A 55,701-nucleotide genomic window follows, 5' to 3' on the forward strand; every position below is an offset into this window, starting at 1 on the left:
GCAGGCGGCGAGCGCCTCGGCCGCACCGATCGGCGTTCCCGAAACGATCATGCTGAGTGCCTTCAGCGGACCAACCAAGCGCGGCAGGCGAACCGTGCCGCCGCCGCCCGGCAGCAGGCCGAGCTTGACTTCCGGCAGGCCGAGCCTTGCCGTTCGGTCGGCAACACGGAAATGGCAGCCGAGCGCCAGTTCCAGGCCGCCGCCGAGCGCAGTGCCGTGAATGGCCGCGACCGTCGGCTTGGCGATGGTTTCCAGCATGGCGACTAGGGCGCCCAGGTCCGGTTGCCGCGCCGGCTTGCCGAATTCGGTGATGTCGGCGCCGGCGACGAAGGTCCGCCCGGCACATGCTATCACGATTGCTCGGACCGACGGCTCGTCGCGCAGGGAAACGAGCGCCTGCATCAGCGGCTCGCGCACATGGAAGGTCAGCGCGTTGACCGGCGGATTGTCGATGCTCACCACCGCGACGTTGCCGTGCCTTGTAGTGCTGACGAAATCGGACACGCAAACCTCACGCAATGATGTTGGCCAATAGCGCGACGGGATTTACAGCGCTGGCATGCGGATGGGAACCACGTGTTTTGCGGGCCGGATCGATATCCCGTCGCCGCCGGGTGGCCTTGCCTTAGCGCAGCGCCTTCTGCCCACCGGCGGCGGTGATGACGCCGACGATGATCAGCCCTGTCAGCACCAGGCGGACGCCGACGCTGACGCCGAACGTGTTGAGCATGGTCAACAGCAGCACCAGGAACAGCGCCGCGCCCCAGACCCCCGGCACATTGGCCTTGCCGCCCGCCACCGACGTGCCGCCGATGACGACGACCGCGATCGAGGCCAGCAGATACTCATTGCCGATATCGACATTGGCGCCGCGGAAATAGCCGGCGAGCAGTGCGCCGTCGAGGCCGCCGAGCGCGCCCGACAGCATGTAGGTGAGGAAGCGGGTGCGGCCGACATTGACGCCGGCCAGCCAGGCAGCGCGGATGTTCTGGCCGATCGCCAGCACCGAGCGTCCGTAGATCATGCGCTGCAAAACGATGCCGGCGCCGATGGTGAACAGCACGGTGAGGATCGCCAGCACCGGAATGCCGAAGATCTGCCAGTTGGTGAAATCGGCAAAGCCCGGCGGCGGCTTGATCTGCAGGCCCCGCCCATAGCTGATATCGACCGACTGGATGACGAAGCTGGCCGACAGCGTCGCGATGATCGGCGGAATGCGCAGCGCCCAGATCAGCAGATAGTTGACGGCGCCGATCGCCATGCCGCAGGCAAGCGCTGCCAGCAGGCCGACCGCGATCATCGCATCATTGCCGTCCATGACCTTCATGGCGACGGCGCTGGCAAGGCCGATATTGGCCGGCAGCGACAGGTCGACATTGCCCGGCCCGAGCGTGATGACGAACATCTGCCCGACGCCGACGATGACGGTGAAGACGGCGAGCGATAGCGCCGCCGTGATCATGCCGCCGCCGCCATAGCCGCCGGTGAAGGCGATGGTCGCCAGCCACACCAGCAGCGCCCCGAAGAACGACCAGATCCAGGGTCTGGCGAGCAGTGTCCGCAGCGATGCCATGCTCACCTCTCCCTGCGGCTGATCAGCACCCGCGCCGCCAGCACGATGATCAGGATGGCGCCGTTGGCGGCGACCTGCCAGTCGGGCGGGATATGCATGAAGGTCAAAAGCGGGGAGGCGGCCAGCGCCAGCGTCAGTGCGCCGATGACGGCGCCGATCGGCGACACCCGGCCGCCGACGAACTCGCCGCCGCCGAGGATGACGCCGGCGATCGAAAGCAGCGTGTAGCCATTGCCGATATTGGCATCGGCCGAGGTGGTGATGCCGATCAGCGCCATGCCGGACAAAACGCCGAACAGGCCGGTCAGCGCAAACAGGGCGATCTTGGTGCGCAGCAGCGACCAGCCGGCGCGTTTGAGTGCGGCTGCATTGCCGCCCGATCCACGCAGGATGACGCCGTAGGAGGTGCGCATCAGGCCAAAGTGGACGACGGCTGCGATCAGCAATGCCGCGATGATCGGGAACGGAATGAAGGGTGGCTTGAAGGCCATCAGCGCCAGCAGCCAGTCCGGCGCCTTGCCGCCGGGCTTGGGCAGGATGAGGATGGCCATGCCCTGCCAGACAAAACTCATGCCGAGCGTCACCACGATAGAGGGCAGGTTGCGCAGATGGATCAGCGCGCCGAGCAGCGCGTAGACGCCGATCGACCCGAGCAGGATCACGACGCCGAGCAGCGGCGCGTCCTTCAGCCATGTCGCCGTCACGCAGCCGACGAAGCCGACAAAGGTGCCAATCGACAGATCGAGCTCGTTGCCGGCGATGACGAACATCTGCGCGATCGTCGCCAGAGCGATCGGGATCGCCAGATTGAGCATCAGGCTGAAACCGAAATAGCTGATGGCGCGCGGGTTGAGCCAGGCGATGGCGATGAGCACCAGCGCCAGCGACAGTGCCGGCAGCAGGCTGCGCAGCATGCGCGCCCGCCTCGTGGCGCGAGCCGAAGATTTTAGCCCATTCTCGACGGATACCGCTGTCATCTCAGGCCGCATCGCCGAACGACGACTGGATGATCTTTTCCTCCGTCAGTTCGTCGCGACGAAGGTTGGCGACGATCCGGCCGTTCTTGAACACATAGATGTGGTCGCAATTGTCGAGCTCTTCGGTTTCGGTGGTGTACCAGAGGAAAGTGCGGCCATGGCGAGCCTCCTCGCGCACGAGGTCGTAGACTTCGAGCTTGGTGCCGATGTCGACGCCGCGCATCGGATCGTCCATCAGCACGATCTTGGCGTCGGAGCCGAGCGCCCGCGCGAACAGCGCCTTCTGCTGGTTGCCGCCGGACAGCGAGAAGATGTTGTTGTTCATGTCGGGCGTACGGATGCCGATTTTCCGCTGCCACAACTCGGCGAGCTCGGCTTCGCGCTGCGGCGAGACCAAGAGGCCGTTGCGCAATCGCGCCAGCGAACGGATGCCAATGTTCTCGGCAATCGACCATTGCGGAAAAATCCCGTCCGACTGGCGGTCGCCGGCAACCAGCGCCACCGGCGCGGTGACCTCGATGCCGGTCTTGGCACGGGAAGCCGCAGCAAAGATAGCCAGCAAAAGATCGGTCTGCCCATGCCCGGCAAGTCCGGCAAGGCCGATGATCTCACCGGCACGGGCGACGAGCTCGTTGCCGTCCTGCTGTCGCGCCGGGCGCGCCCGGACCCGCAGCGGGCCGGGCTCCGGCTTGCCGCTCGCAATCTCTGCGGCGGTCTTCTCGCGCGCCTCCGCTCCGCCCATCGCCGTTACCAGCCTGTCGCGGTCGAAGGCGTCGGCCTGCCCGGCGGCGACCACCTTGCCGTCGCGCATCACCACGATGCGGTCGGCATTTCCGAGCACTTCGCCCAACACATGCGAGATCAGGATGCAGCTCTTGCCGGCGGCGATGAAGCGGCGCACGAACGCCAGCAGCTGGCCGGCGGTATGCGCGTCGAGCGAGGATGTCGGCTCGTCGAGGATAACCAGCTCGAGCGGCTCCTGCGTGACCGTGAAGGCGCGCGCCACCTCCACCATCTGCCGGCTGGTGATGGAAAGATCACCGACGATGTCGGATGCCGAGATGCTGTGGCCGGGGAAGATCTCGTCGAGCTTGGCGGCGATCAGATCGGCCGCCTTGCGCCGCCAGCCGAAGCCATGCAGCGACGCGTGGTTGATCCGCGTGTTCTCGGCGACGCTGAGGTTCGGGCAGAGCGACAGCTCCTGGAACACACAGCGTATGCCGAGCTGCTGCGCGCGCGGCACCGAATAACTTGCCTCGACACCGCCACGGACCGCGATCTGCCCGCTGTCGGGGGCAAGCGTGCCCGCCACCATATGCATGAGCGTCGATTTTCCGGCGCCGTTATGGCCGACGAGACCGACACATTCTCCGGCACGAACGCTGAAATCGACACCGGCGAGCGCCCTGACGGCGCCGAAATGTTTTTCGGCTCCGTCCAGTCTTATGATGTCCAAACTGACGGCGCCGAAAAGCTTTTCGGCGCCGTCCGGCATGATGATGTCTGCATTGGCCTCGGGCATCCCTCAACGATACCCGGTTATCCGTGGCGGCAACAATAGTGCCATGCTCACTTGATGTTGGCCTTGATCGCCGCGACGGCGTCTTCCTGCGTGTATTCGTGGCTGGCGACGCCGCCCTTCGGAATCTTCGGCAGCGCGGCCTCGAAATCGTCCTGGGTGAAGGCAAGATAGGGCACCAGCAGGTCGTGCGGCACGTCGGTGCGGCCGTCGAGCACCTGCTGCGCCACCCAGAAGGCAAGCGTCGATACGCCCGGTGCGATCGATGCCGACCAGGTCTTGTAACCGTCCTTTTCCTTCTGCTCCTTCCACCACTGCAACTCGTCCTGGCGATTGCCCATGATGATGGTCGGGCGTGGCTTGCCGGCGGCGGCGAAAGCCTGCGCCGCGCCGTAGCCGTCACCGCCCTGGTCGACGACCCCGACAACATCCGGCAGCGAAGGCAGGATCGTCGCTACGGCTTTCTGTGCCGTGGTCTGGTCCCAGTCGCCGGTCACCGAGCCGACGATCTTGAACTCGGGATGGGCAGCGACGCCTTCGAGGATGCCGGCATGGATGGCATCGTCGATCGAGGTGCCGGCGAGGCCGCGGATTTCCAGCAGGTTGCCGCCCTTGGGCTGGAACTTGGCCATCTGCTCGACCTCCTGCTTGCCCATGTCCTTGAAGTCGACAACGACGCGGTAGGCGCAGGGTTCGGTGACGATGCCGTCGAAGGAGACGACGACGATGCCGGCGTCGCAGGCCTGCTTGATGGCGCCGTTGAGCGCATCCGGAGACGCCGCGTTGATGACGATCGCGTCATAGCCCTGCAGGATCAGGTTCTGCACCTGGGCTGCTTGCGTCGGCACTTCCTTGTCGGCCGTCGTGAAGACGTCCGCGGCGCCGACCACCTTGTCGGCAACCGCCTTCTTGGTAACGATGGCGTAGCTGTCCAGCATCGCCTGCCGCCAGGAATTGCCGGCGTAATTGTTGGAGAAGGCGATTTTCTTGCCGCTGGTGTCGGCAAGCGCTGTACCTGCGGCGAGCATCGCCGCAAGAGCCCCCAAAACGAATATTTTCCTCATGTCATACTCCTCCCGTGAGTTGCTGTCTTACTGGTGGTTAATGGCTGGCTGGTGGGTATTGGCTGATACGCTCACAATCTTGTTTTTTATCTATTATCAGACAAATGCAGATAGGCGGCAAGCTGTCAACAGCAATCCATGGCCGGCGATCAACTTGCGGTGCAATCATTGAAACCGGTTCGACTCCTGGTCTAGGGATGGCACTGGAGACCGATTGAATGGCGACGAACCTTGCTCCGGGTGCACCCGGCATTCCGGCGCGCTGGACCTCGAGCGCCAAGAGCGGCGTCGGCACCGCGCTCTCGCCGGCCTGCCCGATCTGGTTCACCATCAGCCACGGTATCCTCAACGAGATCTACTACCCGCGCCTCGACAGCGCCTGCACCCGCGATCTGGGGCTGATCGTCACCGGACCCGACGGCTATTTCTCGGAAGAAAAACGCGACGCCGAACACAGTATCGAACCCCTGGCGGACGGGGTGCCTGCCTACCGGCTGGTCAACACCGCAAGCGATGGAACCTACAGGATCGAAAAGCGCATCCTGACGGATCCGGAACGTCCAGTCTTGCTGCAGGAGATTATGTTCACGCCGCTCAAAGGCGCGGCCGCCGACTACCGCGTCTACGCGCTGCTGGCACCGCACCTCGTCAACGCCGGCATGGGCAACACCGCCTGGATCGACGACCATGAAGGACAGCCTGTCCTGTTTGCATCGGGACGCGGCACCTGCCTGGCGCTCGCCTCGTCGCTGCCGTGGAAGGTGTGCTCGGCCGGCTATGTCGGCGTCTCCGACGGCTGGCAGCAGCTTCGTCAAGGCGGCCGGCTCGATCCGGCCTGCCGCAGGGCCGAGGACGGCAATGTCGCGCTGACCGGCGAGATCGCCTTTTCGGCTGCGAACCCAAAAATATTGCTGGCACTGGGCTTCGGCGCGACGCCTCAACAGGCGGCGGAAACTGCTTTCGCCAGCCTGAGGCAAGGTTTTGAGCCCGCGGCCAGATCCTACATCGAAAAATGGCGCAAATGGCAGGCCGGCCTGCTGCCGCTGGACCGGCACGCGGCGTCCGGCCTCAATCCCTACCGCCTCAGCACGGCGGTGCTGGCGACACATCGGTCGTCTGCCGGAGCAGCCGTCGCCAGCCTGTCGATCCCGTGGGGCTTCAACAAGGGCGACGACGACCTCGGCGGCTATCACCTGGTCTGGCCGCGCGATCTGGTCGAAACCGCCGGCGGCTTCCTCGCCGCCGGCGACCCGGCGGAAGCCTTGCGCATCCTTGGCTATCTGCGCGCGATCCAGGAGCCGGACGGCCGTTGGCCGCAGAACGCCTGGCTCGACGGATCGGCCTATTGGCCGGGCATCCAGATGGACGAATGCGCCTTCCCGCTGCTGCTTGCCGACGCACTGCGCCGCGCCGGCCATTTGCCGCCTGCCGCACTCTCCTCCTTCATGCCGATGATCGAGCGCGCTGCCGCCTATGTCGTGCGCAACGGTCCGGTCACCGGCGAGGACCGCTGGGAGGAAGACGCCGGCTACAGCCCGTTCACGCTTGCCGTCGAGATCGCCGCATTGCTAGCGGCTGCGGACATCTTCGATGCCGCCGGCAAAACAGAGCCGGCAAACTATCTGCGCGAAACCGCCGATGTCTGGAACGATCAGATCGAACGCTGGACCTACGTCGCCGGTAGCTCCTCAGGCGATGAAGCCGGCGTCGAGGGCCACTATGTCCGCATTGCGCCGCCCGACAAAGCCGGCGCGGCATCGCCGAAAGACGGCTACGTCCCGATCAAGAACCGCCCGCCGGCGGATACGGACCGGCCGGCCGAGGCGATCGTCAGCCCCGATGCGCTGGCGCTGGTCCGCTTCGGCTTGCGGGCAGCCGACGATCCGCGCATCCTCGACACGGTCAAGGTCATCGACGCGCAATTGCGCTGCGAACTGCCGCAGGGCCCGCTCTGGTACCGCTACAATGGCGATGGCTATGGCGAGCATGCCGACGGCGCGCCCTTCGATGGAACCGGCCGGGGCCGGCCCTGGCCGCTGCTGGTCGGCGAGCGCGCTCATTACGAGCTGGCGGCAGGCCGCAGGGATAGTGCGGCAAGCCTGCTCAGGACGTTCGAGAACTCTGCCGGATCGGGCGGCCTGCTACCGGAGCAGGTCTGGGACGGTCCCGACATGCCGGAGCGCGAATTGCGGCATGGCGGGCCCTCCGGCAGCGCCAAGCCGCTGGTCTGGGCGCATTCCGAGCACATCAAGCTGCTGCGGTCGCTGCGCGACGGCACGGTGTTCGACATGCCGCCGCAAGGCGTCAAGCGCTATATCGAGGGCAGGACGGTGTCGCGCTTCAGGGCATGGCGCTTCAACCACAAGATCCGTACCATCCCGGCAGGCAAGGCGCTGCGCATCGAACTTCTGGCCCGGGCGCTGGTTCATTGGAGCAGCGACAATTGGGCAACCGTCCATGACACCGAGACCACCGCGAATGCTTTCGGCATCCATCTTGCGGAATTGCCGGTTGCCGAGATTGCTCCGGGCAATAGCCCGGGCAATAGCATTGTCTTCACTTTCTTCTGGCCCGATAGCGGCCATTGGGAGAATGCTGACTTTTCTGTCGGCATCGGCGATACCGGATAGAGCATGATCCCGCAAAGTGGAGACCGGTTTTCGGAAAAGATCATGCTTCAATCACAGCGCCACTAGATCATCGATCCCTCAAGTAAGGCAGGACGAGACTATGCAGATAGGAATGATGGGACTGGGCCGGATGGGCGCCAACATGGTTCGGCGCCTGCTGCGTGATGGCCACGAATGCGTCGTCTACGATATCAACCCGGCGAGCGTCGCCGCGCTTGTGAGCGCCGGCGCGGTCGGAGCCGCCTCGATGGAGGAGTTCGTCGGCAAGCTGGCGAAGCCGCGCAGCGCCTGGCTGATGCTGCCTGCGGCGATCACCGGCAAGATCGTCGACCAGGTGGCTGCCCTGATGGAGCCGGGCGACATCATCATAGACGGCGGCAATTCCTATTATCACGAGGCCGTCGACCACGCCGCACGCCTCGCCTTGAAAGGCTTGAGCTATGTCGATGTCGGCACCAGCGGCGGCGTCTGGGGCCTCGAGCGCGGCTACTGCCTGATGATCGGCGGCCCCGACAGCGCGGTCCAGCATCTCGATCCGGTCTTCGCAACGCTGGCGCCGGGCGCCGACGCCGCTTCGCCCGCCCCTGGCAAGGATGCCGGAACCGCTCCCTTCGGCTATCTCCACTGCGGACCAAGCGGCGCCGGCCATTTCGTCAAGATGGTCCATAACGGCATCGAATATGGCGTCATGGCCGCCTATGCCGAAGGCATGAACATCCTGAAGTCGGCGAATGCCGGCAAACGGCAGCGCACCGTCGACGCCGAAACCAGCCCGCTGGAAAACCCGCAATATTACCAGTTCGACATCGACATCGCTGAAGTGGCCGAGGTCTGGCGGCACGGCAGCGTCATCGGCTCGTGGCTGCTCGACCTGACGGCCGGCGTACTGAAGGCCGATTCGTCGTTGACGCAGTTCGGCGGGCGGGTCTCGGATTCCGGCGAAGGCCGCTGGACGCTGAAGGCGGCGATCGACACCGGCGTGCCGGCGCCGGTACTGTCCTCGGCGCTGTTCGACAGGTTCTCCTCGCAAGGCGAATCCGAATTCGCCGACAAGCTTCTGTCCGCCATGCGCTATGCCTTTGGCGGCCATGTCGAAAAACCCAAAGCCGGCTCGTGACGGGCGACAGGGAGGCACGCCCATGAGCCAGGAACGATCGGACACGCTGGTGCTTTTCGGCGCCACCGGCGATCTCGCCCACAAGAAGATCTTCCCCGCCCTTTACGCCATGGTGGCCAAAGGGACGCTGAACGAGCCGGTGATCGGCGTCGCCTTCGATCCCTGGGACCTCGCCAAGCTGCAGGCGCGCGCCCGCGACGGCATCGTCAACGCCTTGGGCAGCATCGACGACAAGATCTTTGCCAGGCTTGCATCGCTGCTGCGCTATGTCAGCGGCGACTATCGGGCGCCTGCGACCTTCGAGAAGCTGAAGACCGCGCTCGGCAGCGCTGAGCGGCCGCTGCACTATCTGGCGGTGCCGCCGGCGATGTTCGAGGTGGTCGTCCAGGGGCTGGAGCAGTCGGGCGCCGCCCAGGGCGCGCGCCTGATGGTGGAAAAGCCGTTCGGCCACGATCTGCAATCGGCGCGCTGGCTGAACCGGGTGCTGCATCTGGTCTTCGACGAGAAGTCGATCTTCCGCATCGACCATTATCTCGGCAAGGAGGCGATCCAGAACCTGCTCTATTTCCGCTTCGCCAATTCCTTCCTCGAGCCGATCTGGAACCGCAATTACGTCGAGAGCGTGCAGATCACCATGGCCGAGGATTTCGGCGTCGAGGGCCGCGGCCGCTTCTATGACGAGGTCGGCTGCATTCGCGACGTCATCGAAAACCATCTGCTCAACATCCTCTTGCTGCTCGCCATGGAACCGCCGGTCGGCCGCTCGGCCGACGATCTCATCGACGAGAAGGTGCAGGTCCTGCGGGCGATCCGGACGCTGACCAGGGACGATGTGGTGCGCGGCCAGTTCGACGGCTATCTCAAGGAGCCGGGCGTGGCGCCGAACTCGCCGGTCGAGACCTTCGCGGCGGTGCGCTTTTTCGTCGATACCTGGCGCTGGCAGGATGTGCCGTTCTTCATTCGCGCCGGCAAATCCCTGCCGGTGCACGCCACCGAAGTCATCGTGCGGCTGAAGCGGCCGCCGCTCGACGTCTTCGATCCGATCAAGCCCGGCGACTGCAATCACGTGCGCTTCCGCATCGATCCTCAGGTGGCGATCTCGATCGGAGCCCGGCGCAAGGCGCCCGGCGATGACATGGTCGGTGAGCAGGTCGAGCTCACCGCGCTGGACGATTCGAAGGGCGACATGCCGCCTTACGAGCGGTTGATCGGCGACGCCATGAACGGCAACGGCCAGCTGTTCACCCGCCAGGACGCCAGCGAGCTCGCCTGGCGCATCGTCGGCCCGGTGCTCGGCGACACCACGCCGCCCCTTGTCTACGCGCCAAAGACCTGGGGGCCGGCCGAAGCCATGGCTGGATTCGGGCCGCAGAACGGCTGGATCAATCCAGCGAAATGATTTCTGGGAGGCGAAAGCGATGGCCAAGGCGATGAAGCAACCGGCATCGGAGGAAGAAAAGATCGTGCTTGCGATCGATATCGGCGGCTCGCACGTCAAGATCCGCACCAGCGCCGGCGGCGACGAGCGCAAGACCGCTTCCGGACCGGAGCTTACGCCGCAGCAGATGGTCGCGGCGGTGAAGGCGCTCGCCGAAGGGCTGCACTACGATGTCGTCTCGATGGGCTATCCGGGCCCGGTGCACCACAACCGGCCGCTGACCGAACCCGCCAATCTCGGCAAGGGCTGGGTCGGCTGCGATTTCGCCGCCGAGTTCGGCAAACCGGTCAAGGTCGTTAACGATGCGCTCATGCAGGCCATCGGCAGTTATGAGGGCGGCCGCATGCTGTTCCTTGGCCTCGGCACCGGCCTGGGGGCCGCGATGATCGTTGATAACGTTGCCCAGCCGATGGAGCTTGCCCATCTTCCCTACAAGAAGCGCGGCAGTTTCGAAGACTATGTCGGCGAACGCGGCCTGCAAAAGCGCGGCAAGAAGAAATGGCGCAAACACGTCTTCGACGTGGTCGACCGGCTTCGCGCCGCCATGCAGCCGGATTACGTGGTCATCGGCGGCGGCAATGTCGACGAACTCACCGACTTGCCCGCCGATTGCAGACGCGGCGACAACACACGCGCCTTCGAGGGCGGATTTCGACTATGGCGCGACAAATCCCTGATTATTTGATATTGCTGATTGTCTGATATTATCGAGCACCGGCTCAGGGTTGTTAATCCCGCGCTGCCGTTAGTATTATTATTCAAAATAATGTGTGACGTGGTGCGGCGTCATTGCATTGCGCAGATTTGCCGACTAGGAATTTCTGCGACCCCCACGGACGGAGAAATAGATTGACCGACGACAGCAACAACGCTCGCAAAAATATCGACCTGCTCGAGCTGACCGCCCATATCGTGTCCGCCTATGTCGAGAAGAACCGCTTGCCGGCTTCCGGCCTCGGCGACCTCATCGCCAGCGTCAGCGCTGCCATAGGCGGGCTCGGGCAACCGGCAGTGCCGGTCGCCGCGCCGCTGACGCCCGCCGTCAATCCCAAGAAATCGGTGACGCCGGACTACATCATCTGTCTCGAGGACGGCAAGAAGTTCAAATCCTTGAAGCGCCATATCGGCGTTCATTTCGGGCTGACGCCCGACGCCTATCGCGCCAAATGGGGCCTGCCGTCGGACTACCCGATGGTCGCCCCCAACTACGCGGCCTCGCGTTCGCAACTGGCCAAGGCGATCGGCCTCGGCCGCAAAGCCGCCCCGCCCGCGCCCGTCAAGGGCCGGGGCAGGAAGGCCAAGGCGACGGCCTAAAGCATCGTTCGAAGCCCTGCAAACGCAAGCCTCGAAGATTGGCGGGACAGCGCCCCCCTCTGTCCTGCCGGACATCTCCCCCTCAAGGGGGGAGATCAGCTGCCTCGCCGATGGCGCTACTCTTTAAACGTACAAATCTTTGAACGTACAAATTGCCTTCGAAGCCGGAGACTGGCGAAGGACGTCGCGACGTCCAATCTCCCCCCTTGAGGGGGAGATGTCCGGCAGGACAGAGGGGGGCGCGAAGGAACTCGACCTGCGCGCCAAATAACCCTCTCCATCTCCGCCGAGCGTGGTTGCCGCCCGCAATTGGTATGGCAGCCTGAAAATTCCTTGATCCAGGCCGGATTTTTGCGCGCGCCTCCGGCCGAACTGCGCTAAAGGCTCTTTTGGCCGGACCAGCGCCCATCGTGGAAGTGCCCCGCCGGCCGACATCGCCGCCACGGGGCCTTATTCCATGACCACAGAATCCCAAGTACCATCCGACCAGCGCTATGCCGCCTTTCGCCACCGGCCGTTCCTGAGCTACTGGGCGGCGCGCTTCCTCTCGACATTCTCCACCCAGATCGTGTCGGTCGCCGTCGGCTGGCAGATCTACGATCTCACCCGCGACCCGTTCGACCTCGGCCTTGTCGGCATCGTCCAGTTCCTGCCTTCGCTGCTGCTGGTGCTGGTCACCGGCGACGTTGCCGATCGTTTCGGGCGCCGGCTGATCATGGCGCTGGCGGTGCTGGTCGAGGCGGGCTGCGCCTTGGCCCTGCTGCTGCTGACGCTACGCGGCCTCTCCGGGCCGATGCCGGTCTTCATCGTGTTTGCCATGTTCGGCATCGCGCGCGCCTTCTTCGGGCCGGCCTCCTCATCGCTGTTCGCCAATCTGGTGCCGCCCGAGGATTTCGCCAACGCCATCGCCTGGAACTCGTCCGCCTGGCAGACGGCAGCCATCGTCGGGCCGGTCGCCGGCGGCCTGCTCTACGGGCTTTCAGCCGAAGCCGCCTACACCACCGCCGCCGTGCTGATGCTGGTTGCCGCCGTGCTGATCTTCACCATCCCGAAGCCTGCCCAGCGCAGCCGGACCGACAGGCCGACGGTACAGACCCTGTTCGCCGGCTTCGGCTATATCTGGAGCGAAAAGATCGTGCTCGGCGCGATTTCGCTCGATCTGTTTGCGGTGCTCCTGTCCGGCGCCTCGGCGCTGCTGCCGGTCTACGCGCGCGATATCCTCGAACTCGGCCCATGGGGGCTCGGCCTGTTGCGCTCGGCGCCCGGCGTCGGCGCCATCTGCGTCGCCATCTGGCTGGCCGGACACCCGATCCGCAACCATGCCGGCCTTGTCATGCTCGGCTTCGTCGCGCTGTTCGGCGCGTTCACGGTTCTGTTCGGCCTCTCGACCATCACCTGGCTGTCGATTGCGGCCCTTGCGCTGCTCGGCGCCACCGACATGTTCAGCGTATATATCCGCGAGACGCTGATCCAGCTGTGGACGCCGGACGACGTTCGCGGCCGCGTCAACGCTGTCAACCAGGTGTTTGTCGGCGCTTCCAATGAGCTCGGCGAATTCCGCGCCGGTACCATGGCGGCGTTGATCGGCACGGTTCCGGCCGTGGTGGTCGGGGGTGTCGGGGCGATCGCTGTTGCCGGCCTGTGGGCGGTGCTGTTCCCGCAGCTGCGCAAGGTGCGTCATCTCAGGGGGCGAAACTGATTACCGCAGCGCCGGCTTGCCGAAAATCATCGGCAGGAACTCGCCGAGCCAGCGCTTGAGGTGCATGTCCCAGATCAGCCGGCCGCCGAGATGGTCGCGACCGGGCTGCGCGCCGGGCAGTTCGAAGCGGTGCGCGCCGCGCACCACCCAGCGCTGCATCATCGCCCGGGTCAATTCGCCATGGAACTGAATGCCCCAGGCATTGTCGCCATAGCGGAAGGCCTGGTTGGGATAGGTTTCGGCCGTCGCCAAAAGCGTCGCGTCCTTCGGCAGCGAAAAGCCTTCGCGATGGAACTGATAGACCATCTCCGGCCAATGCATCAGCCTGCTGCCCGCTTCGGTCGCCTTCAGCGGATACCAGCCGATTTCGACGAGGCCCTCGCCATGGCCCTGGACCCTGCCGCCGAGATGCTTGACCAGCATTTGCGCGCCGAGGCAGATGCCAAGCAGCGGCCGGTTCTCGTTGAGCGGAATTTTGAGCCAGTCGGTCTCGCGGCGGACGAACTCGTCGCCGTCATTGGCGCTCATCGGCCCGCCGAACACCACGGCGCCGGCATGGCCATCCAGCGTCTGCGGCAAGGCCTCGCCGAGCGGCGGTCGGCGGATGTCGAGATCGAAGCCTTCCTCGATAAGCATATGGCCGACCCGTCCGGGGCTCGAATGCTCCTGATGCAGCACGATCAGGATCTTTGGTCTCGGACTTGGCTTGGGCGGCATTGGAAGGCGGGATCCTGTCTATTCGTCGCTTGAGGTTCCGGCAGCACCAGGAGCCGCGGCGGCCGCCTTGAGGCGCGCCTCGACACGGTCGCGACGTTCGACGCCGATCAGCTCGGCGACCCGCCACACGGTATTGTCCTCGAGCTCGTGCAGCTCGCCATCGGCATAGACGATCTCCCACATCAGGCCGATGAAGGCCTTTCGCGCCTCGGCGTCGAGATGGCGCTTGAGCACGCTGGTGAAAGCGTAGAGGTCGATCGCCTCATTGTCGGCCCGCTCGCCGGCAGCCGCCAATGCGTCGAGTTCGTCGCCGCTGATCGAGTAGCTTTCCGCCAGCACCTTCTTGAACCGTTCCCATTCGGTATCCTGGCGCACCCCGTCGGCGTTCATCACGTGGAAAAGCAGGGCGGACGCGGCAATGCGCGGATCGTCGGCGCTGGGGCTGGCGCCACCACCGGACGGCAGATCCCTTAGAAACGACAAAACGCGTTCGAACATCAAATCATTCCCAATAAGCCCGGGTCCACTCGACCCTGATCAGAACAAACGAAACCGGCGCGTCGATTTATCCGCCGCGTCGTCTGGATCGACGCCGGGGTCGTCGGGCAGCCGCGTCAGCTCCTGCGCCGGCTCGACGGCCTCGGCATCTTCCGGCACTTGGGCAAACGCCGCCGCGGTGATTGGTGTCACATGATCCTCGCCGGCACGGTCGTCCGTCTTCTCCTCGGTCGCTGTGCCCGGTGTCTCCGCCGTGTGCTCGATCGTCCCGGCTCTTTCCTGTACCGGCCTGGCTGGAGCCGCGATGGCCGGCACCGGCGCCTCCGGCGTATCCTCATGACCGTCGATCAACTGTCCGAGCCGCTCCATCGGCGCCCGCCATTCGAATGCGTCGAGCCTGCCGGTGATCGGCGATATCGGAGCCCAGCGCTCGGAGACGACGCCGTCGGCGACCCAGGCCGGGTCGCGCGGCGCTCTCACCGCTTTCGACAGCAACTGCCGCACCTTGCCCTGGTCGGCGGTTTCGGCCTCCTCGATATCGGCCAGCAGCAGATAGGCGCCTTCGCGGCGATCGATGCGGATGGCGGCTTCAGCCTCCCGACGGGCGGTTGAAAACTCCTGGGCATCGAGCGCGGCGCGCGCCACGGCCAGCGAGGCCTCGGCATGGTTCTTCTTCAGTTCCTGCAGCTTCTTTGCCCGGTTCAGCCGGTCGAGCACGGCATCGCCCGGCCTGGCATGAATGTAGAGTTCGGCGATCTCCGGATGGGGCTCGGCCTTCCACGCCGCCTCGAGGATTTTCGAGCCCTTGCGCACGTCGTTCTGCCGAAACAGCAATTTCGCCGCGACGACCGCCGCCGGCGCGAAATCCGGCCGCAGCCGGTTGCCTTCCAGAGCCGCCGTCCGGGCGGCATTAGCATCGCTGTCGATCAGCGCCTGCGCCTTGGCGGTAAGCAGCACGGCGCGGCGCCGGTTGGCGGCGTCACGCTCGATCTGCCGGGTCGACTTCTGGGCGTCGACCAGTTTCAGCGCGCCATCCCAGTCGCCGCGTCCGGTCAGGTCTTCCAGCGTCGATTCGGCCGCCCAGGCCAGTTGCGGCGCCACCGCCGCGGCACGGCCGGCATAGTGGCGGGCTGCGTTGCGGTCGCCGAGCCGCTCGGCCTCGAGATAAAGCCCGCGCAGGCCGAGCAGCCGCATTTCGGGATCATCGAGCATGGTCTCGAACTTTTCGCGGGCGCCTTCATGGTCGCCTTCGAGCAGCGAGGCCTGCGCGTCGAGCAGCTGGATCAGTGGCTCCTGATCGGAGCGGATCAGCTTTGCCGCTTCCTTGGTCTTCTTGCGGGCGAGCGCGCCGTCACCGGCGCCGGCGGCGATCATCCCGGTCGACAGCGCCTGGTAGCCGCGGTCGCGGCGACGCACGCGGAAATAGCGCGAGATCGTATAGGGGCTGTTCCACAGCGCCTTGACCAGCCACCAGACGATCATCACCGCGGCAACCACGGCAACGACCGCCACCGCCGCGACCATCAGGCTGACCTGGTATTGATAGCCGTTGAAGGTGACGAGCATTTCGCCCGGCCGGTCGGCCAGCCAGGCGAAGCCGAGCCCGAGCGCAAAGACGGCGGCAAGGAAGGCGAGGATGCGGATCATTGGGTTCCTCACGCCTTCATCGCGCCGGCGATGAGCGAATCGATCTGCGTCTCGACCTCCATCCGCGCTTTCAGCTTGCCGGCAAAGTCGGCGCCGGCGGCCTTGGCCGCCTCAGGCAGGGTTTCGTATTCGCTGAGCGCCTTGGCGTAGTCGCCCTGGTTGACCGCGACCTCCATGCGCGCGACGGTTTCCGGAACGCCGGTGCCTTCGACGGCGCCGATCGGCCTGACCTTGACCAGCGATTCGGCGCTGGACAGCAGCTTCTGCAGGATGCCGGCATTCTGGTCGATGGGCGTCGCGGCAGCGACCATCGCGTTGGCGGCGCCGTCCGCTTCGGCGGCGATCTCGGAGCGCATCGGGACGCCCTTTTCGGCATAGGTGCGCAACGTCGCGATCTCGGGTGCATCGGGTGAGATCGCGGCAAAGGTTTCGAGCTCGGCGGCGAACGGTGCACCGCGGTCGAGCGCTGCCTTGAGCGCCGAAGCGGCAATGGCCAGTGCGATCTTCGGCTGCGAAGCCTGTGCATCGACCTTGCCCGAGATCTGTGAAACCGACTGTTCCAGGGCCGCAAGCCGGCTGTCCTGCGCCTTTGTCGTCTCGCCGGCCGATTTCACCAGCGCATCGAGCGCGGCCAGCCTTTCGTTGAGCGGGCCGAGATCGACCGGCGCCGTACCGCCGGCCTTGCCGAGGGCCGCAACCGCCGTCTCGATCTGCCTTACCTTGTCGCCAAGTGCTGCCAGGCCGGCATTGTCGCCGGAACCGCCTTGCTCGACCGCCGACTTCAACGTCGCAACGTCCGCCCTGACCTGATCCAGCGCCGACGACAGCCCGTCCACCTTGGCCGATGCGTCGTTGTTGGCGCCCGCCTGTCTGAGGTCCGCGACCTCGCGTTTCAGCGAAACGATCTCACCATTGACCGCGTCGAGCGACACGCCGCCCGACCCCGGCGCACCGAGCAGGCCGGCAAATTGCAGCCCGCCGGCCGCGGCGAGGGCGATGACGCCGCCGATAATACCGGCGGCGATGCCGTTGATGCCGCTTCGCTTCGGCAGCGCTGCCATATGGTCGTCCCTCGTCTCAGCTGTCTTCTCGCCGGAACCTGGGATCCCCGGTTCGTTGGCCCCGGTTCCGCTGGATGCATCTTCGAAACTGTAGTCGGAAACCGTGGAGCGCCCGGCCGGCGCATCCGAACCGGCGGGATAAGGGGTTTCCGCTTCCCTGGCAGAATCGACGCCGGCATCCGCCGGCTCTTGCGTGCCGGCCGGCGCGGCTGCGTCGGCATGTTCCCATGGCTCGAGATCGGTCTGGTCCGCATGCACCGGCTCTTCAGGTGGCTCCGGCTGCGAGGCGTTCGCCGCTTCCTCGGCCCGCGCCTCGTCGGTCTGCGAGGTCACGGCATCCTGTTCGTCGGCGACTCGCGAGACGGCGCCAGGCTCAAGCTCGATGGTCACCGGCTCACGGCGGCTCTTGGAATGCCGCATCTTCGGCGTCTTGACCATGCTCGGGCTCCGCAAAATTCGCTTCGGGATGGTTTGAAGGGTCTAGCACATCACCAAGCGGTGAAAAGGGGCGGCGTGATGACGCCACGGCCTGGAGTTCAGTTTTGGCAAAACGCCGCAGGGCCGAATCCACGTTTCAAGCCAAGGCCCATGCTCGGCACACAAAAAACCCGCCTCGGCGGGCGGGTCGTTGGAGCCAATTAGCACCATAACTAGATTAGTAGCATAGCTGCCGGCACAAAGCAAGAACAAAATGTGCCCGAGCGCAGTCATCCACGTTGGCACTGCCCCTCATCACCCTGCCGGGCACTTCTCCCCGTATAGTGACGGGGAGAAGGGCTCTCACGAGTCCAGACGCTTCTTCTGCAACGCTGGAGGTTGGCGAAATCCTCGGCGAAGGCACCCTCTCCCCGTCACTATACGGGGAGACGATGCCGGCAGGCAGGTGAGGGGCGGCGCCAACCTTTGGAACAAGCTGGCACAGAGCAGCGGCGGATGCCGGTCAGCGCGACGCCTGCAAAAGTCCCAGCAGCGCGTCCTCGCTGGGCTCAGGCGCAATCCGGATCTCGGCGACATCGCCCAAGGCCGCGGCGATGCGCCCCGATAATCCGAAAAAGCGCGTTTTTTCAAAAACACCGCGCAGCACCGGCCGGCTAGCCAGGGCCTGCATAGCGGTGGCCGCCTTGGCCGAATAGAGCAGCACCGCCTCGACCGGCCGGGCGGACAGGCGCGCAAGAACGGCCTCGTCGGAGTAATCCAGGACAACGGTGTCGTAGCTCTCGACGGCGCGGACCTGAACGCCCGACGCCAACAGCCCTTCCTCGAAGTCGGGAAATCGCACCCGCCCGCAGAGATAGACGATCGTCTGCCCCGCGTAACCGCCAGCAAGCGCATCGGCCAGCGCCTCGGCATTGCCGGGGCCTTCGCTGACCGACAGAAACCCGGCAGCGCGGGCGGCTTCCGCCGTCTTCCTGCCGACGGCGTGGCACGGCAAGCCGGCGAGCGCCGCGATGACCTCTTTCGGCGCATGGCGAACGGCATTGGCGCTGGTGACCGCGACCGCCGCGGCGTCAGCGGGCGCGCCGGCATCGACCGGCAGCGCCACGGTTCCGGTCAATGGCAGCAGGATCGGCTGAAAGCCGGCATCCGCAAGCCGGCGCCCCGTGCGCGACGCGCCCGGTTCGGGCCTCGTCACAAGGACGCGGAGCATGTCAGGTCCAGCCATCGAAGAATGTTTCGCCGGCCTTGGCCCGAACGGTCGCCGCGGCTTCCGCGCCAATGCGCGCCGCCTCCTGCGCCGGCCCTTGCAGCCTGACTTCATGCGACTGCGTGCCATCGGGCGAGATGATCAGCCCGGCAAAGGAAACCGTTCCGCCCGATATCGTCGCATGTCCGGCGATCGGCGTGCGGCAGGACCCGTCGAGCGCCGCCAGGAAGGCGCGCTCGCAGGCCAGCGCCTCGCCGGTCGGCCCGTCGTGGATCGCTGCCAGCATCTGTTCCACGTCGCGGTCTCCGATGCGGCTTTCGATGCAGATCGCGCCTTGCCCCGGCGCCGGCGGAAAGACCTCGAGCGGCATCAGGTCGGTGACGACGTCTTCGAGCCCGAGCCGCTTCAGCCCGGCATAGGCGAGGATGGTGCCATCGGCGATGCCGTCGTCGAGCTTGCGCAGCCGCGTCTGCACATTGCCGCGAAACATCACCACTTCGACGTCCGGCCGCATCCGCCGGATCAGCGCCTGGCGCCGCAGCGACGACGAACCGACCCTGGCGCCTTGCGGCAGGCCGGCAATCGTTCGCGCCGCCTTGCCGATGAAGGCATCGCGCGCGTCCTCGCGCGGCAGGAACGCGGACAGGTCCAGCCCCTCGGGCAACAGCGTCGGCATGTCCTTCGACGAATGCACGGCGATGTCGATGCGGCGCGCCAGCAGCGCCTCCTCGATCTCCTTGGTGAACAGGCCCTTGCCGCCGGCTTCCGACAGCGGCCGGTCCTGGATGCGGTCGCCGCTGGTCGAGATGACGACCACCTCGAAAGCTTCCGCCGGCATGCCATGCGCCGCCATCAGTCGCGCCTGCGTTTCATGCGCCTGCGCCAGCGCCAGCGGGCTGCCGCGTGTTCCGATTTTCAAGGTTGTTTGCATGACGCGCCGTCCGTGATAACCCCCGGCAGGTTTTCGGGTTTTCTCCTATCGGGGAAAGGCCGACAGTACAATCTGTACGATTTTTGGACAGCGACGAATTGATCCGCGTTCTGGGCATCGAGACGAGTTGCGACGAGACCGCCGCCAGTGTGGTGGCGCTGGACGGTCGCAGCACGCCGCAAATCCTGTCGAACATCGTGCTCAGCCAGATCGAGGAGCATGCTGCTTTCGGCGGCGTCGTGCCGGAGATCGCCGCGCGCGCCCATGTCGAGGCGCTCGACGGCATCATCGAGGCAGCGCTCGCCGATTCCGGCGTCGACCTCGCCGATATCGATGCGATTGCCGCCACCGCCGGTCCCGGTCTTGTCGGCGGGCTGATCGTCGGCCTGATGACGGCCAAAGCAATCGCCGCGGCAGCAAAAAAACCGCTGATCGCCATCAACCATCTCGAAGGCCACGCGCTGACGGCCAGGTTGACCGACGGGCTCGACTTTCCCTACCTCTTGCTGCTGGTCTCCGGCGGCCATACCCAGATCGTCGCCGTGCGCGGCGTCGGCGACTACCAGCGCTGGGCGACGACGATCGATGACGCGCTTGGCGAGGCCTTCGACAAGACGGCCAAGATGCTCGGCCTGCCCTATCCGGGCGGACCGAATGTCGAGAAGGCGGCGGCAACCGGTGACGCGACGGGTTTCGCCTTTCCGCGCCCGATGAAGGGCTCTGTGCAGCCCGATTTTTCCTTCTCCGGCCTCAAGACCGCGGTCCGCCAGGCAGCCACCGCGATCGCCCCGCTGAGCGACCAGGATGTTGCCGATATCTGCGCCTCGTTCCAGGCGGCGGTGGCGGATGCGCTGGGCGACCGTGTTGCGCGGGCGCTGACCCGGTTCCGTCAGCAATTCCCGGACAAGGCCGAGCCTGCATTGGTTGTCGCCGGCGGCGTGGCCGCCAATCGGACCATCAAGGCGACATTGCAGGGCCTGTGCGAGCAGGCCGGGTTCAGCTTCGTCGCGCCGCCGCTTAACCTCTGCACCGACAATGCGGCGATGATCGCCTGGGCCGGCATCGAGCGCTTGCGCGCCGGCATATCAGGTGAAAACGCCGCCGATTTCGTGCCGCGCTCGCGCTGGCCGCTGGACAGCGTCTCGGCCCCGATGGTCGGCTCGGGCCGGCGTGGGGCCAAGGCATGACCGGCAGCGAGCACAAGGCGCCAAGCGGCTGGCGCGTCGCCGTGCTCGGCGGCGGCGCCTGGGGCACGGCGCTGGCGCTGGCCACGCTGCGCGCCGGTCATTTCGTCCGCCTCTATGCGCGCGACCCGGAGACCGTCGCGGCGGTCGACCGTGGCGAAAATCCGCGCTATCTGCCGGGCATCGCGCTCGATCCCGGCATCGTGGCGACGAGCGACATCGAGGCGGCGCTCGACGGTGCCGACTGCGTTCTGGCGGTAGCGCCGGCGCAATCGTTGCGGATTATGCTGACGGCCGCGTCCAGCCATATGCCGAAAGGCGTCCCGCTGGTCCTCTGCGCCAAGGGCATCGAGCGCGACACCGGCGCGCTGCTATCGTCCATCACCGAGGAAATACTGCCGGCAAATCCGGTCGCCGCTTTGTCCGGCCCAAGCTTTGCCACCGACGTCGCCAGGGGCTTGCCGACGGCCGTCGTGGTCGCCGCCCGCGACGAGGCTCTGGCCACCGACCTTGCCGCCCGCTTTTCGGCGGAAAATCTGCGCTGTTATTCGAGCGACGATCTAATCGGCGTCGAGATCGGCGGCGCGCTGAAGAACGTCTTTGCCATTGCCGCGGGTGCCGTCACCGGCGCCGGGCTCGGTGCCAGCGCCCAGGCGGCGATGGTGACGCGCGGCTTCGTCGAATTGCGCCGCATCGGCGCCGCCTTTGGCGCCAGGCCGGAGACGCTGATGGGGCTTTCCGGCCTCGGCGACCTGCTGCTCACCTGCTCGTCCGCGCAGTCGCGCAATTTCGCCTATGGGCTGGCGCTGGGGCAAGGCAAGCCGCTTGCCGGCCTGCCTTTGGCCGAAGGCGTGCCGACGGCGGCAATCGCCGCCCGCATCGCCGGCGAGCGCCGGATCGACGCGCCGATCATCGCCGCCGTCGCCGCCATACTGGACGGCACCATAACCATAGACCAGGCTGTGTCGGCGTTGATGACAAGGCCACTCAAGACCGAAACCGACATGTAATCGCGAACGATTGCGGAGATGGAAAGATGCTGTTTGCGTTGATTTGCAAGGACAAGCCAGGAAGGCTGCAGGTGCGGCTCGATACGCGGCCCAAGCACCTTGCCTTCCTGGAAGGGCTGAACGGCGACAAGAAATTGGCCTTCGCCGGCCCGTTCCTCGACGCCGACGGCAAGCCGAACGGCACTCTCGCCGTTGTCGAGGCGCCCGATCTGGCTGCGGCAAAAGCCCTGTCGGCGGCCGATCCCTATACCAAGGCAGGGCTGTTCGAAAGCGTCGAAATCCGCCAGTGGAACTGGAGCTTCAACAAGCCGACGGATATCTGATGCATGTCGCGCAAAAGTGTGCAGCGGTTTTGTGATAACGACATGCATACAACAAGAACCTAAAGCGCGTCGCATGAGGCCGGTCGAACGCGACGCGCTTTTAGTCGCGGCGGCACCTGAGGAGGAGCAACACAATGAACTACTGGCTGTTCAAATCCGAACCTTCGGTCTTCTCCTTCGAGGACCTCAAGGCCAAGGGCAAGGCCGGCACGCAATGGGACGGCGTGCGCAATTATGCGGCGCGCAACAACATGAAGGCGATGCAGATCGGCGATCTCGGCTTCTTCTACCATTCCAATGACGGGCTCGACATCGTCGGCATCGCCGAAGTCTGCGCTCTGGCCCATCAGGACAGCACCACCGACGATCCCCGCTGGGAGTGCGTCGACATCCGCGCCTTCAAGGCCATGCCGAAGCCGGTGACGCTGGAGCAAGCCAAGGCCAATCAAAAGCTGGCCGACATGGCGCTGGTGCGGCTCGGGCGGCTGTCTGTGCAGCCGGTGACGCCGGCCGAATGGCAAGAGGTTTGCCGCATGGGCGGCCTGACGCCGGCGCCATGACGGCGCTGACGCCGGACAGCGCCAGGAAATTCATCCTCGACAACACGGCGCTGATGGCGCCGCCACATGTGCCGGAGATCCGCCTGCACCTGGCCGACGAGGCGCACGAACTGTGGCGGCGGACCGAGGACGAGCTGACCGAAATCGGCCTGCCGCCGCCCTTCTGGGCTTTTGCCTGGGCCGGCGGCCAAGGCCTTGCCCGCTACATCCTCGACAATCCGGCGGCGGTGCGCGGCAAGCGCGTGCTGGACTTCGCCTCCGGCTCCGGCCTTGTCGCCATTGCCGCGGTGAAGGCCGGAGCTGCCGAGGTGATCGCCGCCGATATAGACCCATTCTGCGCGACCGCGATCCGCCTCAATGCCGAGGCAAATGGGACCGAGATAAAATTCCTCGTCGGCGACTGCATCGGCACCGATGCGGGCTGGGACGTGGTGCTGGCCGGCGACGTCTTCTATGACAAGACTTTCGCCGACAGGCTGATGCCGTGGTTCGCGGCGTTGAAGGCGCGCGGCGGCGACATCCTCGTCGGCGATCCCGGCCGTTCCTATCTGCCGAGGGCGGGACTGGAACCGCTTGCCGTCTACGAAGTGGCGGTGACCCGCGCGCTGGAAGACGCCGAGGTCAAGCGCACCACCGTCTGGCGCCTTGCTTGACGGCATCGCCGAAGAGGCGTTCCATCGCGCAATCGACCGGAGGGAACCATGGATTTTTCAGCAATCAATTGGCTGGCGGTAATCGTCGCCGCCGTCGTGGCGTGGCTGTTCGGCGCGGCCTGGTACATGGGCTTGAGCAAGCCGTGGCTGAAGGCCGCCAAGCTTGATCCGGCGACGATGAGCAAATCGATGCTACCCTTCGTCGTCTCCTTCGTCGCGGAGATCGTCATGGCGCTGGTCATGTCGCTGATCATCGGCGCCGTGACCGGCGGCGAACCGAGCCTGCTTGCCGGGGTGATCTTCGGCTTCGTTCTCTGGCTGGGGTTCGTCGCCACCACGCTTTCGGTCAACCATCGCTACGAAGGTTTCGGCTGGGATCTGACGCTCATCGATGTTGGTCACTGGCTTGGCGTGCTGCTTCTCATCGGCGCGGTGATCGGCTGGTTCGGCGCGGCGGCGGGCTGACCGTCAGGTCGGGGTCCTGGCGATTTCCTCGAGGAGCCAATCGCGAAAGGCGACGATGCGCGCATCGTTCGCCGCGGTCTCCGGATAGACCAGGAAATAGGCGAATTCGGGCGCGACCTTGATGCCGAGTTCGAACGGCCGGATCAGCCTACCTTCCGAAAGGTCGTTTGCCACCATGGCGAAATCGGCGAGCGCGACCGCGTTGCCGTCGAGCGCGGCCTGGACGGCATCGGTCGAATTGCCGAACACGATGGTCCGGCTGTCGTCGAAATCGTCGACGCCCGCCGCCGCCATCCACATGCTCCAGTTCGGCCAGGTGACGCCCTGGCGCGACCACTCGATATGGGCCAGCGTGTGATGAAACAGGTCGCGCGGCTCTTTCAGCCGCGGCCCCCCCCGCAGCAAGGCCGGGCTGCAGACGGGGATGATGACGTTTTCGAACAGCCGGTGCGAGCGAAGCCCCGGATATTTGCCGGTGCCGAAACGGATGCCGAGATCGACGTCGTCGCGATCGAAGTCGCGCACCTCGTAACTGATGTCGAAACGCAGCTCGATTGCCGGATGCTGCTTGCGAAAATCGTCGACGCGCCGCATCAGCCACTTCGTCGCGAATTGCGCATCGAGGGTGACCTTCAGCAGCGCCGATCCGCGCGCCGTCTTCTGCGCCCGTGAGACGGCCCGGCCAAGCAGGTCGAGCGCATCGGTCGAAGCTTCGAACAGCACCGCGCCCGCCTCGGTCAGCCGGATCGTGCGGCTGGTGCGTGTGAACAGCACGATGCCGAGCTGATCCTCGATTTCCTTGATCTGATGGCTGACCGCTGCCGGCGTCAGGCCGAGCTCGTCGGCGGCGCGGGTGAAATTGAGGTGCCGCGCCGCTGCCTCCAGCGTCCGCAGCGCACGGGTTCCAGGCAGCAGGCGCGCCATCAATGCCAGACGAGGAGGGTTCGGTCGAGCATTCCAATCCTCAAACAAAACTTGAAGATGCAGAAAAAACTACTCGTTTCCCGTTTGAATTTCAATCCGCCATGCTCTGAGCATCGAAGAAACATCAAACCGGATTTGATGTCCGGAGAAGCGGATTGCACCATGTCTGACATCGCCTTGCGCTCTGGAATCCTCCGCCCGGCCTGGCTGCGCGCCATGCTTGACTGGCTTCGGCATGCAAAAATCGCGGTCAATCTTCCCTACGAGAATGTCGAGGATCTCTCCGATCGCCAGCTGCGCGACATCGGCGGCGAACGCAAGGACATCGCACGCGCCATGGACCGCGAACTCGGCCGGCTCGGCCTTCTCGACATCGGTTGGCAGAGGCCGAGGAAGCGGATAGGGCAGTAGTGAATGGTGAATGGTGAATGGTGAATGGGAAGCTAGGCGGTGCGCCTGCACATGTCCCTATCGATCGCTTCTCACCACTCACTATTCACTATTCACTACCTCACCACCCTTACCACCGTCCGCTCCGACAGCAGCGGCAGCAGCCGTGCCATGGTGCGGGCCGTTACCGCGACGCAGCCTTGCGTCGGCGTGAAGCCGGGGCGCGCCAGGTGGAAGAAGATGGCGCTGCCGCGCCCGCGCCGGCGCGGCACAATGTTCCAGTCCAGCACCAGGCAGGCGTCATAGAGATCGTCGGTGCGCAGCATCCGCTCATGGCTGGCGCCATAGGGGATTTTGACCGGGCGGTTGTAGTTGCGGTCCCCAGGCACTTCGCACCAGCCGAGGTCGCGGCCGATCGGCGTCATCGCCAGCGGCGTCCGGCGGCCGCCGGCAAAACGGTCGCCGCGAAAATATCCCGACAATATCCGCATCGAGGCAAGCGGCGTGGCGCCGTCGCCCTCGCGCTTGCCGGCCGAGATGCCGCCATGCCCCAGCGCACATGGAAACACCAGTTTGCCGGCCTGCAGAAAGCCCTGGCTGGGTTGGCCGGGGCGCGCGCGCACGGTGAGCACGGTGAGCCCTTTCGGCAAAATTGCGCCGACTGCATTGCGATCGTGTTTTTTCTTGTATGATCGTGCCACGGAACAAATCACTGTGAACGGCTGTTGTGCCGGTCAGCTTCCGCATAAACAGGCAGCGGTCAACTGAAATCTCTTTTCAAAACAACGGATTGATCCATGACTTCACGCACCATTCTGATCGTCGACGACGATGACGACCTGCGCGGCACCCTTGTCGAGCAATTGTCGCTTTATGAGGAATTCGATGTCCTGCAGGAAGCGACCGCCGCCAAAGGCGTCGCCACGGCGCGTGGCGGGCTCATCGACCTGCTCATCATGGATGTCGGCCTGCCCGACATGGATGGCCGCGAGGCGGTAAAGATATTGCGCAAGGGCGGCTACAAGGCGCCGATCATCATGCTGACCGGCCATGATACCGATTCCGACACCATCCTTGGCCTCGAGGCCGGCGCCAACGACTATGTGACGAAGCCGTTCCGTTTTGCCGTGCTGCTGGCCCGCATCCGCGCGCAGTTGCGCCAGCACGAACAGAGCGAGGACGCCACTTTCTCGGTCGGCCCCTACACGTTCAAGCCCAGCCAGAAGCTTCTGATCGACCCGCGCGGCGCCAAGGTGCGGCTGACCGAAAAGGAAGCCTCGATCATCAAATATCTCTACCGTGCCGACCAGAAGGTGGTGACCCGCGACGTGCTGCTGGAGGAAGTCTGGGGCTACAATTCCGGCGTCACCACGCATACGCTCGAAACTCACGTCTACCGGCTGCGCCAGAAGATCGAGCGCGATCCTTCCAACGCGGAAATTCTCGTGACAGAAAGCGGCGGCTACAAGCTGGTTCCTTAAACATTTCATTATTCAAATAAGCGATCCGGGCGGGGCGCTTTTCGGGTACGGTCCTGAGGCTGGAGGTGGTTTTGGATCGGCCTCGTAGGGGAGGAGTCGGACTGACGGTTCGGGGACATAGCTAGATGGCGCTGGATGACGACATCCGCATCCTGTCCACCGTGAGGCTCTTCGAGGGCTTTACGCAGGAACAGCTGCGTCTGCTCGCCTTCGGCGCCGAAACCACCATGTTGAAAGCCGACCACAAGCTTTACCGCGAGGACGACGAGGCTGATTCGGCCTACATCGTGGTCAGCGGCCGCATCGTGCTCTACCGCGAGCACGACGGCGAGCGCATCCCGATCGGCACCGCCGGCCCCGGCACCATACTCAGCGAACTGGCGCTGATCGCCGACACCAACCGGCTGACCAGCGCCTCCGCCGAAATCGATTCGGAAGTGCTGCGGCTCAGCCGCAAGATGTTCCGCCGCATCCTCGAGGAATACCCGGAACTGGCGGTTCACTTGCACCAGCGCATCTTGGAGGATTTCCAGGCGATGATCCGCCGCATCGAGGAACTTGGGCCGCGTTTTGCCGGCTAATATAGCGCCTCTGGCCTAACCAGATCGATTTCGGAACTGCGGGTGCGTTGCGGAAACAAGCTCGGCCTTGCGCCGTGCCGTCTCCAGTCCGAGCGCAATGAAGCGGCGCGCATGTTTGGCCAGCTCCATATTGTCGGTCCACAGATTGCGCCAGATCGCGGTTTTCCGCGACAGGTTCTCGTCGACGATTTCCGAGGAGAAGGATTCGAAGCTGAGGTCGTCGCTGTAGCCGATGGCGGTCAGCGCATCGAATATCGCGGCAAAATCGATATTGCCGGTGCCGAGGAAACCGCGATGGCTCTCGCCGATATGGACATAGCCGATCTTCCCGACCGCATTGCGAATGGCCAAGCCGACATCGGCCTCCTCGATGTTCATGTGGAAGCTGTCGAGATGCAGGAAGATATTGTCGGAGCCGCTGTCCGCGATGAAGGCCATGCCTTGCGCGGCGGTGTTGAGCAGATTGCTTTCGAAGCGGTTGACGATTTCGAGGTTGAGGGTGACGCCGGCTGATTTTGCCGTGTCCGCCACCTCGGCCAGCGTGCCGGCGCTGCGGTTCCACTGGTCACGCGTCGGCGCCTCGCTCTGCAAGCCGTGGCTGGTGCTGAGGATGCCGGCAACCTTCTGGCCGCCGAGATCGCGGGTCAGCGCGATCGTACGTTCCAGGATTTCGACGCCGTGCGCGGCAATCGTTTTGTCGGCGCTCGAAATATCGCCGTCGGCCGGCAGTCCAATGCTGATCGCAACGCCGAGGCCGAGATCGGCGATCCGCTTGGCCAAGCCGTCAATGTCGACATTGGCGGGGTCGAGATAGGAGAATTCGATCAGGTCGAAGCCGGCTTCCCTGGTGTTGGCCAGCGTCCGCTCGAGGTCGCCCTGCGCCGAGCTCGCCGACCAGACGAATGAGTGGATTCCGATGCGCGACATGATTGTCTCCGGTCATTCCAGGAGTAGCGGACCCAAGGCCAAAGCGGTTTTGGCAATCCGCTGCTCGGACAAAAAAGGTGCGGCCGGTCATCCCGACCGCACCAGGCTTGGGAGGCTTAGCGAGCCGCGGTCCAGCCCTTGTAATCCTGCAAATTGTCGGCCGTGATCAGCTTCGGGTCGAGCAGCACCGTCGGCTCGGCCGGCTTCTTGCCGGCAAGCAGGTCAGCCGCCATCGTCAGCGACTGGCCGGCCATCACATAGGGATCCTGCGAGGCCGAGGCCTTGATCATCGACGTGCCGGAGGCGAGTTCCTTCTCGATATCGGGTGCACCGTCGACCGCGGTGAAGATGAACTCCGAGCGGTTGAGCTGCTTGGCCGCAAGCTGGGCGCCGATCGCCGTCGGATCGTTGATGGCGAAGACCGCGTCGATCTTGTCGAAACGCGTCAGCAGCGACTGGAACACTTTCAGGCCGCCGTCACGCGAGCCTTCGGCGTTCTGGTCGTCGGAAAGGATCTTGATGTCGGGGTGCTTTGCCAGCACGTCCTTGCAGCCCTTGACCCGCTCCAGGATCGACGACGAGGCCGGGCCATTGAGGATGACATAGTCGCCCTTGCCGCCGGTATTATCGACCAGATACTGGCACGCCTCTTCGCCGGCCTTGACGTTGCTGGTCATCACGGTGACGTCGGCGCCCGGCGCCGAAACGTCGAAAGCGGCAACGACGATGCCGGCCGCCTGCGCCTTCTTCACCGCCGGCGCGATCGCCTTGGCATCGACTGCGTTGAGCATGATGACGTCGACACCGGCAGCGATGAAGGAATCGACCTGCGATACCTGCTTGTTGAGATCGTAGTCGGCCGATACCGATGTCACCTGCACATTCGGGTTGATCTTCTTGGCCGCGTCCTCGATGCCCTTGATGGTGGCGACGAAGAACGGGTTGCCGAGCAGTCCGACCGAGATGCCGACCTTGTTCAGATCCTTTGCCGATGCCGGCGCGATGACGGCGGCCGTAAGGGCGACGCCGCAGAGCAGTTTAGCGATGGTCTTCATTGTTTTATTTTCCTCCTGATGCCCCGCGCCTCTCACGGTGCGTTACACATGAAACCGGCTCGTTGGATGCCGGCGACTAAGGGCCATCACGTTCTTGCTCCTGCCTGGAGCCGGTAACGGTCGAGGGCGACCGCCACGATGATGACCAATCCCTTGATGATGTACTGCCAGATGTCCGAAACACCGGCGAGGATGAGCCCGTTGGACAGCACGGCGATGATCAGGCCGCCGATCAGCGTGCCCCAGATCGAGCCGACACCGCCGACGAAACTGGTGCCGCCGAGGATGACTGCGGCAATGGCGTCGAGTTCGTAGGACTGGCCGAGCTGAAGCCCGTTGGCGGCATAGAGCCGGGCCGCCGACATGGCGCCGCCAAGGCCGGCCAGAAGGCCGGAAACGCCGTAGACGAAGAGCAGCACCAGCGGCACCTTGATGCCGGTCAGCCTGGCGGCCTCGGCGTTGCCGCCGACGGCGTAGATCCAGGTGCCGAGCACGGTGCGCTTGAGCACCAGCCAGGACAGGACGACGACCGCCAGCGCGATGATTACCAGCCACGGAATGCCGAACAGCGAACCGTTGCCGATGAAGTCGAACGGCAGGTCCGCGTTGAACACCGTCGTGTCCTGGCCGAGCAGGCGGGCGACGCCGCGCACGGCGGTCAGCGATCCCAGCGTGACGATGAAGGGCGGCAGCTTGATATAGGCGATCAGCAGCCCGTTGATGACGCCGAAACCGAGCCCGACGAGAATGGCCGCGGGCACGCCCAGCAGTCCCCAATCGGGCACCAGCGACACCATCACCGCCACCATCGCCGAGGCGGCAAGGATCGAGCCGACGGACAGGTCGATGCCGCCGGTCAGGATGACGAAGGTCATGCCGGCGGCCAGCACGATGTTGATCGACGATTGCTGCATGACGATCAGCAGATTGGTCTGGGTGAAAAAGCGCGGATTGATGAACTGGAAGCCGACCGCCAGCAGGATCAGGATCGGCAGCATGCCGAGTGCGGCGATGGCGGTACGCCACCTCCTGCTCCTGCCGACCGCCCGGTCGTCCGCTTTCATCGTGTCGGCCACCTTGTCGGTCATCGCTGAGCCGCTCCCGTTGCAAGTTCCATGATCGCTTCCTGCCGCAGCGGCTCGCCCTCCGACGCCGTCACCTCGCCGGCAATGGTTCCGTCGCGCATCACCAGCACGCGGTCGGCGATGCCGATCACCTCCGGCAGTTCGCTGGAGATCATCAGGATGGCGATGCCTTTCTTGGCCAGGTTGTCGATCAGCCGATAGATTTCCGACTTCGCCCCGACATCGACGCCGCGGGTCGGCTCATCGAGGATGACGACCTGCGGCTCGGTTTCCAGCAGGCGGGCGAGCAGCACCTTCTGCTGGTTGCCGCCCGACAGCGAGCCGGCATTGGCCTGCACCGAGCTGGTGCGGATGGAGAGGTCTGACACCGCCTTGGCGGCGCGCTTTTCGGCAGCCGTGAAGTCGCGCAAACCGCCGGCCTTCGCGTCCTTTGCCAGCACGCCCATGCTGATATTGTCGGAGATCGACATGTCGAGAAACAGGCCAAGTTGCTTGCGGTCCTCGGTCAGGTAGGCGATGCCGGCATCGAGCGCCTCGCTCGGCGAACCGATGGATATCGGTTTGCCGCCGAGCTCCAGCGTGCCTGATGTGTGCCTGTCGGCGCCGAAGATCAGCCGTGCCAGTTCGGTGCGGCCCGAGCCGACCAGGCCGGCCAGTGCCAGCACCTCGCCCTTGTGGAGGTCGAAGGAACAATTCTTTATGAGATTGCCGTCCGACATGCCGCGCACCGACAGCGCGATGGCGCGCTTGCTGTCCGGCGGACGGTGATCCTTCTTGTAGAACGTCGACAGATCGCGCCCGACCATCATCGATACCAGGCGCGAGGCGTTCAGGTCGGCGCGGTCGAGCGTGCCGACATAGCCGCTGTCGCGTAGCACGCTGACGCGGTCGGCGAGCTGGTAGACCTCTTCCATGCGGTGGCTGATGTAGATGATGGCGATGCCTTGCGACTTCAGCGTCGCGATCACCTCGAACAGCCGGTCGGTCTCACGCGAGGTCAGCGACGTGGTCGGCTCGTCCATGACGATGATGCGCGCATTGGTCGACAGTGCGCGGGCGATTTCCACCAGCTGTCGCTCGCCAAGCGACAGGCTTGCGACCGGACTGCGCGCCGAGAAGGTCACGCCGAGCCGCGCGATGATCTCGCTGGCGCGCCGATTGCACTGCTCGCGGTCGACAACGCCGAACCGTCGCGGCTCGTTGCCGAGAAAAATGTTCTGCGCTACCGACAGATTAGGCGCCAGCGACAGCTCCTGATAGATGACCGCAATGCCGGCGGCGCGCGCCTTGATCGGGTCGCCAGTCGCGGCCGGCACGCCGTCGATCAGGATTTCGCCGCCGGGGTCCGGCCGGTAGGCGCCGGACAGCACCTTCATCAGCGTCGACTTGCCGGCACCGTTTTCGCCCATCAGCGCGTGCAGCTCGCCGGCGTGAACGGTCAGCGACACATCGTGCAAGGCGCGGATCGCACCGAACGTCTTGGAGATGTGGCGCATCTCCAGCACCGGCTGGCGCACCGTCTCGATCCGGGCGGCGGCGCTCATCGCGCACCTCCTGCGGCTGCGCTGGCCACAGCCCGGTCGGCGGCAAGGCCGCGCCAGTCGTTGCGATAGCCGGCAAGGCCGCTGAAACTTGCCGCATGCACCGCCTCCGGCGCTTCGGTGGCAAACTCGCGCCCGACGCTTTCGAAGGCAAGTGCGGCAGCACCGGTGGCGCTGCCCTCCAGCGTTGCTCCCTGCAGGAAAGCCTGCCCGGGCCGCAACTGCGCCAGCAACGCGGCAAGCAGCCCGCCATTGTTCAGGCCGCCGTCGACGATCACTGTGTTGTCCGAATGGATCAGCTCGAGGCACAGATCGACCATCAGCGCGACATAGAGCAGCGCCATGGCCGCGCGTTCCTCGGCATTGGGCGTACGCCCGACCAGTTCGCCGCGGCGGTGCGGCATCGGGCCGCCGGGCGCGAAGCTCGGCAGCGCCATAATGCCGGCGTCGATCACCCGTTGTATCGATGACGGCGCGATTGCGCCCTGCCAGCCGGCGCTGATCGTGGCGAATTCGCGCCCGCCCATGAAGCGGACGGTTGGCACTGGGCCGCCATCGACATCGACATTGACCAGCATGTCGCGCTCGCCGTCGAGTGCGTCGAGCGGGCAGTCCGGATTGAGCACGACCACCCAGGTGCCGGTCGAGACCACGGTCACCGCCCCGAGCTGCTGCCGGCGGTAGGCATGGAGCGCGGCATTGCTGTCGTGGACGCCATTATGGATGGCGACTGGCTTCGCGGCCTGGCCGAAGCGCTGCTCGCCGATCACCGCGCCGGCACGCTCGAAGGCGGGCATCTGGCCGCGCCAGCCCTCGGCATCGACCAGCGAGCTGAAATCGCGTTTGCGCGGCGCCCATAAATGCGAGTGGCAGCCAAGATACGACACTTCCGATACCGGCCGGCCGCCAAACCGCCAGCTCCAATATTGGGGGTAGCCGAGGATCGATTTCGCTGTGGCGAAGGCACCGGGCTCCACCTCCTTCAGCCACAACATGTGGCGGCCGTAGTTGAAGCCAAGCGGCAGGCGCGGCGAAAAGGTCTCGGCAAAATCCGGAATGCGGCGGTCGATCTGCGCGGCGATTTCAGCTGGCGGTTCCTGCTCGTAATCGAGGATCGGATGCGTCAGCGCGGCTTCGTCGACCAACGCGAAGGTGCAGCCATGGCCGGATACCATCAGCCCTTCCACGCCATGCGTGTCGACTGCATCATCGATGGCGCGAGCCGCCCAGTCGTGCAGCGCTGGCTCGTCGAGCACGCTGAAGCCGCCTTTGCGGATCCAGCTCGGCTGGGTGCGGCGCTCGTCGAGGATCTGTCCGTCCTGGCCGAAGACGAACAGCTTCGAATTGGTCTTGCCGAAATCGAGGACGGCGATGTTCACTGGGCGCCTCCCGAGGAAGCCGCGATCCGCACCATGACGCCGGCATCTTCGAGCATATGGGCATCTGTCTCGGACAGGCCGTCATCGGTGACCAGCGTGCCGATCCGCGACAGCGGCAGTGCCACATTGCGCGCGTGGATCGACAGTTTTCGGCTGTCGGCCAGCACGACGATCTGGTCCGCGCAGAGGCTGAGCTCGACGATCGAGCGGACCAGCAGCGGGTGCGATTCCAGAAGGCCTTCCTGGCCGATGCCTTGCGCGCCGAGAAAGAACTTCGAGGCGTAGAACGGCACCGTCTGCGTCAGCGAATGGATGATGCCCGGCTCGCGGTGCAGTTCGCCGCCGGCGACGGTGAGGCTGCAATGGCCGTGGTCGCTGAGATAGGCCGCGAGCGGCATCGAGTTGGTGTAGAGCCGGATGTTGCGGTCGGCGAGCTTGACGCCGAGATGGAAGCAGGTCGAACCGCCATGCACGATGACCGCGTCGCCGTCGCGCACCATGGTGGCGGCGAGAGCGGCGATCTGCCGCTTGGCCTCGACGGCGAGGTCGCGGTTCTCGTCATAGGGCCTGGCATAGGCGACGCCGGCTTGCGAAGCGCCATCGAGCGCCGAGATGCCGCCATAGACCTTGCGCGCTTCGCCGGCCTCGTCGATCTTGTCGATGTCGCGCCGCACTGTCGCCGCCGACACGCCAAGCCGCTCCTGCAGCTCGCGCACCGATGCGAAAGGCCGGTCCCGCAAAAGCTCGACAATCTGGCGCTGGCGGCCGGAGTCGCTCAACCCTTACCTCCCAATGCGCTTGCCTCCCAAGCATTTTGCAGGGCATTGCCATTTTGCACGGCAATTGGTGCAACTTACTCAACACGCCTCGGATTGCAAGCCTGATCTGACGCGATAACATCACTGTTGACGTAACTTACTCGCATCTGCGATACCAGCGTCGGTCTTCGTCCCGGCACCGGGACGTCCAAAGCCGTGGCCACGCGGCCGGTTTGTGGAGGAATTTCGATGACGATCAGTGCGGATGCGCAGGAACTGGCAGCGCTGCAGTCGCTTTCGGCCGCCATCGGCAGCGACCCGCATCTGACCCAGGCCGCCGGCGGCAACACCTCGCTGAAAGCCGGCGACACGCTCTGGATCAAGGCCTCCGGCACCTGGCTGAAGGACGCGCTCATCGCGGACATCATGGTGCCGGTCGGCATCCCGCCATTGCTCGACGCCATCGAACGGCGCGACCCGGCCGCCGAACAGCCGCAGGCCTTCACTGTCGGCGCCCTCAACGCGCGCGGCTTGCGCCCGTCGATCGAGACCACCGTGCATGCGCTGATGCCGCAGCGCATCGTTCTGCATGTTCACTGCGTCGAGACCATTTCGCTGGCCGTGCAGGCCGACTGCGAGGCCGAGGCCGCCAGACGGCTCGACGGCCATCAATGGGCGTATGTTCCCTATCGCCGGCCGGGACTGCCGCTCGCGCAGGGTATCGCCGAGCGCCTTCGGCCAGGCGTGGATATCCTGATCCTCGGCAATCACGGCCTGGTCGTTGCAGCCGAGACCGTCGCCGCGGCCGACATGCTGCTGCGGCGCGTGACACGACTGTTGGCGCGGCCGCCGCGCCAGGTGGCGGAACCGGACATCGCGGCATTGACGGCGCGCGCCGGCGACAGCGACTACAGATTGCCGGCGGACGTTGAGGCGCATGCGGTGGCGATCGACCCCGAAAGCTGCCGCATGGCTTCGGGTGGCAGCCTCTACCCCGACCACGTCATCTTTCTCGGCGAAGGCTCGGTCGTGGCGAGACCGGACGAGGGTGTGAAGCGCGTCATCGAGCGCTGCGGCGCCGCACCCGTGGCGATCCTGTTTCCTGGACTCGGCGTGTTGATGCGCGGCGACGCCGGCGCCGGTGCCGACGCCATGCAGCGCTGCCTTTCCGACGTGACAGCGCGGATCGATGTCTCGGCGAAGCTGAATTATCTGACACCGGCGGAGAATGACGAGCTGATCAACTGGGACGCCGAAAAATATCGCCAGAAACTCAATGCCGGAGGCAGCTGACATGCCGCGTTCGTCTGGTCCGCTTGCCATCGGCATCGACATCGGCACATCCGGCGCGCGCGCCGTCGCCATGCGTCCGGATTTTTCCGTTGCCGCGCATTCCGCTATTGCCCTCGAGCGATTTGGGCCGAACGGCCGCGACCCCGCCATATGGTGGGAGGCGGTCGGCGCGACGTTGGCGGAACTGCTCAAATGTATCGATCGCGCGGCAGTGCGCTCGATCGCCGTCGACGGTACGTCGGGCACGCTGCTGCCGGTCGACGGCGCCGGGCGGCCGCTGGCCGAACCGCTGATGTACAACGACAAGGTCGCTGACGACACTATTCTGACAGCAATAGCCGGCGCGGCACCGGCAACGAGCGCTGCACTTGGGGCGACCTCCGGTCTCGCCAAGGCGCTGTCTTTCCAGCACCTGCCCGGCGTCGCCACTGTGCTGCACCAGGCAGACTGGATCGCCGGACAGTTTTCCGGCCGCTTCGATGTCAGCGACGAGAACAACGCCCTGAAGACCGGCTACGACGTCGAGGCCCGGCGCTGGCCGGACTGGATCGCGGCGACCGGCGTGCGCATGGAATTCCTGCCCCGCGTCGTCCGGCCGGGCGATGTCACGGACACGCTCACCGCCAGCGCTGCGAAAATGTTCGGCCTGCCGCGCGACGTGGTTATCGTTGCCGGCACGACGGATGGCTGCGCCTCATTCCTGGCGACCGGTGCGAGTGCCGCGGGCGACGGCGTTACCGCGCTCGGCTCGTCGCTGACCATCAAGATCCTCTCCGACCGGCCGATCTCGGCGCCGCAATTCGGCATCTACAGCCATCGGCTGGGTGACACCTACCTGGCGGGCGGCGCCTCGAACTCCGGCGGCAAGGTGCTGGCCCAGCATTTCCCCGTCGCCCGCATTGTCGAACTCAGCAAAAAAATCGACCCGGCGACGAAGACCGGCCTCGATTATTACCCGCTGCCGGCGCCGGGCGAACGCTTCCCCATAGCCGATCCGGCGCTGCCGCCGCGCCTCGAGCCGCGGCCCGCCGACGACGCCGACTATCTGAAAGCGATGTTCGAGGGTATTGCGGCGATCGAAGCGCTCGGCTATCGCCGGCTTGCCGAACTCGGCGCCCCCCGGCTGACATCGGTCAGGAGCGTCGGCGGCGGTGCGGCCAATCCGGCCTGGACAGCGATCCGGCAGCGCAAGCTTGGCGTCGCTCTCGTGCCGGCTCTTTCGGAGGAGGCCGCTGCCGGCACGGCGCGGCTGGCGCTGATGGGCGCAAGCGCAGCGGGGCTTTTATGACGGCCAAGGCAATTCAACACCTCGACGGCATCGCCGCGCTGACCGACCGCTATCAGGTGTTCCTGCTCGACCAATTTGGTGTGCTGCACGACGGCACCAGCGCCTATCCAGGTGCTGTCGAAGCGTTGTCGGCACTCAAGCGCGCCGGCAAGACCATCGTACTGATCTCGAATTCCGGCAAGCGGGCGCAACCCAATGAGCGCCGCCTGCTGAAGCTCGGTTTCGAACCGGGAAGCTGGGATCACTTTGTCTCCTCCGGCGAGGTGGCGTGGCGCTCCTTCCACCAAATGGCAGCATCCGGAGCCCTGCGCCCGCAGACAAAATGCCTGCTGATCCGCCGCGACAATGACCGTTCGGCTGTCGACGGCCTGCCCTTCGTCCTGGCCAAGGACGGCGACGATGCCGAACTGGTGCTGATTTCCGCCAGCGAGGGCGATCGCTACGACCTCGACCATTATCGCCGGCTTCTTGGTCCGGCGGCGGCGCGGCGGGTGCCATGCTTCTGCACCAATCCCGACAAGATCATGCTGACTGCCGTCGGCCCTCGCTTCGGCGCCGGCCGGCTCGCCGATCTCTACGAGAGCCTCGGCGGCAGCGTGGCGCGCATTGGCAAGCCCAATCCGCAGATATTCGAGGCAGCGCTGGCACTGGCGGGCCACCCGGAGCGCGACAGCGTGGTCTGCGTCGGCGACAGCGTCGAGCACGACATCGCCGGCGGCAACGGCGTCGGCGTCGCGACGACGCTGGTCCTGTCGGGCATATTGGCGGGGGCGCCTGACCTGGAGGACGTTTTCGCCACGCTGAACGCCCGTCCCGACTACATCGCGGATAGCTTCAGGTTTCGCTGAGTTGTTAAGGCGAGACAAAGCTAATCCAGGTTGAAACGCCCGATCACCGGCACATGGTCCGAGGGCCGTTCCCAGCCGCGCGCCGGCCGCAGGATTTCATAGCCGGCAAAATGCGGCACCAGGTTTGGCGACGACCAGACATGGTCGAGGCGGCGGCCGCGATTTGAGGCCTGCCAATCCTGGGCGCGATAGCTCCACCAGGTATAGAGTTTCTCCTCGTAAGGCACATTGAGCCGCATCAGGTCGATCCAGTCGCCGGCGAGCCGCATTGCCTCGAAGTTTTCCGTCTCGACCGGCGTATGGCTGACGACATTGAGGAGCTGCTTGTGCGACCAGACATCGTGCTCGAGCGGCGCGATGTTGAGGTCGCCGACCAGGATCGCGCCGGAGTGCTCGTCATGCTCGGCGCGGACGGCGTTCATCTCGGCAACGAAATCGAGCTTGTGCTTGAACTTGCGGTTGACGGCCGGGTCGGGCTCGTCGCCGCCGGCCGGTACGTAGAAATTGTGCAGCAGGATCGTTTTGCCGCCGGCGTTGACGGTGACCGACAGATGCCGGCTGTCGTCGATCTCGCAGAAGCGGCGCTTTTCGACCACCTCGATCGGCCGCCGCGCTATGGTGGCAACGCCGTAGCCCTTCTGGCCATGGAAGGCGATGTGCTCGTAGCCGAGCTTGCGGAACGCTTTCTCCGGAAACAATTCGTCCGGAACCTTGGTTTCCTGTAGGCAGAGCACGTCCGGCGCCTGCTCGACCAGCAGGCGTTCGACGATCGGCATACGCAGCCGGACGGAGTTGATGTTCCAGGTAGCGACGGAAAACGGCATGTGGGGTTCCGGACAACGCGAGATCCGCCGGATGGCTCCGACGGAAGTCAATCGCGGAAACTACTGCCAGCCGCGCACCGCAAAAACAAGCCGCCTGCACCAACGCGGAAAAGCCATCCCGCAACGGTAGAAGTTACCGTGTCTTGGTGTTCAGCTCGCGGTTCGCCGTATAGTCGATGGCGAAGGTGTCGGGGGCGAAGCTGACGCCCTCCTTGGTGTTGAAGATCATCACCGTCGTGTCCTTGCCTTGCGCATCGGTGATGGTCCACTGCCGCAATTCATAAGATTTCGGATCGAACATCATGGTGATCTTCGAATTGCCGAACACCGATTTGTCGGCAAGCTGGATGGTGGTGAGATCGTCCTCTTCCTTGACGCTTCTGACGCGCCCGCCCGACAGATCGATCTTGTCGTCGAGCAGCAGCTTCAGCGGCGTCTTCGACAGCGGATAGAGGTCGGAGGTCCGCAGCTTCTTGTTGAGGATGACCACCGACTTGCCGTCGGAAATCACTCTGAAATTCGAGGCGCCGTCGTAATTGAAGCGGATCTTGCCCGGCCGTTCCAGAAAGAACTTGCCGCCGGTCTGCTCGCCCTTGGGTCCGAACTGCACGAACTCGCCGCTCATCGATTTGACCGAGGAGAAATGATCGGCGATCTTCTGCGCCGTCGCCGGAACCGCTGCTTGCGCCGACGCCAGCAACTGGAAGCCGGGCACGAGGTTGGCGGCCGCCGCACCGGCCAGGACCAGGCCGAGGCCGAGCACCTGCCGGCGGGTTGGGGCGAAATCCCTGCTTGGGGCGAGAGTTGCGTTTTTCATGCCGGTCACCATCATCTGATTGCTTGCTCGTTATATTGGTCTGGCCCCCCAGTTGGGCTTAAGTTTGGCGGGCCGCACGGCGCCCGTCCGCTGCAACGCGCCAAAAGGTTCAAAGTTGCCGGCGCGGACGCGCTCTAGAACTTGTCGTCCTCCGTCGGCACCAGGATTTCGCGTTTTCCGGCATGGTTGGCCGGGCCGACAATGCCTTCCTTCTCCATCTTCTCGATGATCGAGGCGGCGCGGTTGTAGCCGATGCCGAGCCGGCGCTGGATGTAGCTGGTCGAGGCCTTGCCGTCGCGCAGCACCACCGCGACCGCCTGGTCGTAGGGATCGTCGGAATCCTCGAAATTACCGCCGTCGCCGCCGCCACTGCCTTTGCCCGTCGGCTCGTCGTCATCCTTATCGTCGTCCTCGGTGATGGCGTCGAGATATTCCGGCACGCCCTGCAGCTTCAGATGCGCGACAATCTTCTCCACCTCGTCGTCGGAGACGAAGGGACCGTGCACGCGCTGGATGCGGCCGCCGCCGGCCATGTAGAGCATGTCGCCCATGCCGAGCAGCTGTTCGGCGCCCTGCTCGCCCAGGATGGTGCGGCTGTCGATCTTCGATGTCACCTGGAAGGAGATGCGGGTCGGGAAATTCGCCTTGATGGTGCCGGTGATGACGTCGACCGACGGCCGCTGCGTCGCCATGATGACATGGATGCCGGCGGCGCGCGCCATCTGCGCCAGGCGCTGCACCGCGCCTTCGATGTCCTTGCCGGCGACCATCATCAAATCGGCCATCTCGTCGATGATGACGACGATGTAGGGCATCGGCTCGAGGTCGAGGTTCTCCGTCTCGTAGATCGCCTCGCCGGTTTGGCGGTCGAAGCCGGTCTGCACGGTGCGCGAGATCCTTTCGCCCTTTTTCTCGGCCTGCTGCACGCGCGCGTTGAAGCCGTCGATGTTGCGGACGCCGACCTTGGACATCTTGCGGTAGCGGTCCTCCATCTCCCGCACGGTCCATTTTAGCGCCACCACCGCCTTCTTCGGATCGGTGACGACCGGCGTCAGAAGATGCGGAATGCCGTCATAGACCGAGAGCTCCAGCATCTTTGGATCGATCATGATCAGCCGGCAGTCCTGCGGCGTCAGCCGGTAGAGCAGCGACAGGATCATGGTGTTGATGGCGACGGACTTGCCCGAGCCGGTGGTGCCGGCGACCAGCACGTGCGGCATTTTGGCGATGTCGACGATCACCGCCTCGCCATTGATGGTCTTGCCCAGCGCCAGCGCCAGCTTGGCCTTGGTGGTTTCGAAATCGCGGCTGGCCATGATCTCGCGCAAATAGACCGTCTCGCGCCTGGCGTTCGGCAATTCGATGCCGATCGCGTTGCGGCCGGGCACCACGGCGACACGGCAGGCGATGGCGCTCATCGAGCGGGCGATGTCGTCGGACAGGCCGATGACCCGCGACGATTTGATGCCGGGCGCCGGTTCCAGCTCGTAGAGCGTGACGACCGGACCCGGACGCACATGGATGATTTCGCCCTTGACGCCGAAATCCTCCAGCACGCCCTCGAGCAGGCGGGCGTTCTGCTCCAGCGCGTCCTTGGACAGGCTGGCGTCGCGCACCACGTTCTTTGGTTCCGACAGGAAGTGCAGCGACGGCATCTCGAATTTTTCCGAGCCGATCAGCGAAGTCTGCGCCTCGCGCTGGACGCGGGCGCCGGGGGCCGGCCGCGGCGCCGGCGCCTCGACGCGTGTCGCCGCGTCGGAACGGAAGTTCTGCACCTTGGCCGTTGGCGCGGCGCGGCGCTGGCCGGCCGGCTCGGGCGCGAAATCCATTTCGTCGTCATTGTCGTCGTTACCGAAGACGTCGGCATCGTCAGGGTCGATCGAGGCACTGCGGTCGTTGACCATGGCGGCGAAGAATTCCGGCTCGACGCGGGCGCGCCCGCCCGGGCTCATCCGCGCCTCGGCGAACTCGGCCGATTCGACCCGTTCGGCCGCCCGCCGCCAGGCGCTGGGGCGCGGTTCCATCTCCGGCTCGAAATCGTCGCGCTCGCGCCGCCGCGCCGCGCGCCGGCGCAGATAGGCCCGCAGCGACAGCCACCAGTGGGTGATGGCGCCAAGCGCCAATATACCTTCGTCGCCCTCGTCCTCTTCATTGTCGAAAAGCAGGTCGTCCTGCGGATCGGGCACTGCAGGCTGTTCGAGGACGGCAAAGCCGTTCTTGCGCGAAATCAGCGCCGAGCCATACAAGAATACCCACAGCGCCGGCGCTGCCAGGAGCACGGCGAGCACGCTGGCAACGAGGCCGGTCGGATAGCCGCCGATCACCAGGCCCGGGATATTGAGCACCATGTCGCCGAAGACGCCGCCGAGGCCGGTCGGCAGCGGCCAGGTCTTGGGCGGCACCACGCAGCCGGCAATTGCCGCGCCAAGCAGCGAAAACCCGAACCAGGCCAGCGCCCGTTTCGGCAGCCGGTCGACGCCGCGCGCGGTAAACAGCAGAAATCCCCAGATCACCGCCGGCACCAGCGCCGCAACGGCGGCAAGTCCGAAGAACTGCATGGCAATGTCGGAAAAGACGGCGCCGGCATAACCCATTGCATTGGTGACGATATTGTCGGTGGCGTGCGAAAAGCTCGGATCGGCGACGTTCCAGGTGGCAAGGGCGGCGACGCCGAAACCAACCAGAGCAAACAGCCCGGCACCGACCAGCCGCCCGACCTGGCGCCTCGCGAACGACCGGATGCCGTGCTCCGTATCGGCCAGCGCAAGCGGTGCTGAAGCCCCTGAACGCATGCTCTTCCTCGTCTGTCGTTGCCCGGCCGGGCGCGGACGCGCAACACGGCAGATTCGGCTGTCAGACTAGCGGCGGGAAGGTTAAGGGCGCATTAACCATGGGCATTCTGCGTCACCGGAACGGGCGACCGCCACCACAGTTCGAAGCCGCTGCGGCCGATGTTTCACGCCGCCGGCGGATCGAGCACCTTGATCAAGCGACCGTGATCGAGCCATCACGGCCATCAGCGCGCAAAAAAGAGGCCCGGAAATCTTCCGGGCCTCAAGGCGTGAGCCCTTTCGGGAGCATCACGACGGGATCTTTCTGGCACCGGCAAACGCCGGTGCCGGCCAAATACCCTTACGGCACCACTTCGCCGTGCTGGCTGATGTCGAGGCCTTCGACCTCTTCCGGGGTGGAAGGACGCAGGCCGACCAGCGCCTTGACGATATAGAGGATCACGAAGCTCGCGATCGCCGTCCACAGGATGGTGAAGACGATACCGTAGAGCTGCTTGCCGACAGAGGCACCCGAGCCGAGGCTGTTGATCGCCGGATCGGCGAGCACGCCGGTCAGCAATGCACCGATGATGCCGCCGATGCCGTGCACGCCGAATGCATCGAGCGAGTCGTCATAGCCGAACGCGTGCTTGAGCTTGACGGCCGAGACGTAGCAAAGCACGCCGGCGACGATGCCGACGATGAAGGCGCCGGTCGGATTGACGAAGCCGGAAGCCGGCGTCACCGCGACCAGGCCAGCGACGGCGCCCGAGATGATGCCGAGAACGCTCGGCTTCTTGGCGACGATCCATTCGGCGAACATCCAGGCGAGCGCCGCAGCAGCAGCGGCAACCTGGGTGTTCAGCATTGCGGCACCGGCAAGGCCGTCGGCGGCCAGTTCCGAGCCGGCGTTGAAGCCGAACCAGCCGACCCACAGCAGCGAAGCGCCGATGACGGAGTAGACGAGGTTGTGCGGCGCCATGTTGGTGGTGCCGTAGCCTTCACGTTTGCCGAGAACCAGCGCGCAGACCAGGCCGGCAACACCGGCATTGATGTGAACGACCGTGCCGCCGGCGAAATCGAGAACGCCGGCTGTGCCGAGGAAGCCGCCGCCCCACACCCAGTGCGCGATCGGGGCGTAGACCACCAGCAGCCACGCGCCCATGAAGATGAGCAGCGCCGAGAACTTCATGCGTTCGGCGAAGGCGCCGGCAATCAGCGCCGGCGTGATGATGGCGAAGGTCATCTGGAACATCGAGAAGACGAACTCAGGAATGTTCGCCACGCCCGGCAGCCACAGCGAGGAGGTGGTGATGCCGTTGTGGAAGAACTTCGAGAAGCCGCCGAGATAGGCATTCATGCCGCCGCCATCCGAGAAGGCCAGCGAGTAGCCGAACATGAACCACAGCACCGTCACCAGGCAGGTGATGGCAAAGCTCTGCATGATGGTGGCGAGCACGTTCTTTTTGCGCACCATGCCGCCATAAAACAGCGCCAGGCCCGGTATGGTCATCATCAGCACCAGCGCCGTCGAGGTCAGCATCCAGGCTGTGTTGCCGGTGTCGAGCGCGGGCGCAGGGGCAGCCGGTGCCGCCGGTGCCGCTTCCTGCGCGAACGCAGCAACCGTGCCCAGTGCAGCGAGAGCGAGCGAACCTAAAACGGCCGCGCGTCCCGTTATCTTCAAGGTGGAAGGAATATTCATTGAACTCTCCATTGGAATACGTATCCGCAGCTCAAAGCGCGTCGGTGTCTGTTTCGCCGGTGCGAATGCGCACCGCCTGGTCGATGCCGAAAACGAAGATCTTGCCGTCGCCGATCTGGCCGGTCTTGGCCGCCGCGGTGATGGCTTCGACGGCCTTGTCGACCATGTCGACAGCGACCGCGACTTCGATCTTGATCTTCGGCAGGAAGCTGACCGCGTATTCCGCCCCGCGATAGATTTCCGTGTGCCCCTTCTGACGTCCGTAGCCTTTTACTTCGGTGACGGTCAGGCCCTGGATGCCGACTGCGGTGAGCGCCTCGCGCACCTCGTCGAGCTTGAACGGCTTTATGATTGCCATCACGATCTTCATAAGGTTTCACCCTTTGCTGTTGCGGGTCCCCGCGTTTGCACGACTTCGCCGATCCCCATGAGAGCCGGAGAGTGCCCGCTAGGATTCAAGCTCCGTGCCAATTGCCGAAGCAGGGTGTTAAGCTGTTGTTAAACAACGAAATCGAGAAGGTCTGGCAGCTGCCTGTTCACAGGCGCGGCAGTGCATATGCTTAAAAAATAGGCAAATTTCGAAAAATGCCTACTCCGCAGGCGGCCGCTTCAGCCGGATGAGTCCTTCTTGGGCAACCGAGGCGATCAAGGTGCCGTCGCGGGCAAACAGCGAGCCGCGGGTAAAGCCACGCGATCCTTGCGTCGACGGGCTGTCTTGCGTGTACAGCATCCAGTCGTCGAGCGGATGGCTGCGGTGGAACCACATGGCGTGGTCGAGGCTGGCTGCCTGGATATCACGATCGAAAATGGCGCGGCCATGGGCAAAGGTCGAGGTGTCGAGCAGCGTCATATCCGAGAGGTAAGCGAGCACGGCCGCCTGCGTGGCGCGGTCGGCCGGCACCGGGCCGGTGGTACGGATCCAGATGTTCTGCTTCGGCTCGAGCTTTTCCCGGCTGGTATAATGCTTCAGCATCACCGGCTTCATCTCGATCGGCCGGTCGCGCTCCCAATAGCGCTTGATGCCGTCGGGCACGGCTTCGCCGAACTTGCCCAGCAATTCGCGCTGCGACAGCAACGTGTCGGGCGCCGGCACGTCCTGCGGCATCGGCACCTGATGTTCCAGGCCGACCTCATCCTGCTGGAACGAGGCTTCCAGCGAAAAGATCGCCTGGCCGTGCTGGATCGCCACGACGCGGCGCGTGGTGAAGGAGCCGCCGTCACGGATGCGGTCGACCTCGTAAATGATAGGCACCTTGGTGTCGCCCGGCCGCATGAAATAGCCATGCAGCGAATGCACGTGGCGCTCGGGCTCGACCGTTCGCTGCGCGGCGACCAGCGCCTGGGCGATGGTCTGGCCGCCGAAGATGCGCTGCCAATCGAGCTTGGGGCTGCGACCACGATACAGGTTGTGTTCCAGCTGCTCGAGGTCGAGAATGCCGAGAAGCTCGTCCATGGCTGCCGTCATCTTGACCTCGCCGCAAAATTACCATGGCGGTTTCCGACAGGAACAGCGGGCAGTCAAGGGCGGAATGCCCGGCGACAGTCAGGCTGCGAAAGGAATTGCCCATGGTCGACAGCAAGAATTCGCTCGACGTTCTGGTCGCCGGCGCCGGTTATATCGGCTTGGCCGCCGCCGTGTCGCTGAAGCAGGCGCGGCCGAGCCTCGCCGTCGCCGTCGTCGATGCAGCACCCGCCGGCGTCTGGCAGAAGGACGGCCGCGCCTCGGCGATTGCCGCCGCCGCGTGCCGCATGCTCGACCAGCTCGGCGTCTGGAACGAGATCGCGCCGGAGGCGCAGGCAATCACCGAAATGATTGTCACCGATTCGCGCACATCCGATCCGGTCCGCCCGGTGTTCCTCACCTTCGACGGCGAGGTCGCGCCCGGCGAACCCTTTGCGCATATGGTCGCCAACAAGGATTTGAACGGCGCCTTGCGCCGGCGCGCCGAACAACTCGGCATCGGCATCATCGAAGGCGTCGCCGTCAGCGCCTTCGACATCAACGGCGCCGGCATAACGGTGCATCTTGCCGACGGCGCGACGCTGAAGGCGCGGCTGCTGGTTGCCGCCGACGGCGTCAATTCGAAGCTGCGCGACATGGCCGGCATCAAGACGGTGAAATGGGAGTATGGCCAGTCCGGCATCGTCTGCACGGTGGCGCACGAGCGGCCGCACAACGGCCGCGCCGAAGAGCATTTCCTTCCCGCGGGCCCGTTTGCCACGCTGCCGCTCAAGCCGGGCAAGGACGGCACCAACCGCTCGTCGATCGTCTGGGTCGAACGGTCGCAGGATGCCGAGAAACTGGTCAGTGGCGACGCGCTGGTCCTGGAATATGAGCTCGAGCAGCGCTTTGGCCTGAAACTCGGAGAAATCCATATCGCCGACAAGCCGCGTGCCTGGCCGCTCGGGCTGATCATTGCGCGCGCCTTCGTCGCGCCGCGCATCGCCTTGGCCGGCGACGCCGCCCACGGCATCCACCCGATCGCCGGCCAGGGTCTCAATCTCGGCTTCAAGGACGTGGCGGCGCTGGCCGAAGTGGTGGTCGAGGCCGACCGGCTCGGCCAGGACATCGGCGCGCTCGACGTGCTCGAGCGCTACCAGCAATGGCGGCGTTTCGACACGGTGCAGATGGGCATCACCACCGATGTGCTGAACCGGATGTTTTCCAACGATTTCGGCCCGCTGCGCACTTTGCGCGACATCGGCCTCGGCCTTGTCGAACGCATGCCGCGGCTGAAGGGGTTCTTCATCCGCCAGGCGTCGGGTCTGTCCGGCGACACGCCGAAACTGTTGAAGGGCGAGGCGATTTAGGCTTGGCAAGTGCGCGTCACTGGCCGTTCGGTCAGTTGACCTCGAAGCCCAGCTTCTGGCGCAGCCTGAGCATTCGCTGGTCGGAAATCTGCAGGCTTTGCCCACCCGCCTCCGCCACACGGCCGACCATCTGCAGCAGATCGTTCCTTTCAGCCGCGTCGAGGCGTTCGCGCAGGAACGGCGCCAGCTTGTCGATGACGACCGTGGCGTCATCAATTTGCGAAGCCGCCCATTTGGCGTAGATCACCGCCTCATCGGTCTGCTTTTTGTCGGCAATCTCCGAAATGACCGATTGAATGGCGGCTTCGCGTTGCGGCAGGATAGGACCATTCTCGGAAACGATGGCGGTGATCAGCGTCGCGGCCGCCACGACCGGATCGTCGATCGCCGTCAGCGGCGAGAGTGCCGCCTGCTTGCGTAGCTTCTTGCGGCGCACATTGCCCTGCACGCGGCCAACGACGTCGGCAACCTCACGCGCCGCGTCGTTCATGATCTTCAGCCGGTACCACCAGAAGCCCGCTGCTCCGAGCAGGCCGATTGCTGCAATCAATATATGCATGCCCCGAAATCCCCCGATGTCGGCGACGATAGGAGAAGTATTGCTTCGCTTCAACACGCAAAAGTTGCGTCCGACGAAGAAAACGAAAGCCCATGCCAGTCGTTGGTCCCCGCCGCTCCGCGGAGGAACTTATCGAGACATCTCTATGACCCGGGCACCTTGTAGATCGCCCGCACCTCGATCGTGCCTATTTCGGCGAGCGGAATCTCGCCCGCGATCTCCAGCGCCTCGTCGAGGCTCTCGGCCTCGATCATGACGAAACCGAGCAACTGCTCCTTGGTTTCGGCGAAGGGGCCGTCGGTGACCAGCCGCTTGCCCTTGCGCCTGCGAACGGTTTTCGACGTTTTCACCGATTGCAGCGCCTGCGCGATGACTAGCATCCCGCGTTGGTCCAATGACCGGTCATGGGCCATCGAATCGGCGTCGAGCTTGGCCAGCCTCTCGGGCGTCATTGCGTAGAGATCTTTTTCTTCACCATAGACCAGGCAAACATACTTCATTTTTATCTCCATTCCTGGCTTGAAGCCGAAGACGAGGCTACGGAAATCTCCGCGGAGCCCTTGCCTGCCGCAGAATCGAGACCGGCCGCAGCATAGTCGAGAAGAGATACCGCAATCCCGATAATGGCAATCGCCGCAAGCAGTCGGCCGAAGCCGGAAGGCTGCAGGCGCGACCAGTCGGCTTGCTGTTCACCGGCCCTGTGGCTGGTGCTTGTCGGGTGAGCAGAAAACAGATTGTTCATGTGGTCCTCCATCCGGCCACCAAGTCCATGGCCGCCCGCAGGACGGCCGGGACAGATGGAAGTCGACATTTTTGCACGCGTATTTTTTCGAATTTTTTTTCGCTCGACATGATGTGTCACGCTGCCGCCGATACGAAAGCGTGGGTGGCCTTCGCTCCGGCGCGCGCTATAGTCGACTGGATGCCGATCACGGGCTCAATCACGACAATCAAGGAGGAATTGATGGACCGCACCGCCAACGCCGTTTGGAAAGGCAGTTTCAAGGAAGGCAAAGGCACGCTCGATACACAGAGCGGGACGCTGAAGGGCACGCCCTATTCCGCCAAGATGCGTTTCGAGGACGAGAGCGGCAAATCCGGCACCAACCCGGAAGAGCTGATCGCTGCCGCCCATGCCGGCTGCTACGCCATGCAGCTTTCGCATTTCCTCGCCGAGAACGGCACCCCGGCTGCCGAGCTCGACGCCAAGGCCGTGGTAACGCTGGTTCCCGGCACCGGCATCACCGGCAGCGCGATCACCCTGGTCGGCAAGGTACCGGGCATCGATGCCGCCAAGTTCAAGGAATTGGCCGAGAAGGCCAAGGCCGAATGCCCGGTCTCGAAAGCGCTCGGCGCCATCAAGGTATCGCTCGACGCCAGGCTCGGCTGAGAGAGCCACATCTAGAAAGCCCATCGGGAGCCATCGGCAGACCAGCGAAGGATATAAACGTCGGCGATCCTTCGCGCGCCCCTCTGCCCTGCCGGGCATCTCCCCCACGAGGGCCCACGAGGGGGAGATTGGCAGCTTCGCCGGTCTCGCCCTCTTTTCAGCGTTAGAGATTAGCGAAAGCCGGGATGACGTCCAATCTCCCCCCTCGTGGGGGAGATGTCCGGCAGGACAGAGGGGGGCGCTGTCGCGTCGACGTCTCGAAAATCCTTATCGTCCTTCGCCGGTCAGCGCGTCGATACGGGCGCGCAGCTCGGCAATTTCTTCCTCGAGAGCCTGCACGCGCATTTCCAGGTCCGAAACCGGCGAGGACGATTGCAAGGGCGTTGCGGCCGCTACGATCTGCGGCGGCCCGCTGAGCAGATGGACATAGCGATCCTCGCGCTGGCCTGGGCCGCGATCGATCTGCTGCACCAGCGGTGGCCGGCGGCCGATCAGCAGATCGAGATTGCCGCGAAGCTCGTCGATCGATGGCAGCCGCGCCATGCGCTCGCTTCGCGCCAGCAATTCATAGGCCGTCTGCGGGCCGCGCAGCAGCAACAGGCCGAGCAGCGCGATCTGCGCCGAGGTCAGGGAAAAGCGCTGCGCCACCACATGCTCGTAGCGCTCGACGCGCGACGCGAACACCTGCCTGACTAGGCCCTTCTGCTCGAGCTGGCCAAGCGCTCTTCTGACCTCGCCAAGTTCGACCGACATCACCGGCTCGCGCGCCGTCTTCTGGTTGGCCGCCGCATGTGCCGCATTGAGCGTCAGCGGATAGACGTCCGGCGTCAGCTCCTTCTTCTCGATAAGGCAGCCGAGCACGCGGGCTTCGATGGGAGAGAGGATGGGAAGGTCGATATCGGTCATAAGTTTGCTATCCTTTCGAACTCGGCGGGACAGCGCCCTGGACAGCGTCCCCCTCTGTCCTGCCGGACATCTCCCCCTCTAGTGGGGAGATTGGCTGTCATCACCGCTTCGCCACTTTTCAAGGCTGCAGAAAGGGCGCTGTCCTCCAAGCTGCTAATCTCCCCCCTTGAGGGGGAGATGTCCGGCAGGACAGAGGGGGGGCGCGAAGGATCGCTGCGGACGAGACGATCTCGGCTGCAACTCGCCCGCCGCCTACACCCGTCGCTCCACCATCATCTTCTTGATCTCGGCGATCGCCTTGGCCGGGTTGAGCCCTTTGGGGCAAGTCTGGGCGCAGTTCATGATGGTGTGGCAGCGATAGAGCCGGAACGGGTCTTCGAGATTGTCGAGCCGCTCGCCCGTCGCCTCGTCCCTGGAATCGATCAGCCAGCGATAGGCCTGCAGCAGCGTCGCCGGGCCGAGATAGCGCTCGCCGTTCCACCAGTAGCTCGGGCAGGAGGTCGAGCAGCAGGCGCACAATATGCACTCGTAGAGCCCGTCGAGCTTTTCGCGGTCCTCATGGCTCTGCAGCCATTCCTTGGCCGGCTCGGGCGACACCGTCTTCAGCCACGGCTCGATCGAGGCGTGCTGGGCGTAGAAATTGGTGAGGTCGGGCACCAGGTCCTTGACCACAGCCATGTGCGGCAGCGGATAGACCTTGATCGCGCCGGAAATGTCGTCGCAGCCCTTGGTGCAGGCCAGCGTGTTCGACCCGTCGATGTTCATGGCGCACGAGCCGCAAATGCCTTCGCGGCAGGAGCGGCGCAGCGTCAGCGTCGGGTCGATCTTGTTCTTGATCCAGAGCAGCGCGTCGAGCACCATCGGCCCGCAATCGTCCATGTCGACGAAATACGTATCCATGCGCGGGTTCTCGTCATCGTCCGGCGACCAGCGGTAGATGCGGTATTCGCGCAGATTGGTCGCGCCCTCCGGCTTCGGCCAGGTTTTTCCGGCCATGATCTTCGAGTTTTTCGGAAGCGTGAGTTCGACCATTACCTCAGGTCCTTTCGGATGACGAGCTTCAGCCCGGACCAGATCTCGTTCACGGCGGCGACCTTGACGTCGACGAGGTCGAGCTTCAGCGCCTCTGTGCGGATAACGTCCTCGGTGACGTCGGTCGGCACTTTCGATGCCTTCTTCGGCCATGACACCCAGACCATGCCGTCCCGCTTGATCGCCGCTTCGACGTCGCCGAGACGGTCCTCGATCTCGACACGCTGCCTGGTGAAGGCGTGAACGGCATCATATTTCTCATGAACGCCAGAGATCGCCGACCAATCAGCCAGCCGGTCGACGTGGGCAAACTCGACGGCGTCTGCCAGATCGTCGAGTTCGGGCGGCAAGGCGACGAAGGCGGCAATCATCCCGTCCTTCAGGCCGAGCTTGGCCGGAAGGGGCGTGCCGGAATATCCCGCAACCGCCAGCGCCATCATCAATACACCCTGGCCTTCGGCGCGATCTTGGCCGGGTTGATGCCGCCGTCTGCTTCCTTAAGCAGTGTTTCGGTGTGCACCGGCCGGTAGGTGAGCGCCACCTCGCCGGCCTCGTTGAGCCGAGCCAGCGTATGCTTGCGCCAGTTGGCGTCGTCGCGGGCCGAAAAGTCCTCCCGCGCGTGCGCGCCGCGGCTTTCCTTGCGCGCCTCGGCGCCGTAGACGGTGGTGATGGCGTTGGCCATCAGGTTTTCCAGCTCCAGCGTCTCGACCAGGTCGGAGTTCCAGATCATCGAGCGGTCGAACACCTTGACGTCGCCGAGTTCACCCCAGATCTGCGAAATGCGCCTGCAGCCGCTTTCCAGCGATTCCTGGGTGCGGAACACCGCCGCGTCCTCCTGCATCGCCTTCTGCATCTTTTCGCGCAAAACCGCTGTCGGCGTCGAGCCGTTGGCGTGACGCAACCGGTCGAAGCGGTCCATGATCTTTTCGACGGCGGCCTCGTTGGGCGAAGGGATCGCCGATGTGCGGTCGATCACCTGGCCGGCCCGGATTGCCGCCGCACGGCCGAACACCACCAGGTCGATCAGCGAGTTGGAGCCCAGCCGGTTAGCACCGTGCACCGAGGCGCAGCCGGCTTCGCCGACCGCCATCAGCCCGGGCGACACCTGGTCCGGATTCGACGCCGTCGGGTTCAGCACCTCGCCCCAGTAATTGGTCGGCACGCCGCCCATATTGTAGTGGACCGTCGGCAGCACCGGGATCGGCTCCTTGGTCAGGTCGACGCCGGCAAAGATCTTTGCCGATTCCGAAATACCCGGAAGCCTCTCGTGCAGAACGGCCGGGTCGAGATGGTCGAGATGCAGGAAAATGTGATCCTTCTTCGGGCCGACACCGCGGCCCTCGCGGATTTCCAGCGTCATGCAGCGCGAGACCACGTCGCGCGAAGCCAGATCCTTGGCTGACGGCGCGTAGCGCTCCATGAAGCGCTCGCCCTCGGAATTGACGAGATAGCCGCCCTCGCCGCGCGCGCCCTCGGTGATCAGGCAGCCGGCGCCGTATATGCCGGTCGGGTGGAACTGCACGAACTCCATATCCTGCAGCGGCAGGCCTGCGCGTGCGGCCATGCCGCCGCCATCGCCGGTGCAGGTATGCGCCGAGGTGGCCGAGAAATAGGCGCGGCCATAGCCGCCGGTCGCCAGCACCACCATCTTGGCCGAAAAGCGGTGGATGGTGCCGTCGTCGAGGTTCCAGGCGACGACGCCGGTGCAGGTGCCGTCCGGCTCCATGATCAGGTCGAGCGCGAAATACTCGATAAAGAACTGCGCATTGTGCTTCAGCGACTGGCCGTAGAGCGTGTGCAGCATGGCGTGGCCGGTGCGGTCGGCGGCCGCACAGGTGCGCTGCACCGGCGGCCCCTCGCCGAAATTCATCATCATGCCGCCGAACGGCCGCTGGTAGATTTTCCCGTCCTCGGTGCGGCTGAAGGGAACGCCGTAGTGCTCGAGCTCGTAGACCGCCGCCGGCGCTTCGCGCACCATGTATTCTTGAGCGTCGGTGTCGCCCAGCCAATCTGAGCCTTTGACGGTGTCGAAGAGATGCCACTGCCAGTTGTCGGGCCCCATATTGGCGAGCGAGGCGGCGATGCCGCCCTGCGCCGCAACCGTATGCGAGCGCGTCGGGAACACTTTGGTGATGCAGGCGGTGCGCAGGCCCTGCTCAGCCATGCCGAGCGCGGCGCGCAGGCCGGCGCCGCCGGCGCCGACGACCACGACGTCGAATTTGTGATCGACATAGCTATAGGCGGAAGCCGTGTTGGCGTTCTTCGCGTCCTTGGCCAAAAAATCAGCCTCCAAATGCCAGTTTAAGCAGGGCGAAGACCGAAGCGACGCCGACGACTACGGGAAAGAATGTGTTGAGGGCGAGCAGCGCCAGCCTGGTGCCTTCGCCATGCACATAGTCTTCGATGATCGCCTGCATGCCGAGCCGCATGTGGTAGAGCACCGACAACAGCACCAGCGCCAGCACCAGTGCAACGAACGGATTGGCAAGTGCGGCGCGCACCTCGAGATAGCTGGCGCCGTTGAGTGCGATCAGGAAGCCGACGAAGAACAGGACCAGCGGGATGTTGGAGATCGCCGTCAGCCGCTGGCGCCAGAAATGGCCGGTGCCCTCGCGGGCGGAACCGAGGCCGCGGACCTTGGCCAGCGGCGTGCGCATGTCGGGGTTCTTGCCGTTCATGTCAGGCTCCCCGCGCCATGTAGCCGGCAATCCAGATCAGCAGCGTCAGCGTGACCGAGCCGGCCAGCGTCGCCCAGGCGATCCTCGATGCCGTATGCTTTTCCAGCCCTGCCCCAGTGTCCCAGATAAGATGGCGCACACCGCCCAGCATGTGGTGCATCAGCGCCCAGCTGTAGCCGAACAGCACCAGCCGTCCCAGCCACGAGCCGAAGGCCCAGTTGACGGCATTGAAGGTCGCCTCCGAGCTCGCCGCCGCCATCAGCCACAGCGCGACCAGCAGCGTGCCGAAATAGAGCGCCCCGCCGGTGATGCGGTGGACGATCGACATCGTCATGGTGATCGGCGGCCGATAGACGGTCAGATGCGGCGAAAGCGGCCGTTCACGTCTGGCAAATTCGCGGGTGGCTGGTGATTTGCTCATGGCTCCCCCAGTTCGGCGTCTCTGGAGCCTCAGGTGGGAATGCGGCATTACCGCTTCCGGTTGCGACTTCGGACAGCCGGTTTCTAATGCTCTTTTTGCACCGCGTCAAAGCCGGAAAACCGTTTCGAAAACGTAATTTAGTCTGATGAAAGCGAGGCTTTCAGCTTCAATCGATTAGGGCTGTCGCCTTGCGCCGGCACAATGTCGCCGCACTGCAAAATATGGCTGGCGCAAGGGGCGGATCAGCGCTTGCAGGCCAGCGGTGATGCACCGCCCTTCATCACCAGCGCCTCACGCCCATCGATCACGATTGCGTCATGCGCCTCGCCGTAACGGCTGGTCTGATTGGCCGGTGACGCCGGCAGCTCGGCGCTGGCGCCGTTCTGGCCGAGGACGCGCACCGACGTGCCGAGATTCTCGATGGTTATCACGCTACCGTCGGCGCAGTTGTAAGTAGCTGTGCGCGGCTGCGGTGCCGTCGGTTCGCTAGCGGCGGGAGCAAGCGACACGGAAGCGGCGGCCGTGTTGCCGAGCTTGGGCGCGCTGGTCTGCGGCGCGCAGGCGGCGGCAGCCAGCAGCGGCGGAATGGCCAGCGCCATCCGAAACGTGCGGCGTAATCTCATTTGCTGCTTTCCCCCCGCGTATCGAGCCCGCCGCGATGCTCCGGCAAGCCACCGGATTTCATGCTTTTCGAGTCGCGCCCGATGCTGGGGATGGTGGGAACAAGGCATGGCCGAATGATGGCCGGTGGGCGATCGAGTATTAACCATATTTTCCGAGACCTCGCCCCTGCTGCGGTTGCCCTCTTAACAAAGGTTAATAAAAGGTTAATTTCTGATTCGAGGAGGCTTGCCTCTCAGCAATGGAGCAGCACGCCATGCATTCGAATTCAGCAGGATCGCGCCTTCCCTGGTTCCTATTGGCGGCGCTCGCCGTCGGCGTCGTCGCACCGGCATTCGCCGGGACGCGCCATCATGACCGCGTCTATGCCGATTCCTTCGGCAATCTCGTCATCGACAGCGCCGCCGGCTACAAGCGTATCCTCGTTGGCGAGGGCAAGCTGGCCAAGGAATTGTCCGACTACACCAGCGCCGGCCAGCCCGACGTGATCTACGAAAACGAATCGGACGATGTCCGCGGCGGCGACTGCTATAGGCCGCCGGTTTTCGTCAAGGGCCGCAGCTATATGTACGGCCTCTCCGACGGCGAAATGCCGGAGCTCAGCCCCTGCCGCTGACGGCCACGCCGCCCTTGGTTGACGGCGCCGGCAGGGCAACAGCCGGCCCCGCCGAGACACGCACGCAATCGCGACCGCTGCCCTTCGCCTGATAGAGCGCTTTGTCGGCGCGCCGCAGCAGGTCGGAAAAGCTTTCGCCCGGACCAAGCTCGGCAATGCCGAAGCTGGCGCTGCAGCGGTGATCCGCGGGCAGGCAGTCGATCGGCGTGGCACCGAAGGCGCTACGCGTGCCCTCGGCAAAGAGCCGGGCGGCGGCTAGATTGGTCCCCGGCAGGAAAATAGCGAATTCCTCGCCGCCGATGCGGCCGGCGACATGATGGTCGGCCGCGGCATCGCGGAGAAACCCGGCAAAGGTCTCGATGACCCGATCGCCCGACGCGTGGCCGTAAGTATCGTTGATGCGCTTGAAATGGTCGAGATCGGCAATGACCAGTGCCGCTGGAACGGCGCGCCGCATGGCGTCACGCAGCGCGATCTCGGCATGGCGCTCGAAGCCGCCACGGTTGAGCAGCCGCGAAAGCGTGTCGGTTTCCGATTTCGACGTCGCCTCGGCGAGCACGTCGCGGACCAGGATAGCCAATGTCACCAGCGCAAGCGCCAGGCCGAACACGGTGCCGACCGACTGCGACACCAACGCATAGCTGGTCTGCGCATAAGATTGCGGATTGGCGCCCCAGCCACCAAGCGCATGGGCGATGAAGGGTTTGCTGGCGAACTGCAAGGTGCTGGCCGCCAGGACAGCCATCAGCATATAGTCGAGCCGCTCGCGTCTTTGCCTGGACGACAAGACGATCGCCAGCCCGGTGAACTGCATAGCCGCATAGGGAAGCTGGTAGGCCGCCATTCGCACAAAGGATTGGCGTGGCAGGTCCTGCACGAAGTGGACCGCGAGGGTGGCGAAGACCAGGAAGAACAGCATCGGCGGCCAAGGCGGCGAAACGCGGTATTTATGGGCAAGCCCGCCATTGAAGGCGACGG

General features: G+C 64.8%; 57 protein-coding genes (2 of these 57 only partly in view). 21 read left to right on the top strand and 36 right to left on the bottom strand.

All coding sequences use genetic code 11. The annotated features are described in order from the left end of the window. The 5 genes from NKI25_RS09110 to NKI25_RS09130 all read right to left on the bottom strand — a co-directional run. Positions 1-504 carry the 5' portion of a 3-hydroxyacyl-CoA dehydrogenase NAD-binding domain-containing protein gene (locus NKI25_RS09110; protein WP_352594125.1) on the bottom strand. Its footprint begins 1,566 nt before the window's first position, so only the first 504 of its 2,070 coding nucleotides appear in the window; its start codon is at positions 502-504; its stop codon lies beyond the left edge, outside the window. A gap of 121 nt (positions 505-625) precedes the next feature. Further along, complete coding sequence (locus tag NKI25_RS09115; protein WP_352998373.1) at positions 626-1,573, bottom strand: ABC transporter permease; 948 nt, start codon at positions 1,571-1,573, stop codon at positions 626-628. 2 nt (positions 1,574-1,575) lie between these two features. Continuing rightward, the gene (locus NKI25_RS09120) at positions 1,576-2,550 is read right to left on the bottom strand and encodes an ABC transporter permease (RefSeq protein WP_352832850.1); all 975 of its coding nucleotides are present in this window, start codon (positions 2,548-2,550) and stop codon (positions 1,576-1,578) included. A gap of 1 nt (position 2,551) precedes the next feature. After that, entirely contained in the window at positions 2,552-4,045 is a 1,494-nt protein-coding gene (locus NKI25_RS09125) for a sugar ABC transporter ATP-binding protein (RefSeq protein WP_352998393.1), read from the bottom strand. A 74-nt stretch (positions 4,046-4,119) separates the two neighbouring features. After that, the gene (locus tag NKI25_RS09130) at positions 4,120-5,133 is read right to left on the bottom strand and encodes an ABC transporter substrate-binding protein (protein WP_023678192.1); all 1,014 of its coding nucleotides are present in this window, start codon (positions 5,131-5,133) and stop codon (positions 4,120-4,122) included. 218 nt (positions 5,134-5,351) lie between these two features. On the opposite strand from NKI25_RS09130, the gene NKI25_RS09135 reads away from it, so the two are divergent. From NKI25_RS09135 to NKI25_RS09160, 6 genes are all read left to right on the top strand, one after another. Continuing rightward, a complete protein-coding gene (locus NKI25_RS09135) occupies positions 5,352-7,763 on the top strand; it encodes a glucan 1,4-alpha-glucosidase (protein ID WP_352782912.1) in 2,412 nt (803 codons plus the stop codon). A 100-nt stretch (positions 7,764-7,863) separates the two neighbouring features. After that, complete coding sequence (gnd, locus tag NKI25_RS09140) at positions 7,864-8,880, top strand: phosphogluconate dehydrogenase (NAD(+)-dependent, decarboxylating) (protein ID WP_352569460.1); 1,017 nt, start codon at positions 7,864-7,866, stop codon at positions 8,878-8,880. Between the two features lie 22 nt (positions 8,881-8,902). Further along, positions 8,903-10,279 carry a glucose-6-phosphate dehydrogenase gene (gene zwf / locus NKI25_RS09145; RefSeq protein WP_352569459.1) on the top strand — a complete coding sequence of 459 codons (1,377 nt, stop codon included), beginning with the start codon at positions 8,903-8,905 and terminating at the stop codon, positions 10,277-10,279. Positions 10,280-10,298: 19 nt separating this feature from the next. Next, complete coding sequence (locus tag NKI25_RS09150; protein WP_352574529.1) at positions 10,299-11,003, top strand: ROK family protein; 705 nt, start codon at positions 10,299-10,301, stop codon at positions 11,001-11,003. 164 nt (positions 11,004-11,167) lie between these two features. Further along, on the top strand, positions 11,168-11,632 hold the full coding sequence (locus tag NKI25_RS09155; protein WP_352574527.1) for a Ros/MucR family transcriptional regulator: 465 nt from the start codon (positions 11,168-11,170) through the stop codon (positions 11,630-11,632). 457 nt (positions 11,633-12,089) lie between these two features. Continuing rightward, positions 12,090-13,331, top strand: coding sequence for an MFS transporter (locus NKI25_RS09160; RefSeq protein ID WP_352998374.1), 1,242 nt, complete (start codon positions 12,090-12,092; stop codon positions 13,329-13,331). On the opposite strand, the gene NKI25_RS09165 is transcribed toward NKI25_RS09160, so the two are convergent. The 6 genes from NKI25_RS09165 to hemC all read right to left on the bottom strand — a co-directional run bounded on the left by NKI25_RS09165 (position 13,332) and on the right by hemC (position 19,830). Next, positions 13,332-14,048 carry a glutamine amidotransferase gene (locus NKI25_RS09165; RefSeq protein WP_352998375.1) on the bottom strand — a complete coding sequence of 239 codons (717 nt, stop codon included), beginning with the start codon at positions 14,046-14,048 and terminating at the stop codon, positions 13,332-13,334. Positions 14,049-14,066: 18 nt separating this feature from the next. Next, positions 14,067-14,546: a tellurite resistance TerB family protein gene (locus NKI25_RS09170; protein WP_023678200.1), complete on the bottom strand. Its 480-nt coding sequence runs from the start codon at positions 14,544-14,546 to the stop codon at positions 14,067-14,069. Positions 14,547-14,585: 39 nt separating this feature from the next. Further along, positions 14,586-16,193, bottom strand: a complete 1,608-nt coding sequence (locus tag NKI25_RS09175) for a heme biosynthesis protein HemY (protein WP_352578132.1) — start codon at positions 16,191-16,193, stop codon at positions 14,586-14,588. Between the two features lie 8 nt (positions 16,194-16,201). Next, positions 16,202-17,692 (bottom strand): COG4223 family protein, encoded by a 1,491-nt coding sequence (locus NKI25_RS09180; RefSeq protein WP_352696953.1) that lies wholly within the window; start codon positions 17,690-17,692, stop codon positions 16,202-16,204. 502 nt (positions 17,693-18,194) lie between these two features. Further along, entirely contained in the window at positions 18,195-18,902 is a 708-nt protein-coding gene (locus NKI25_RS09185; protein ID WP_352578130.1) for a uroporphyrinogen-III synthase, read from the bottom strand. 1 nt (position 18,903) lies between these two features. Next, the gene (gene hemC, locus NKI25_RS09190) at positions 18,904-19,830 is read right to left on the bottom strand and encodes a hydroxymethylbilane synthase (protein WP_352696955.1); all 927 of its coding nucleotides are present in this window, start codon (positions 19,828-19,830) and stop codon (positions 18,904-18,906) included. 101 nt (positions 19,831-19,931) lie between these two features. Here hemC and tsaD point away from each other — a divergent pair, with 101 nt between their 5' ends. From tsaD to NKI25_RS09220, 6 genes are all read left to right on the top strand, one after another. Next, positions 19,932-21,017, top strand: a complete 1,086-nt coding sequence (gene tsaD / locus NKI25_RS09195) for a tRNA (adenosine(37)-N6)-threonylcarbamoyltransferase complex transferase subunit TsaD (protein WP_352783626.1) — start codon at positions 19,932-19,934, stop codon at positions 21,015-21,017. Next, the gene (locus NKI25_RS09200; RefSeq protein ID WP_352578128.1) at positions 21,014-22,024 is read left to right on the top strand and encodes an NAD(P)H-dependent glycerol-3-phosphate dehydrogenase; all 1,011 of its coding nucleotides are present in this window, start codon (positions 21,014-21,016) and stop codon (positions 22,022-22,024) included. The genes tsaD and NKI25_RS09200 overlap by 4 nt, the downstream gene beginning before the upstream one ends. Positions 22,025-22,050: 26 nt before the next feature. Beyond that, positions 22,051-22,347 (top strand): YciI-like protein, encoded by a 297-nt coding sequence (locus NKI25_RS09205; RefSeq protein WP_352782892.1) that lies wholly within the window; start codon positions 22,051-22,053, stop codon positions 22,345-22,347. A gap of 134 nt (positions 22,348-22,481) precedes the next feature. Next, complete coding sequence (locus NKI25_RS09210) at positions 22,482-22,907, top strand: EVE domain-containing protein (RefSeq protein ID WP_352456302.1); 426 nt, start codon at positions 22,482-22,484, stop codon at positions 22,905-22,907. Next, positions 22,904-23,560, top strand: coding sequence for a class I SAM-dependent methyltransferase (locus NKI25_RS09215; RefSeq protein ID WP_352782889.1), 657 nt, complete (start codon positions 22,904-22,906; stop codon positions 23,558-23,560). Before NKI25_RS09210 ends, NKI25_RS09215 begins: the two co-directional genes overlap by 4 nt. A gap of 48 nt (positions 23,561-23,608) precedes the next feature. Next, positions 23,609-24,025, top strand: a complete 417-nt coding sequence (locus NKI25_RS09220) for a DUF1761 domain-containing protein (protein ID WP_352920496.1) — start codon at positions 23,609-23,611, stop codon at positions 24,023-24,025. A gap of 3 nt (positions 24,026-24,028) precedes the next feature. Here the strand turns inward: NKI25_RS09220 and gcvA are convergent, their stop codons facing one another. Next, positions 24,029-24,949, bottom strand: a complete 921-nt coding sequence (gcvA, locus tag NKI25_RS09225; RefSeq protein WP_352782887.1) for a transcriptional regulator GcvA — start codon at positions 24,947-24,949, stop codon at positions 24,029-24,031. 162 nt (positions 24,950-25,111) lie between these two features. Here gcvA and NKI25_RS09230 point away from each other — a divergent pair, with 162 nt between their 5' ends. Next, complete coding sequence (locus NKI25_RS09230; RefSeq protein WP_352578134.1) at positions 25,112-25,360, top strand: hypothetical protein; 249 nt, start codon at positions 25,112-25,114, stop codon at positions 25,358-25,360. A 95-nt stretch (positions 25,361-25,455) separates the two neighbouring features. Here the strand turns inward: NKI25_RS09230 and NKI25_RS09235 are convergent, their stop codons facing one another. Then, positions 25,456-25,992, bottom strand: coding sequence for a L,D-transpeptidase family protein (locus NKI25_RS09235; protein ID WP_352578133.1), 537 nt, complete (start codon positions 25,990-25,992; stop codon positions 25,456-25,458). A 144-nt stretch (positions 25,993-26,136) separates the two neighbouring features. On the opposite strand from NKI25_RS09235, the gene NKI25_RS09240 reads away from it, so the two are divergent. Both NKI25_RS09240 and NKI25_RS09245 read left to right on the top strand, forming a co-directional pair. Beyond that, positions 26,137-26,820, top strand: a complete 684-nt coding sequence (locus NKI25_RS09240; RefSeq protein WP_023680479.1) for a response regulator transcription factor — start codon at positions 26,137-26,139, stop codon at positions 26,818-26,820. Between the two features lie 125 nt (positions 26,821-26,945). Continuing rightward, entirely contained in the window at positions 26,946-27,401 is a 456-nt protein-coding gene (locus NKI25_RS09245; protein ID WP_023680480.1) for a Crp/Fnr family transcriptional regulator, read from the top strand. 15 nt (positions 27,402-27,416) lie between these two features. On the opposite strand, the gene NKI25_RS09250 is transcribed toward NKI25_RS09245, so the two are convergent. From NKI25_RS09250 to NKI25_RS09275, 6 genes are all read right to left on the bottom strand, one after another. Beyond that, positions 27,417-28,328 (bottom strand): sugar phosphate isomerase/epimerase family protein, encoded by a 912-nt coding sequence (locus NKI25_RS09250; RefSeq protein ID WP_023680481.1) that lies wholly within the window; start codon positions 28,326-28,328, stop codon positions 27,417-27,419. 116 nt (positions 28,329-28,444) lie between these two features. After that, positions 28,445-29,383, bottom strand: a complete 939-nt coding sequence (locus NKI25_RS09255) for an ABC transporter substrate-binding protein (protein WP_352998376.1) — start codon at positions 29,381-29,383, stop codon at positions 28,445-28,447. A gap of 86 nt (positions 29,384-29,469) precedes the next feature. Further along, a complete protein-coding gene (locus NKI25_RS09260; RefSeq protein ID WP_502896897.1) occupies positions 29,470-30,447 on the bottom strand; it encodes an ABC transporter permease subunit in 978 nt (325 codons plus the stop codon). A 20-nt stretch (positions 30,448-30,467) separates the two neighbouring features. After that, positions 30,468-32,012 (bottom strand): sugar ABC transporter ATP-binding protein, encoded by a 1,545-nt coding sequence (locus tag NKI25_RS09265; RefSeq protein WP_352638292.1) that lies wholly within the window; start codon positions 32,010-32,012, stop codon positions 30,468-30,470. Further along, positions 32,009-33,388, bottom strand: coding sequence for an FGGY-family carbohydrate kinase (locus NKI25_RS09270; RefSeq protein WP_352782881.1), 1,380 nt, complete (start codon positions 33,386-33,388; stop codon positions 32,009-32,011). Before NKI25_RS09270 ends, NKI25_RS09265 begins: the two co-directional genes overlap by 4 nt. Next, positions 33,385-34,167, bottom strand: a complete 783-nt coding sequence (locus NKI25_RS09275; protein WP_352757313.1) for a DeoR/GlpR family DNA-binding transcription regulator — start codon at positions 34,165-34,167, stop codon at positions 33,385-33,387. Before NKI25_RS09275 ends, NKI25_RS09270 begins: the two co-directional genes overlap by 4 nt. Positions 34,168-34,395: 228 nt before the next feature. Here NKI25_RS09275 and NKI25_RS09280 point away from each other — a divergent pair, with 228 nt between their 5' ends. From NKI25_RS09280 to NKI25_RS09290, 3 genes are read left to right on the top strand one after another with little or no spacing between them, the layout of a single operon-like run. After that, positions 34,396-35,439: a class II aldolase/adducin family protein gene (locus tag NKI25_RS09280; protein ID WP_352782877.1), complete on the top strand. Its 1,044-nt coding sequence runs from the start codon at positions 34,396-34,398 to the stop codon at positions 35,437-35,439. A 1-nt stretch (position 35,440) separates the two neighbouring features. After that, positions 35,441-36,727, top strand: coding sequence for an FGGY-family carbohydrate kinase (locus NKI25_RS09285; RefSeq protein WP_352757309.1), 1,287 nt, complete (start codon positions 35,441-35,443; stop codon positions 36,725-36,727). Then, on the top strand, positions 36,724-37,575 hold the full coding sequence (locus NKI25_RS09290) for a TIGR01459 family HAD-type hydrolase (RefSeq protein ID WP_023680489.1): 852 nt from the start codon (positions 36,724-36,726) through the stop codon (positions 37,573-37,575). Before NKI25_RS09285 ends, NKI25_RS09290 begins: the two co-directional genes overlap by 4 nt. A 20-nt stretch (positions 37,576-37,595) precedes the next feature. On the opposite strand, the gene NKI25_RS09295 is transcribed toward NKI25_RS09290, so the two are convergent. From NKI25_RS09295 to tesB, 6 genes are all read right to left on the bottom strand, one after another. Next, positions 37,596-38,399 carry an exodeoxyribonuclease III gene (locus tag NKI25_RS09295; RefSeq protein ID WP_352998377.1) on the bottom strand — a complete coding sequence of 268 codons (804 nt, stop codon included), beginning with the start codon at positions 38,397-38,399 and terminating at the stop codon, positions 37,596-37,598. A gap of 133 nt (positions 38,400-38,532) precedes the next feature. Next, on the bottom strand, positions 38,533-39,216 hold the full coding sequence (locus tag NKI25_RS09300) for an outer membrane lipoprotein carrier protein LolA (protein WP_031213172.1): 684 nt from the start codon (positions 39,214-39,216) through the stop codon (positions 38,533-38,535). A gap of 134 nt (positions 39,217-39,350) precedes the next feature. Further along, complete coding sequence (locus tag NKI25_RS09305; RefSeq protein WP_352782867.1) at positions 39,351-42,008, bottom strand: FtsK/SpoIIIE family DNA translocase; 2,658 nt, start codon at positions 42,006-42,008, stop codon at positions 39,351-39,353. Positions 42,009-42,348: 340 nt separating this feature from the next. Beyond that, positions 42,349-43,671, bottom strand: a complete 1,323-nt coding sequence (locus NKI25_RS09310; RefSeq protein WP_031212694.1) for an ammonium transporter — start codon at positions 43,669-43,671, stop codon at positions 42,349-42,351. Between the two features lie 49 nt (positions 43,672-43,720). After that, positions 43,721-44,059: a P-II family nitrogen regulator gene (locus NKI25_RS09315; RefSeq protein WP_023679755.1), complete on the bottom strand. Its 339-nt coding sequence runs from the start codon at positions 44,057-44,059 to the stop codon at positions 43,721-43,723. Between the two features lie 219 nt (positions 44,060-44,278). Further along, positions 44,279-45,154 carry an acyl-CoA thioesterase II gene (tesB, locus tag NKI25_RS09320; protein WP_031212697.1) on the bottom strand — a complete coding sequence of 292 codons (876 nt, stop codon included), beginning with the start codon at positions 45,152-45,154 and terminating at the stop codon, positions 44,279-44,281. 101 nt (positions 45,155-45,255) lie between these two features. On the opposite strand from tesB, the gene NKI25_RS09325 reads away from it, so the two are divergent. Continuing rightward, on the top strand, positions 45,256-46,500 hold the full coding sequence (locus NKI25_RS09325; protein WP_352593791.1) for a ubiquinone biosynthesis hydroxylase: 1,245 nt from the start codon (positions 45,256-45,258) through the stop codon (positions 46,498-46,500). A gap of 31 nt (positions 46,501-46,531) precedes the next feature. On the opposite strand, the gene NKI25_RS09330 is transcribed toward NKI25_RS09325, so the two are convergent. The 3 genes from NKI25_RS09330 to NKI25_RS09340 form a co-directional block, all read right to left on the bottom strand. Continuing rightward, positions 46,532-47,059: a hypothetical protein gene (locus tag NKI25_RS09330; protein WP_352578116.1), complete on the bottom strand. Its 528-nt coding sequence runs from the start codon at positions 47,057-47,059 to the stop codon at positions 46,532-46,534. Positions 47,060-47,202: 143 nt separating this feature from the next. Continuing rightward, on the bottom strand, positions 47,203-47,559 hold the full coding sequence (locus NKI25_RS09335; RefSeq protein WP_352593790.1) for a YciI family protein: 357 nt from the start codon (positions 47,557-47,559) through the stop codon (positions 47,203-47,205). Between the two features lie 2 nt (positions 47,560-47,561). Then, positions 47,562-47,921 carry a hypothetical protein gene (locus NKI25_RS09340; RefSeq protein WP_352593789.1) on the bottom strand — a complete coding sequence of 120 codons (360 nt, stop codon included), beginning with the start codon at positions 47,919-47,921 and terminating at the stop codon, positions 47,562-47,564. A gap of 102 nt (positions 47,922-48,023) precedes the next feature. Between NKI25_RS09340 and NKI25_RS09345 the strand changes: the two genes are divergently transcribed. Beyond that, on the top strand, positions 48,024-48,449 hold the full coding sequence (locus tag NKI25_RS09345; protein ID WP_031212702.1) for an OsmC family protein: 426 nt from the start codon (positions 48,024-48,026) through the stop codon (positions 48,447-48,449). 267 nt (positions 48,450-48,716) lie between these two features. Here the strand turns inward: NKI25_RS09345 and NKI25_RS09350 are convergent, their stop codons facing one another. From NKI25_RS09350 to NKI25_RS09380, 7 genes are all read right to left on the bottom strand, one after another. Then, positions 48,717-49,355 carry a YceH family protein gene (locus NKI25_RS09350; RefSeq protein WP_352593788.1) on the bottom strand — a complete coding sequence of 213 codons (639 nt, stop codon included), beginning with the start codon at positions 49,353-49,355 and terminating at the stop codon, positions 48,717-48,719. 252 nt (positions 49,356-49,607) lie between these two features. Further along, on the bottom strand, positions 49,608-50,387 hold the full coding sequence (locus NKI25_RS09355; protein ID WP_292663232.1) for a succinate dehydrogenase iron-sulfur subunit: 780 nt from the start codon (positions 50,385-50,387) through the stop codon (positions 49,608-49,610). Continuing rightward, positions 50,387-50,824 (bottom strand): DUF3052 family protein, encoded by a 438-nt coding sequence (locus NKI25_RS09360; RefSeq protein WP_031212704.1) that lies wholly within the window; start codon positions 50,822-50,824, stop codon positions 50,387-50,389. Before NKI25_RS09360 ends, NKI25_RS09355 begins: the two co-directional genes overlap by 1 nt. 2 nt (positions 50,825-50,826) lie before the next feature. Then, positions 50,827-52,665 carry a succinate dehydrogenase flavoprotein subunit gene (gene sdhA, locus NKI25_RS09365; protein WP_023679766.1) on the bottom strand — a complete coding sequence of 613 codons (1,839 nt, stop codon included), beginning with the start codon at positions 52,663-52,665 and terminating at the stop codon, positions 50,827-50,829. A gap of 4 nt (positions 52,666-52,669) precedes the next feature. Beyond that, on the bottom strand, positions 52,670-53,065 hold the full coding sequence (gene sdhD / locus NKI25_RS09370) for a succinate dehydrogenase, hydrophobic membrane anchor protein (RefSeq protein ID WP_023679767.1): 396 nt from the start codon (positions 53,063-53,065) through the stop codon (positions 52,670-52,672). A gap of 1 nt (position 53,066) precedes the next feature. Next, a complete protein-coding gene (gene sdhC, locus NKI25_RS09375) occupies positions 53,067-53,486 on the bottom strand; it encodes a succinate dehydrogenase, cytochrome b556 subunit (RefSeq protein ID WP_292663224.1) in 420 nt (139 codons plus the stop codon). A 242-nt stretch (positions 53,487-53,728) separates the two neighbouring features. Continuing rightward, a complete protein-coding gene (locus NKI25_RS09380; RefSeq protein ID WP_031212707.1) occupies positions 53,729-54,109 on the bottom strand; it encodes a hypothetical protein in 381 nt (126 codons plus the stop codon). A gap of 254 nt (positions 54,110-54,363) precedes the next feature. Between NKI25_RS09380 and NKI25_RS09385 the strand changes: the two genes are divergently transcribed. Next, complete coding sequence (locus tag NKI25_RS09385) at positions 54,364-54,723, top strand: hypothetical protein (RefSeq protein WP_352450158.1); 360 nt, start codon at positions 54,364-54,366, stop codon at positions 54,721-54,723. On the opposite strand, the gene NKI25_RS09390 is transcribed toward NKI25_RS09385, so the two are convergent. Continuing rightward, on the bottom strand, positions 54,707-55,701 hold the 3' portion of the coding sequence (locus NKI25_RS09390) for a GGDEF domain-containing protein (protein WP_023679771.1). Its footprint extends 226 nt past the window's final position; the window shows 995 of its 1,221 coding nt (coding positions 227-1,221); the start codon falls outside the window, past its right edge; its stop codon occupies positions 54,707-54,709. The two genes, NKI25_RS09385 and NKI25_RS09390, sit on opposite strands and share 17 nt — an antisense overlap.

Source organism: Mesorhizobium sp. M0808, from assembly GCF_040320025.1.
GTDB lineage: Bacteria > Pseudomonadota > Alphaproteobacteria > Rhizobiales > Rhizobiaceae > Mesorhizobium.

Coding starts and splice junctions, on each gene's coding strand:
- NKI25_RS09205 (WP_352782892.1), top strand. CDS start 22,051: ATGCTGTTTGCGTTGATTTGCAAGGACAAGCCAGGAAGGCTGCAGGTG.
- zwf (WP_352569459.1), top strand. CDS start 8,903: ATGAGCCAGGAACGATCGGACACGCTGGTGCTTTTCGGCGCCACCGGC.
- gnd (WP_352569460.1), top strand. CDS start 7,864: ATGCAGATAGGAATGATGGGACTGGGCCGGATGGGCGCCAACATGGTT.
- NKI25_RS09315 (WP_023679755.1), bottom strand. CDS start 44,059: ATGAAGATCGTGATGGCAATCATAAAGCCGTTCAAGCTCGACGAGGTG.
- NKI25_RS09280 (WP_352782877.1), top strand. CDS start 34,396: ATGACGATCAGTGCGGATGCGCAGGAACTGGCAGCGCTGCAGTCGCTT.
- NKI25_RS09135 (WP_352782912.1), top strand. CDS start 5,352: ATGGCGACGAACCTTGCTCCGGGTGCACCCGGCATTCCGGCGCGCTGG.
- hemC (WP_352696955.1), bottom strand. CDS start 19,830: ATGCAAACAACCTTGAAAATCGGAACACGCGGCAGCCCGCTGGCGCTG.
- NKI25_RS09355 (WP_292663232.1), bottom strand. CDS start 50,387: ATGGTCGAACTCACGCTTCCGAAAAACTCGAAGATCATGGCCGGAAAA.
- gcvA (WP_352782887.1), bottom strand. CDS start 24,949: ATGGCGCGCCTGCTGCCTGGAACCCGTGCGCTGCGGACGCTGGAGGCA.
- NKI25_RS09165 (WP_352998375.1), bottom strand. CDS start 14,048: ATGCCGCCCAAGCCAAGTCCGAGACCAAAGATCCTGATCGTGCTGCAT.
- NKI25_RS09285 (WP_352757309.1), top strand. CDS start 35,441: ATGCCGCGTTCGTCTGGTCCGCTTGCCATCGGCATCGACATCGGCACA.
- NKI25_RS09230 (WP_352578134.1), top strand. CDS start 25,112: ATGTCTGACATCGCCTTGCGCTCTGGAATCCTCCGCCCGGCCTGGCTG.
- sdhC (WP_292663224.1), bottom strand. CDS start 53,486: ATGAGCAAATCACCAGCCACCCGCGAATTTGCCAGACGTGAACGGCCG.
- NKI25_RS09150 (WP_352574529.1), top strand. CDS start 10,299: ATGGCCAAGGCGATGAAGCAACCGGCATCGGAGGAAGAAAAGATCGTG.
- NKI25_RS09215 (WP_352782889.1), top strand. CDS start 22,904: ATGACGGCGCTGACGCCGGACAGCGCCAGGAAATTCATCCTCGACAAC.
- NKI25_RS09160 (WP_352998374.1), top strand. CDS start 12,090: ATGACCACAGAATCCCAAGTACCATCCGACCAGCGCTATGCCGCCTTT.
- NKI25_RS09255 (WP_352998376.1), bottom strand. CDS start 29,383: ATGAAGACCATCGCTAAACTGCTCTGCGGCGTCGCCCTTACGGCCGCC.
- NKI25_RS09245 (WP_023680480.1), top strand. CDS start 26,946: ATGGCGCTGGATGACGACATCCGCATCCTGTCCACCGTGAGGCTCTTC.
- NKI25_RS09360 (WP_031212704.1), bottom strand. CDS start 50,824: ATGGCGCTGGCGGTTGCGGGATATTCCGGCACGCCCCTTCCGGCCAAG.
- NKI25_RS09335 (WP_352593790.1), bottom strand. CDS start 47,559: ATGAAGTATGTTTGCCTGGTCTATGGTGAAGAAAAAGATCTCTACGCA.
- NKI25_RS09260 (WP_502896897.1), bottom strand. CDS start 30,447: ATGAAAGCGGACGACCGGGCGGTCGGCAGGAGCAGGAGGTGGCGTACC.
- NKI25_RS09170 (WP_023678200.1), bottom strand. CDS start 14,546: ATGTTCGAACGCGTTTTGTCGTTTCTAAGGGATCTGCCGTCCGGTGGT.
- NKI25_RS09185 (WP_352578130.1), bottom strand. CDS start 18,902: ATGCTCCGCGTCCTTGTGACGAGGCCCGAACCGGGCGCGTCGCGCACG.
- NKI25_RS09210 (WP_352456302.1), top strand. CDS start 22,482: ATGAACTACTGGCTGTTCAAATCCGAACCTTCGGTCTTCTCCTTCGAG.
- NKI25_RS09220 (WP_352920496.1), top strand. CDS start 23,609: ATGGATTTTTCAGCAATCAATTGGCTGGCGGTAATCGTCGCCGCCGTC.
- NKI25_RS09325 (WP_352593791.1), top strand. CDS start 45,256: ATGGTCGACAGCAAGAATTCGCTCGACGTTCTGGTCGCCGGCGCCGGT.
- NKI25_RS09330 (WP_352578116.1), bottom strand. CDS start 47,059: ATGCATATATTGATTGCAGCAATCGGCCTGCTCGGAGCAGCGGGCTTC.
- NKI25_RS09305 (WP_352782867.1), bottom strand. CDS start 42,008: ATGCGTTCAGGGGCTTCAGCACCGCTTGCGCTGGCCGATACGGAGCAC.
- NKI25_RS09380 (WP_031212707.1), bottom strand. CDS start 54,109: ATGAGATTACGCCGCACGTTTCGGATGGCGCTGGCCATTCCGCCGCTG.
- NKI25_RS09175 (WP_352578132.1), bottom strand. CDS start 16,193: ATGATCCGCATCCTCGCCTTCCTTGCCGCCGTCTTTGCGCTCGGGCTC.
- NKI25_RS09350 (WP_352593788.1), bottom strand. CDS start 49,355: ATGACCGATATCGACCTTCCCATCCTCTCTCCCATCGAAGCCCGCGTG.
- NKI25_RS09265 (WP_352638292.1), bottom strand. CDS start 32,012: ATGAGCGCCGCCGCCCGGATCGAGACGGTGCGCCAGCCGGTGCTGGAG.
- NKI25_RS09290 (WP_023680489.1), top strand. CDS start 36,724: ATGACGGCCAAGGCAATTCAACACCTCGACGGCATCGCCGCGCTGACC.
- NKI25_RS09240 (WP_023680479.1), top strand. CDS start 26,137: ATGACTTCACGCACCATTCTGATCGTCGACGACGATGACGACCTGCGC.
- NKI25_RS09295 (WP_352998377.1), bottom strand. CDS start 38,399: ATGCCGTTTTCCGTCGCTACCTGGAACATCAACTCCGTCCGGCTGCGT.
- tesB (WP_031212697.1), bottom strand. CDS start 45,154: ATGACGGCAGCCATGGACGAGCTTCTCGGCATTCTCGACCTCGAGCAG.
- NKI25_RS09345 (WP_031212702.1), top strand. CDS start 48,024: ATGGACCGCACCGCCAACGCCGTTTGGAAAGGCAGTTTCAAGGAAGGC.
- NKI25_RS09125 (WP_352998393.1), bottom strand. CDS start 4,045: ATGCCGGACGGCGCCGAAAAGCTTTTCGGCGCCGTCAGTTTGGACATC.
- NKI25_RS09300 (WP_031213172.1), bottom strand. CDS start 39,216: ATGAAAAACGCAACTCTCGCCCCAAGCAGGGATTTCGCCCCAACCCGC.
- NKI25_RS09250 (WP_023680481.1), bottom strand. CDS start 28,328: ATGTCGCGCATCGGAATCCACTCATTCGTCTGGTCGGCGAGCTCGGCG.
- NKI25_RS09180 (WP_352696953.1), bottom strand. CDS start 17,692: ATGGTCAAGACGCCGAAGATGCGGCATTCCAAGAGCCGCCGTGAGCCG.
- NKI25_RS09120 (WP_352832850.1), bottom strand. CDS start 2,550: ATGACAGCGGTATCCGTCGAGAATGGGCTAAAATCTTCGGCTCGCGCC.
- NKI25_RS09130 (WP_023678192.1), bottom strand. CDS start 5,133: ATGAGGAAAATATTCGTTTTGGGGGCTCTTGCGGCGATGCTCGCCGCA.
- NKI25_RS09115 (WP_352998373.1), bottom strand. CDS start 1,573: ATGGCATCGCTGCGGACACTGCTCGCCAGACCCTGGATCTGGTCGTTC.
- sdhD (WP_023679767.1), bottom strand. CDS start 53,065: ATGAACGGCAAGAACCCCGACATGCGCACGCCGCTGGCCAAGGTCCGC.
- NKI25_RS09200 (WP_352578128.1), top strand. CDS start 21,014: ATGACCGGCAGCGAGCACAAGGCGCCAAGCGGCTGGCGCGTCGCCGTG.
- NKI25_RS09385 (WP_352450158.1), top strand. CDS start 54,364: ATGCATTCGAATTCAGCAGGATCGCGCCTTCCCTGGTTCCTATTGGCG.